Annotated in this window: 47 protein-coding genes (2 of these 47 running past the window's edge); 28 read left to right on the top strand and 19 right to left on the bottom strand. The window is 62.4% G+C overall.

Features of this window, described 5'->3' with window-relative positions; genetic code table 11:
• Both INR99_RS06740 and INR99_RS06735 read left to right on the top strand, forming a co-directional pair.
• A protein-coding gene (locus INR99_RS06740) for a PilT/PilU family type 4a pilus ATPase (protein ID WP_194115559.1) crosses the window boundary here: on the top strand, nucleotides 1–895 show its 3' portion. The gene continues 314 nt to the left of window position 1, outside the view; only the last 895 of its 1,209 coding nucleotides appear in the window; its start codon lies beyond the left edge, outside the window; the stop codon is at nucleotides 893–895.
• A 66-nt stretch (nucleotides 896–961) separates the two neighbouring features.
• Complete coding sequence (locus INR99_RS06735; protein ID WP_194115558.1) at nucleotides 962–1,837, top strand: AEC family transporter; 876 nt, start codon at nucleotides 962–964, stop codon at nucleotides 1,835–1,837.
• Nucleotides 1,838–1,844: 7 nt separating this feature from the next.
• Here the strand turns inward: INR99_RS06735 and INR99_RS06730 are convergent, their stop codons facing one another.
• The 4 genes from INR99_RS06730 to INR99_RS06715 all read right to left on the bottom strand — a co-directional run bounded on the left by INR99_RS06730 (nucleotide 1,845) and on the right by INR99_RS06715 (nucleotide 5,161).
• Nucleotides 1,845–2,594 carry a substrate-binding periplasmic protein gene (locus INR99_RS06730; RefSeq protein WP_194115557.1) on the bottom strand — a complete coding sequence of 250 codons (750 nt, stop codon included), beginning with the start codon at nucleotides 2,592–2,594 and terminating at the stop codon, nucleotides 1,845–1,847.
• 124 nt (nucleotides 2,595–2,718) lie between these two features.
• The gene (phoU, locus tag INR99_RS06725) at nucleotides 2,719–3,429 is read right to left on the bottom strand and encodes a phosphate signaling complex protein PhoU (protein ID WP_194115556.1); all 711 of its coding nucleotides are present in this window, start codon (nucleotides 3,427–3,429) and stop codon (nucleotides 2,719–2,721) included.
• Between the two features lie 134 nt (nucleotides 3,430–3,563).
• Nucleotides 3,564–4,220 carry a ribose-5-phosphate isomerase RpiA gene (gene rpiA, locus INR99_RS06720; RefSeq protein ID WP_194115555.1) on the bottom strand — a complete coding sequence of 219 codons (657 nt, stop codon included), beginning with the start codon at nucleotides 4,218–4,220 and terminating at the stop codon, nucleotides 3,564–3,566.
• A gap of 239 nt (nucleotides 4,221–4,459) precedes the next feature.
• A complete protein-coding gene (locus INR99_RS06715) occupies nucleotides 4,460–5,161 on the bottom strand; it encodes a MarC family protein (RefSeq protein ID WP_228098128.1) in 702 nt (233 codons plus the stop codon).
• A 23-nt stretch (nucleotides 5,162–5,184) separates the two neighbouring features.
• Here INR99_RS06715 and INR99_RS06710 point away from each other — a divergent pair, with 23 nt between their 5' ends.
• Nucleotides 5,185–6,246, top strand: coding sequence for a tetratricopeptide repeat protein (locus INR99_RS06710; protein ID WP_194115553.1), 1,062 nt, complete (start codon nucleotides 5,185–5,187; stop codon nucleotides 6,244–6,246).
• A 10-nt stretch (nucleotides 6,247–6,256) separates the two neighbouring features.
• On the opposite strand, the gene INR99_RS06705 is transcribed toward INR99_RS06710, so the two are convergent.
• From INR99_RS06705 to gltB, 4 genes are all read right to left on the bottom strand, one after another.
• On the bottom strand, nucleotides 6,257–7,336 hold the full coding sequence (locus INR99_RS06705; RefSeq protein ID WP_194115552.1) for a tetratricopeptide repeat protein: 1,080 nt from the start codon (nucleotides 7,334–7,336) through the stop codon (nucleotides 6,257–6,259).
• Complete coding sequence (locus tag INR99_RS06700) at nucleotides 7,333–8,796, bottom strand: diguanylate cyclase domain-containing protein (RefSeq protein WP_194115551.1); 1,464 nt, start codon at nucleotides 8,794–8,796, stop codon at nucleotides 7,333–7,335. Before INR99_RS06700 ends, INR99_RS06705 begins: the two co-directional genes overlap by 4 nt.
• A 192-nt stretch (nucleotides 8,797–8,988) precedes the next feature.
• Nucleotides 8,989–10,401, bottom strand: coding sequence for a glutamate synthase small subunit GltD family protein (locus INR99_RS06695; RefSeq protein WP_194115550.1), 1,413 nt, complete (start codon nucleotides 10,399–10,401; stop codon nucleotides 8,989–8,991).
• Nucleotides 10,402–10,463: 62 nt separating this feature from the next.
• Nucleotides 10,464–14,897: a glutamate synthase large subunit gene (gltB, locus tag INR99_RS06690; protein ID WP_194115549.1), complete on the bottom strand. Its 4,434-nt coding sequence runs from the start codon at nucleotides 14,895–14,897 to the stop codon at nucleotides 10,464–10,466.
• Nucleotides 14,898–15,254: 357 nt separating this feature from the next.
• Between gltB and INR99_RS06685 the strand changes: the two genes are divergently transcribed.
• The 4 genes from INR99_RS06685 (at nucleotide 15,255) to INR99_RS06670 (ending at nucleotide 19,135) form a co-directional block, all read left to right on the top strand.
• On the top strand, nucleotides 15,255–15,902 hold the full coding sequence (locus INR99_RS06685) for a transglutaminase-like cysteine peptidase (protein WP_308431457.1): 648 nt from the start codon (nucleotides 15,255–15,257) through the stop codon (nucleotides 15,900–15,902).
• A gap of 13 nt (nucleotides 15,903–15,915) precedes the next feature.
• Entirely contained in the window at nucleotides 15,916–17,826 is a 1,911-nt protein-coding gene (locus INR99_RS06680) for a bifunctional diguanylate cyclase/phosphodiesterase (protein ID WP_194115548.1), read from the top strand.
• A gap of 171 nt (nucleotides 17,827–17,997) precedes the next feature.
• On the top strand, nucleotides 17,998–18,294 hold the full coding sequence (locus INR99_RS06675; protein ID WP_194115547.1) for a PQ-loop domain-containing transporter: 297 nt from the start codon (nucleotides 17,998–18,000) through the stop codon (nucleotides 18,292–18,294).
• 73 nt (nucleotides 18,295–18,367) lie between these two features.
• Nucleotides 18,368–19,135: a formate/nitrite transporter family protein gene (locus tag INR99_RS06670; RefSeq protein WP_194115546.1), complete on the top strand. Its 768-nt coding sequence runs from the start codon at nucleotides 18,368–18,370 to the stop codon at nucleotides 19,133–19,135.
• Between the two features lie 7 nt (nucleotides 19,136–19,142).
• Here INR99_RS06670 and INR99_RS06665 read toward each other — a convergent pair whose 3' ends face one another.
• The 3 genes from INR99_RS06665 to INR99_RS06655 all read right to left on the bottom strand — a co-directional run bounded on the left by INR99_RS06665 (nucleotide 19,143) and on the right by INR99_RS06655 (nucleotide 26,224).
• Entirely contained in the window at nucleotides 19,143–19,916 is a 774-nt protein-coding gene (locus INR99_RS06665) for a hypothetical protein (RefSeq protein ID WP_194115545.1), read from the bottom strand.
• A gap of 200 nt (nucleotides 19,917–20,116) precedes the next feature.
• Nucleotides 20,117–21,580 carry a glutamate synthase subunit beta gene (locus INR99_RS06660; protein WP_194115544.1) on the bottom strand — a complete coding sequence of 488 codons (1,464 nt, stop codon included), beginning with the start codon at nucleotides 21,578–21,580 and terminating at the stop codon, nucleotides 20,117–20,119.
• Nucleotides 21,581–26,224, bottom strand: coding sequence for a glutamate synthase-related protein (locus INR99_RS06655; RefSeq protein ID WP_194115543.1), 4,644 nt, complete (start codon nucleotides 26,222–26,224; stop codon nucleotides 21,581–21,583).
• Nucleotides 26,225–26,352: 128 nt separating this feature from the next.
• Between INR99_RS06655 and INR99_RS06650 the strand changes: the two genes are divergently transcribed.
• The 3 genes from INR99_RS06650 to corA are packed head-to-tail and all read left to right on the top strand — an operon-like array spanning nucleotide 26,353 to nucleotide 29,088.
• On the top strand, nucleotides 26,353–26,553 hold the full coding sequence (locus INR99_RS06650) for a hypothetical protein (protein WP_194115542.1): 201 nt from the start codon (nucleotides 26,353–26,355) through the stop codon (nucleotides 26,551–26,553).
• Nucleotides 26,546–28,027, top strand: a complete 1,482-nt coding sequence (locus tag INR99_RS06645; protein ID WP_194115541.1) for a Ppx/GppA phosphatase family protein — start codon at nucleotides 26,546–26,548, stop codon at nucleotides 28,025–28,027. The genes INR99_RS06650 and INR99_RS06645 overlap by 8 nt, the downstream gene beginning before the upstream one ends.
• Entirely contained in the window at nucleotides 28,024–29,088 is a 1,065-nt protein-coding gene (gene corA, locus INR99_RS06640; RefSeq protein ID WP_194115540.1) for a magnesium/cobalt transporter CorA, read from the top strand. The genes INR99_RS06645 and corA overlap by 4 nt, the downstream gene beginning before the upstream one ends.
• 7 nt (nucleotides 29,089–29,095) lie before the next feature.
• Here the strand turns inward: corA and INR99_RS06635 are convergent, their stop codons facing one another.
• Entirely contained in the window at nucleotides 29,096–29,599 is a 504-nt protein-coding gene (locus tag INR99_RS06635) for a DUF456 domain-containing protein (protein WP_194115539.1), read from the bottom strand.
• 111 nt (nucleotides 29,600–29,710) lie between these two features.
• The gene (gene lgt / locus INR99_RS06630; RefSeq protein ID WP_194115538.1) at nucleotides 29,711–30,577 is read right to left on the bottom strand and encodes a prolipoprotein diacylglyceryl transferase; all 867 of its coding nucleotides are present in this window, start codon (nucleotides 30,575–30,577) and stop codon (nucleotides 29,711–29,713) included.
• 203 nt (nucleotides 30,578–30,780) lie between these two features.
• On the opposite strand from lgt, the gene ilvD reads away from it, so the two are divergent.
• From ilvD to purD, 9 genes are all read left to right on the top strand, one after another.
• Nucleotides 30,781–32,640, top strand: coding sequence for a dihydroxy-acid dehydratase (ilvD, locus tag INR99_RS06625; RefSeq protein WP_194115537.1), 1,860 nt, complete (start codon nucleotides 30,781–30,783; stop codon nucleotides 32,638–32,640).
• 78 nt (nucleotides 32,641–32,718) lie between these two features.
• Nucleotides 32,719–33,267: a zinc metalloprotease gene (locus INR99_RS06620; RefSeq protein ID WP_194115536.1), complete on the top strand. Its 549-nt coding sequence runs from the start codon at nucleotides 32,719–32,721 to the stop codon at nucleotides 33,265–33,267.
• Between the two features lie 145 nt (nucleotides 33,268–33,412).
• Entirely contained in the window at nucleotides 33,413–34,066 is a 654-nt protein-coding gene (locus INR99_RS06615; protein ID WP_194115535.1) for a DsbA family protein, read from the top strand.
• A 63-nt stretch (nucleotides 34,067–34,129) separates the two neighbouring features.
• Entirely contained in the window at nucleotides 34,130–35,230 is a 1,101-nt protein-coding gene (locus INR99_RS06610) for a hypothetical protein (RefSeq protein ID WP_194115534.1), read from the top strand.
• Nucleotides 35,231–35,444: 214 nt separating this feature from the next.
• On the top strand, nucleotides 35,445–36,506 hold the full coding sequence (dusB, locus tag INR99_RS06605; protein ID WP_194115533.1) for a tRNA dihydrouridine synthase DusB: 1,062 nt from the start codon (nucleotides 35,445–35,447) through the stop codon (nucleotides 36,504–36,506).
• Nucleotides 36,499–36,747, top strand: a complete 249-nt coding sequence (gene fis / locus INR99_RS06600; protein ID WP_194115532.1) for a DNA-binding transcriptional regulator Fis — start codon at nucleotides 36,499–36,501, stop codon at nucleotides 36,745–36,747. Before dusB ends, fis begins: the two co-directional genes overlap by 8 nt.
• A 113-nt stretch (nucleotides 36,748–36,860) precedes the next feature.
• Nucleotides 36,861–38,423, top strand: a complete 1,563-nt coding sequence (purH, locus tag INR99_RS06595; RefSeq protein WP_194115531.1) for a bifunctional phosphoribosylaminoimidazolecarboxamide formyltransferase/IMP cyclohydrolase — start codon at nucleotides 36,861–36,863, stop codon at nucleotides 38,421–38,423.
• A gap of 280 nt (nucleotides 38,424–38,703) precedes the next feature.
• Nucleotides 38,704–39,264, top strand: coding sequence for a phospholipid:lipid A palmitoyltransferase (locus INR99_RS06590; RefSeq protein WP_194115530.1), 561 nt, complete (start codon nucleotides 38,704–38,706; stop codon nucleotides 39,262–39,264).
• 19 nt (nucleotides 39,265–39,283) lie between these two features.
• A complete protein-coding gene (gene purD, locus INR99_RS06585; protein WP_194115529.1) occupies nucleotides 39,284–40,558 on the top strand; it encodes a phosphoribosylamine--glycine ligase in 1,275 nt (424 codons plus the stop codon).
• Nucleotides 40,559–40,603: 45 nt separating this feature from the next.
• Here the strand turns inward: purD and INR99_RS06580 are convergent, their stop codons facing one another.
• Together INR99_RS06580 and INR99_RS06575 are read right to left on the bottom strand one after the other, a co-directional pair.
• The gene (locus tag INR99_RS06580) at nucleotides 40,604–41,032 is read right to left on the bottom strand and encodes a DUF7684 family protein (protein WP_194115528.1); all 429 of its coding nucleotides are present in this window, start codon (nucleotides 41,030–41,032) and stop codon (nucleotides 40,604–40,606) included.
• A gap of 79 nt (nucleotides 41,033–41,111) precedes the next feature.
• Complete coding sequence (locus INR99_RS06575) at nucleotides 41,112–42,119, bottom strand: YeiH family protein (protein WP_194115527.1); 1,008 nt, start codon at nucleotides 42,117–42,119, stop codon at nucleotides 41,112–41,114.
• 109 nt (nucleotides 42,120–42,228) lie between these two features.
• Between INR99_RS06575 and INR99_RS06570 the strand changes: the two genes are divergently transcribed.
• From INR99_RS06570 to btsR, 3 genes are all read left to right on the top strand, one after another.
• Nucleotides 42,229–43,128 (top strand): LysR family transcriptional regulator, encoded by a 900-nt coding sequence (locus INR99_RS06570; RefSeq protein WP_228098126.1) that lies wholly within the window; start codon nucleotides 42,229–42,231, stop codon nucleotides 43,126–43,128.
• Nucleotides 43,129–43,272: 144 nt separating this feature from the next.
• Nucleotides 43,273–44,991, top strand: coding sequence for a sensor histidine kinase (locus INR99_RS06565; RefSeq protein WP_194115526.1), 1,719 nt, complete (start codon nucleotides 43,273–43,275; stop codon nucleotides 44,989–44,991).
• Nucleotides 44,972–45,691 carry a two-component system response regulator BtsR gene (gene btsR / locus INR99_RS06560; RefSeq protein WP_194115525.1) on the top strand — a complete coding sequence of 240 codons (720 nt, stop codon included), beginning with the start codon at nucleotides 44,972–44,974 and terminating at the stop codon, nucleotides 45,689–45,691. The genes INR99_RS06565 and btsR overlap by 20 nt, the downstream gene beginning before the upstream one ends.
• Before the next feature lie 33 nt (nucleotides 45,692–45,724).
• Here btsR and INR99_RS06555 read toward each other — a convergent pair whose 3' ends face one another.
• A complete protein-coding gene (locus INR99_RS06555) occupies nucleotides 45,725–46,831 on the bottom strand; it encodes an alpha/beta hydrolase (protein ID WP_194115524.1) in 1,107 nt (368 codons plus the stop codon).
• Between the two features lie 74 nt (nucleotides 46,832–46,905).
• On the opposite strand from INR99_RS06555, the gene INR99_RS17785 reads away from it, so the two are divergent.
• From INR99_RS17785 to INR99_RS06535, 4 genes are all read left to right on the top strand, one after another.
• Entirely contained in the window at nucleotides 46,906–47,778 is an 873-nt protein-coding gene (locus tag INR99_RS17785) for a helix-turn-helix domain-containing protein (protein WP_194115522.1), read from the top strand.
• A gap of 127 nt (nucleotides 47,779–47,905) precedes the next feature.
• Nucleotides 47,906–49,972 (top strand): carbon starvation CstA family protein, encoded by a 2,067-nt coding sequence (locus INR99_RS06545; RefSeq protein WP_194115520.1) that lies wholly within the window; start codon nucleotides 47,906–47,908, stop codon nucleotides 49,970–49,972.
• A complete protein-coding gene (locus INR99_RS17780) occupies nucleotides 49,965–50,345 on the top strand; it encodes a YbdD/YjiX family protein (RefSeq protein WP_373308277.1) in 381 nt (126 codons plus the stop codon). The genes INR99_RS06545 and INR99_RS17780 overlap by 8 nt, the downstream gene beginning before the upstream one ends.
• 577 nt (nucleotides 50,346–50,922) lie before the next feature.
• A complete protein-coding gene (locus INR99_RS06535) occupies nucleotides 50,923–51,774 on the top strand; it encodes an AraC family transcriptional regulator (protein ID WP_194115517.1) in 852 nt (283 codons plus the stop codon).
• Between the two features lie 159 nt (nucleotides 51,775–51,933).
• Here INR99_RS06535 and ahpF read toward each other — a convergent pair whose 3' ends face one another.
• On the bottom strand, nucleotides 51,934–53,490 hold the full coding sequence (gene ahpF, locus INR99_RS06530) for an alkyl hydroperoxide reductase subunit F (protein WP_194115516.1): 1,557 nt from the start codon (nucleotides 53,488–53,490) through the stop codon (nucleotides 51,934–51,936).
• A gap of 84 nt (nucleotides 53,491–53,574) precedes the next feature.
• A complete protein-coding gene (ahpC, locus tag INR99_RS06525) occupies nucleotides 53,575–54,138 on the bottom strand; it encodes an alkyl hydroperoxide reductase subunit C (protein WP_194115515.1) in 564 nt (187 codons plus the stop codon).
• Nucleotides 54,139–54,353: 215 nt separating this feature from the next.
• Between ahpC and INR99_RS06520 the strand changes: the two genes are divergently transcribed.
• Nucleotides 54,354–55,826, top strand: a complete 1,473-nt coding sequence (locus INR99_RS06520) for a hypothetical protein (RefSeq protein WP_194115514.1) — start codon at nucleotides 54,354–54,356, stop codon at nucleotides 55,824–55,826.
• Nucleotides 55,819–57,405, top strand: coding sequence for a GGDEF domain-containing protein (locus tag INR99_RS06515; RefSeq protein WP_194115513.1), 1,587 nt, complete (start codon nucleotides 55,819–55,821; stop codon nucleotides 57,403–57,405). Before INR99_RS06520 ends, INR99_RS06515 begins: the two co-directional genes overlap by 8 nt.
• 60 nt (nucleotides 57,406–57,465) lie before the next feature.
• Here the strand turns inward: INR99_RS06515 and mpl are convergent, their stop codons facing one another.
• Nucleotides 57,466–57,671, bottom strand: partial view of a UDP-N-acetylmuramate:L-alanyl-gamma-D-glutamyl-meso-diaminopimelate ligase gene (mpl, locus tag INR99_RS06510; RefSeq protein WP_194115512.1) — the 3' end only. 1,165 nt of this gene lie beyond the right edge of the window; only the last 206 of its 1,371 coding nucleotides appear in the window; the start codon falls outside the window, past its right edge; the stop codon is at nucleotides 57,466–57,468.

The following is a 57,671-nucleotide window of genomic DNA, read 5'->3' as shown; positions in this document are numbered from 1 at the left end:
CATCACCACCAAGATTCCCGACTTCGACGAAATGGGCTTGCCGCCGATCCTGAAAGACGTGGTCAGCGCCAAGCGCGGGCTGGTGCTGCTGGTGGGGGGGACCGGTTCCGGCAAATCGACCACCATGGCGGCGATGCTCGACTACCGCAACCGCAGTACCCACGGCCACATCATCACCATCGAAGATCCGGTCGAGTATGTGCACAAGAGCAAGAACTGCCTGATTACCCATCGCGAAGTCGGCCGCGATACGCACAACTGGTTTGCCGCGCTGAAGAACACCCTGCGCCAGGCCCCCGACGTGATCCTGATCGGCGAAATCCGCGACAAGGAAACCATGGAGTACGCGATGGCCTTCGCCGAAACCGGCCACCTGTGCATGGGCACGCTGCATGCCAACAGTGCCAACCAGGCGCTGGAGCGCATCGTCAATTTCTTCCCGGAAGAACGCCATCCGCAGCTGTACATGGACCTGAGCCTGAACATGCGCGGCATGATTTCGCAGCGGCTGATCCCGACCATGGATGGCAAGGGGCGCTGCGCGGCGATCGAGATCATGCTCAATTCACCGCTGATTGCTGACTTGATCTTCAAGGGCGACATTGGCGCGATCAAGGCCATCATGGCCAAGTCGAAAGAGCTGGGCATGCAAACGTTTGATCAGGCGCTGTTCGAACTCTATGAAGCCGGCAAAATCGGCATGGAAGACGCGCTGCGTAATGCCGATTCGCTCAACGAGCTGCGGCTGAAGATCAAGCTGGAAAGCAAGCTGGCGCAGCCTGCCGAATCGGCCGCGGCCGCCAGCAGCCGGCTGGATTCGCTCAGCCTGATTCCTGACGAAGAGCCGGAAGAAGAAAGCGACGCCGCGGCCGGCAGCGAGAGCGCTACGGGCTGACAGGCTGTCACGTGCGGATATGGGCTGGCATGGTAAGGTCAGTCATCGTTCTCGCAGCGAGCCGCCATGCCCTACCAGATTTTCTCCATTATTGCGCCAGTGCTGCTGCTGGCGCTGGCCGGCTGGGCCTATGCACGCTGGCGCAGCATTGACCTCGCCGCGCTGAATCGCCTCAATATCGAGCTGCTGTCGCCCCTGCTGGTATTTACCGCGATGACGCAGCGGCCGGTGCACTGGGGCGCTTACGGCCCGCTGCTGCTGGCAGTACTGGTGGTGACGATCGGTAGCGGCCTGCTGGCCTGGCTGGTGGCGCGCCTGCTGCGGCTGAATGTGCCGGCCTTTGTGGTGCCGCAGATGTTCACCAATACCGGCAATATGGGCTTGCCCCTATGGCTGTTTGCCTTCGGTGCACAGGAGTTTGCCGCGGCGGTGGTGATCTTCGTGACGCTGAGCCTGCTGCACTTCACCGTTGGCATCCGCCTGTTCAACCGCGGAGCACCCCTTGCCAGCATGCTCAACACGCCGATGGTCTGGGCGCTGCTGGCGGGGATTGCCGTGCAGCAATTGGCAATACCCATGCCGATATGGGTGTTCAAGCCAATGGAAATGTTGGGCTCCATGGCGATACCCCTGATGCTGTTTTCGCTCGGGGTGCGAATGGCGCAGTTCCGCGTCACCCGCTGGGGCGCCGGCCTGCTGGCAGGGCTGCTGTGCCCGGTCAGCGGCTTGCTGCTGGCCTGGCTGTGCGTGCAGTTGTGGGAGTTCAGTCATGCACAGGCCGGGATTCTGCTGCTGTACGGCGCCTTGCCCCCGGCGGTGATCAATTACCTGTTTGCCGAGCAGTACCGGCAGGATCCGGAACTGGTGGCGGCGATTGTTGTGGCGGGCACATTGCTGTCGCTGCTGTTTGTGCCGCTGGCACTGGCACTGGGCTTGCGCTGATTGCTGTTCAGCGCGTGCGCGGCGGCTGGTTGGGGCGCTCGCGGATGCGGGTGTAGCTGCCGTCGGCCTGCATCGCGCTGAGCGTCTGGTCGAAACGGTCGCGCAGTGCCTTGTTACGAAAACCAACGTACCACCACAACTGATGCCTGACCGGTAGCGGCGTCAGCGTAAGCCTGCTCTCGTCCATGGTGGCGGCTTCGGGCACGCTGCCGCGCAGCGTGCGCAGGTGCTGGCGCAGCAGGGTGTCATCAATGAGGATGATGTCGCACTGGCCAGTGAGCCAGTGCAGCACCTGTTTGATTTGCTCGGGAAACTCGCGATAGCCGCCGAATTCCCGCGTGGCTGTCGCAAAGTCGGTACCTAGGTTCTCGCGGGCATTCTGCCATGCGCACACTTGCCTGCCTTGCATGCTGCGCCAGTCCGGGTAGTGTTGCCCGTCCTTGCTGACGGCGTAGTTGCGATAGGCAATAAAAGGCTGCGAATAATACAGGCGCGGGTCGCCCGGTTGCACTTCGACGGCAATGTCGACGCTGCCTTCCTTCAGTTCGGCTTCCAGCCGGCGGTTGCTGGCGTGCAGGCGCTGCGAGGATTGCTGCATGCGCGCCAGCGCTTCTTCCATCAGCTCGATGGAGATGCCGGTCCCCGTGCGTTCATCGACAAAAGGGGGGCGGGACACGCCGTACATGACCCGGAGCGGCGGCGCAGCAAGCGCCAGCGCAGGCAGCAGGACAAGGGTGAGCAGTACGGGACGAAGCATGCCATTTTTCGCAGAAAAGACTGACTTCGTTATAGCTTACAGCCCAGAGGCCAAGTGTCCATCCGGCGGATGGCGGTTCGCCCCCGGAGGGGCGCACCGGGCAAGCCCGGTGCGGCTGGCAGGATCAGGGGCGCTCGGCCTTGGCGACGGCGTCGACTTCGTCCTGGCTCTTGTGGCGCACGTCCTGGCCCTTGACCATGTAGATCACTTGCTCCGAGATGCTCACGGCGTAATCGCCGATGCGCTCGATCGCCTTGGCCACCCACAGGATGTCCAGCATCATGGTAATGGTGCGGGGGTCTTCCATCATGAAGGTGATCAGCTGGCGCTGCAGGGCGCGGTATTCGGTATCCAGCTGGCTGTCCATGCGCTTGACCTCGCTGGCGGTGACGGCATCCATGCGGGCGAAGGCGTCCAGCGACTGGGCGAGCATGTCCAGGGCCTGATTGGCGATGTGCTTGATGTCGTTCAGGCGCGGCACCTGCATCTTGCCACCTTCGAACAGGGTCTTGGCGCGCTTGCAGATGCTGGCCGCCTTGTCGCCGATGCGCTCGAGGTCTTCGACCGACTTGATCACGGCCATCACCAGACGCAGGTCGCTGGCTGCCGGCTGGCGGCGAGCAATCATGTGCACGCACATGTCGTCGAGCTTGGTGTGCATGGCATTCACCAGCTCTTCCTGTTCGATCACATGATTAATGATCGCCGTGTCGGCGCTGGCCAGTGCTTCCATGGCCTGACGCACCTGCTGTTCGACCAGACCGGCCATGCCCAGCACTTGCGAGCGGATGGCTTCCAGCTCGGCGTCAAATTGTTTGGAAATGTGTTCGGTCATTACGGTACTCCGGCAGGGTAAGGGCGCAATCCTAGCAGCGATTTGTTGCAGTCATGTTGCAAGTGCCGGCCTCGGCTGGCAAAACGGCAACGGGAGCCGCAGCTCCCGTTGCCGATTGTAGCGTTGCAGCCGCGTTACTTGAAGGTCTTCACGCCGTCGGCCGTTCCCAGCAGCAGCACGTCGGCGCGGCGGTGGGCGAAAATACCGTTGGTGACGACGCCGACAATCTCATTGATCGCGGTTTCCAGCTTGTTCGCTTCGGTGATCTGCAAGCCGTGCACGTCGAGGATGACGTTGCCGTTGTCGGTGACCACGCCTTCACGGTAGACCGGATGGCCACCCAGCTTGACCAGTTCGCGGGCGACGTAGGAGCGGGCCATCGGGATGACTTCCACCGGCAGCGGGAACTTGCCCAGCACGTCGACCAGCTTGGATTCGTCGCAGATGCAGACGAACTGGTCGGCCACGGCGGCGACAATTTTTTCGCGCGTCAGCGCTGCGCCGCCGCCCTTGATCATCTGCAGTTGACGGTTGATTTCATCCGCGCCATCAACATAAACCGGGATGCGGTCGACCGCGTTGAGGTCATACACCGGAATCCCGTGCTTTTTCAGTCGCTCGATGCTGGCGACCGATGAGGACACGGCGCCCTGGATGCGGCCCTTGATCTCGCCCAGTGCGTCGATGAAATAGTTGGCGGTCGAGCCGGTACCAACGCCCACGATGCAGTCATCGGGTACATACTGGATGGCGGCGCGGCCGACGGCTTCTTTCAGTTCGTTCTGGTTCATGCTGATCCTCATGCGCTGGCGGGGGCTGCGGTGCGCGGCCTGTCCCGGATTCCCTGTTAGACCTGCGTGCCGCAGGCTGCAAGGCAGCGGCGCTGCCTTATCCCGGAACGCATTGTAGCGCGCAGGCTGACGACTGGCTTGCCGCGCGTCAAACAGGCGATGCTTTGCCAGGGGTTGCCTGGGTATGTTGCTGTGGGCTGCTTCGCGGTTTGTCTAGTGATATATAGGTGTTTGGGTATTTAGTGCGGCAGAGCGATCAGCCAGGCCCGGATGCCATCGAGCAGCATCTGCACGGCGATGGCGGTCAGGATCAGCCCCATGAGGCGCTCGAAGGCCGTCGTGACGTGCTCGCCCAGTACGCGGCTGATGGTTTCGCAAAACGCCAGCGTCAGCCCGCAGACCAGCATGGTGAGCGCGAGGGCGCCAATCCACAGCCCCAGCTTGTCCGGTGCGCGGGCGACCAGCAGCAGCACCGTTGCAAGTGCCGAAGGCCCTGCCAGCAGGGGGATGGCTAGCGGCACGATGTAGGGTTCGCCAGTGGTGGTGTGGCCAAACACGCCGTCAGGGCGCGGAAATACCATGCGCAAGGCGATCAGGAACAGGATTACCCCGCCGGCGATACCCAGCGAGGTCTGTGACAGATGCATGAGTGCGAGGAACTGGCTACCGAACAGCATGAAGGCCAGCAGCACCACAAACGCGACGCTGACCTCGCGGACGATGAGTGCCAGACGGCGCTGGCGCGGCACCTGCTTCATCAGAGAGACGAACAGCGGTATGCCGCCGAATGGGTCGGTGACCATCAGCAGCAGGACGAAGGCCGAGAGAAAACTGGTGGAATCCATGTCTGCAGTGTACTGGGCGTTGCCTGCGTTGCCATCGGGGTTTTCCGCAGCCGGATCGGCCGGCAAAACCGGCGCACATGTGTCATGCTGAACCATAGTGCCTACACCAGCAGCACACCATGAGCCAGCCCGCTACTTCTGACGCGCACGCGGCCCGTCTGCATGCGATTGATGCCATCCTGTTTACCCGTCCCGCTGCCGCCCGCGATGCCTGTGTGGCTCTGCTGACGCATGTGCGCGGCCACGATCACGCCGCCTTTGTCCAGACTGCACTGAAATTGTCCTATATCGAGGATCAGCTTGGTGAAACCGGCCAGGCCCTCACGCTGCTCGAGGAGGCGCTGGCCCTGCTGGCACCGCATGGCCTTGCGGCGTGGGAGGCAGAGGTGCTGGAGCAGATCGGCCGTTGCAATTACACCCGCGGGCACTATCCGCAGGCTCTGGCTGCCTGGGAAAAATCGGTGCGTCTGGCTGCCGACGCGCCGGACTTGCAGGGCTGCAAGGCGCGTGCGCTGCTGGGGCTGGGGCAGATCTGCGATGCATTTGGCCAGCCAGCCCGTGCGGTCGAGCTGCATCAGCTGGCCGACCGGGTGGCGCAGCTGCTGGATGATCCCTTCGTCCTGGCCGCCATCCGTATCAATCTGGGCACTAATCTGATCCGGCTGGCGCGCTTTGCCGAGGCCGGCACCTGTCTGGATAGCGCGCTTGCGCTCTGTCGCCAGCATGGCTTTCCCCATCATGAGGCGGAAACGCTCTGGCGACAGGCCGAACTGCTGCTGCATGCCGGCGAGCCGCCGGAAGCGGCGCAGCTGTTGCTGGAGCGGGCACTGGATATCCTGCTGGATACGCCTTACCACTGGGGCGAGGTCAATGTGCTGGGTACACTGGCCGAGGTTCAGTTCCGGCAGAACCTCTTGCCGCAGGCCCTGGATACCATCCAGCGGGCACTGCTGATCGCCCGCAGCGATGGTTTGCGCCAGCTCGAAGCGCGGCTGACCGCGCAGGCGGCAACCTATGCACTGCTGTCCGGGCGCCCCGAGCAGGCCGAGCTATTCCGCCAGCGCTCGAGTCTGTTGCAGGGGCGGATCGAGCAGGAGGCCCGCCAGCATCGGGTCCTGATGCTGGCTGATGAGCTCGGGCGGGAGTTTCTGGCGCGCGAAGCGCGGCTGGCTGGCTGCTGAAATTACCCCGCTAGCCGGCGAGCAAGAGCTGCCGGTGCAGCAGGGCCGTGCGGCTGCCGGCTTCGAGTTCATCCAGCTTCTGGCGCAGCGGGGCGGCGAGCGGCCGTAGTCTTATCGCGTGTTCCGGCTGTCCTTGTTCCAGTGCTTCGCTCAGCCTCAGGTATTGCAATGCACTGCGGTGATCCGCGGCCTCCAGTGCCATGGTGGCAAGCTGCTCGGCGCACTGGATGATGAGGCTGCCCAGTTTTCCCTGCTGTGCCATGTCCAGCGCGGCGGCGAAGCAGTCGTGCGCGGCACCGAGCTCCTCCAGCGCCAGATGTGCCTTGCCCAGGGCAAACAGCGCGTGCCCGCGTCCCCAGAGATTGTCGTTGTTGTCATGCAGGGTGAAGGCCACGTCCAGCGTTGCCACGGCCGTACGGTATTCGCCCTGCTCGTAGTGGATGAGGCCGCGATAGTTGACCACTTCGGCTGACCAGACGCGGTTCTGCACCGGGCCGGCCAGCAGGCGTTCGGCTTCGGCCAGCGCGTCCTGCGCCCGGGTGAAATCGCGGCAGCGGTATGCATCGCCAGCCACATTGAGCAGTGCCTCGCAACAGAGGTGTTCTTCCCCCAGTGGTCGTGCCAGGCTGAGTGCCAGCTCGTGATAGCGCAGCGAGCGCGGGTGATCTCCCTGCGCGACATACAGCTGCCCGACACCCAGACAGATGCGCGCGCAATTGCGCATGTCGTGGCTGCCACGAGCCAGCTCCAGGGTGCGTGACCAGATCGCCAGCGCCCGAGCCGGATCACCGAACGCATAATGCGAGCGCCCTAGCTCGACCAGCGCCTCGATGCGGGCGTGCCCATCACCGAGCTGGTGGTAGAGCTCGGCCGCACGCCGGAATGCCTGATGTGCCTGGCGAGCTTTGCCGACATGCTGCCAGGCATGCCCGAGCGTGACCAGGGCCAGGGCCTCCAGGGGCTGATAATCCAGCTGGCGGGCTCTGACCAGTAATGCCTCGATGATCCGCGGACTTTTGGGTGAGCCATGAGCGGCTTCGCGTGCCAGCGGGGAAAGCTCGGCCTGCAGCAGTGCTACCGGGTCCATCATGGTGTTTCGTCTCCGTCGGCCACGCAGTTGCCCCCCTGGCGGCGTGCCAGGAAAATGGCCAGATCGGCACGCAGCAACAGAATATCCATGGTGTCATCGGCATGGGCTGCCGCGTGGCCGATGCTGACGGTCAGGGCCAGCCCCGGCGCAATGCCGCCCCAGTCGCTGCCAGCAATGCGCTGGCGGATCTGGCCGGCCAGCCGGAGCGCCGTGGCCGGCGGAATGCCCTGCAGCAGCAGAATGAAAGTCTGCTGGTCATGGCGGGCCAGTATAGCAGTGTCGCTATAGCTGTCTGCTAGGAAGTTCGCCACGGTAGCCAGAATCCGTTCCGCGGTTTCGTCGCCGAAGCGCTCCCGGTGCTCCTTCAGCTGGTCGCAATCGATCAGCAGCAGGCTCAGTGGCAGCCCTTCGCTCACCGCGGCCAGCAATTCCGGCAGGCGTTCGTTGAGGTAGCTGCGATTCGGCAGGCCGGTCAGCGGATCACGATAGGCTCCGGTTTCCAGCAGCTGCAGCTTCTGCCGCTCGGCTTCCGCTTCACGGCGCAGCTGTGCGACTTCCAGCTCGGAGGTCAGTAGCTGCAGCTTGAGTTCCAGCGCCGCCAGTCGCGTCTGTTCGCGGGTGCGGCGGCGCGGCTTCTGGCGCTGGGCACGGGTCTGCAGCAGCAGTGCCACGGCATCGGCGGTGCGGCCGTTCTGTGCCAGTGCGCTGACTAGCGCATCTTTCAGTGCGTGCCGGTCCGGATCCGGTGTCACGCTGCCGCTGCGGTCGGCTTCTTCCAGCAGGGTCAGCGCCGCCATGTGATCGCCGGTCGCCAGCGCAATTCTCCCCAGCCGGAGCAGCACGGCCTGTCTGGCCTGATTGACCAGCACCGGCAGTAGTTGTTCAAGGACGTCGCGGGCAGCATCAAATTGTCCAGTTTGCCAGTACAGCTCGGCCAGCTCCTGATGCCAGCCGGGGTCGACGCTGCTCGTGTCCTGTGCCTGTAGGCGGATGGCATGCTGCTGGGCAATCTGGCCGGTGACTGTGTCTCCCTGCTGGTAGGCTGCACGAGCCAGTGTCAGCAGGCAGCGGGCCTGCAGGGGGCGGCTGGCTGCCTGCCGGGCCAGGTCCAGCGCATGGCTGGCCAGCCGCAGCGCCGTACCGGCCTGGCCGGCCAGCAAGTGCCAGCTGGCGATAAGTTGCCAGGATTGGGACATCAGCCGGAAGTGGCAGGCAAGCTGGGCCTGCTGTTGGGCATCCAGCCAGCAATGCAGGGCGCGAGTACGCTGCCCCTCGCGCAGTAGTAGCTCGCCGCGCAACAGTGCCAGCTGCGCCAGCTGTACCGGATCACGGGCGACTCTGGTGGCTTTGGTCAGGAGTGGCTTGACCGTGTCCCCCCGTTCGAAAGCGTGCCGGGCTTCGCCAAGCAGGGCCGCAAAGCCGCTTTCCGCGTGCGGGGTAGAGGGGTGCTGCGCATTCATCATGGGGTGCTGTTCGGGCGGCAAGGATGCATCATGCGCCGGATGGCGTTGCGCTGCAAGATATGGGGTCTTGCTTGGCATTCTTTTGATATACATGACTATGTATATCCTGATGCGCTATTTATTTAAAGGTTTCTTGCCATATACATGCAAAAAGCCCCGCCAGGGCGGGGCTTTTTGCAGTGGAATGGCTTACCACACGCCGAGGAATTCCAGGATACCTTCAGCGGCCTGGCGGCCTTCGTAGACGGCGCGTACCACGAGATCGGCGCCGCGTACCTGATCGCCACCCGCAAAGATCTTCGGGTTGCTGGTCTGGTGCTTGAACTGCTGCGCGAACGGTGCCACGGTGCGGTTCCAGTCGTCGGTGGCCACGTTGGCCGCATCGAACCAGGACAGTCGCTCGGCCTGGAAGCCGAACGCCACGATCACGTGATCACAGTCGATGCCGCGCTCGGAGCCCGGCACCACTTCCGGACGACGACGGCCCTTCTCGTCCGGCGCGCCCAGCGCCGTGGTGACGAGCTTCAGCTTCAGCGAGCCATCGGCGTTCTGCTCAATGCCGACCGGCTGGCTGTTCCACTGGAATTCGACGCCTTCTTCCTTGGCGTTGGCCACTTCGCGCTTGGAGCCCGGCATGTTTTCTTCGTCACGGCGGTAGGCACAGATGACCGAAGCGGCGCCCTGACGGATCGAGGTACGGTTGCAGTCCATCGCGGTATCGCCACCGCCCAGTACCACCACACGCTTGTCTTGCATCGAGACAAAGGCTTCGTCGCCCAGCGTGCCCATCGAGTTGCGCACGTTGTTGATCAGGAAGGGCAGGGCTTCCAGCACGCCCGGCAGGCTTTCGCCATCAAAACCGCCCTTCATGTATTTGTACGCGCCCATGCCCATGAATACGGCATCGTAGTCGCGCAGCAGCTCGTCAATCGAGATGTCGGTGCCGATGTCGGTATTCAGGCGGAATTCCACGCCCATTTCTTCCATCATCTGGCGACGGCGCTGGACGACTTCCTTCTCCAGCTTGAATTCCGGGATGCCGAAGGTCAGCAGGCCACCGATTTCTTCGTAGCGATCAAACACTACCGGCTTCACGCCGTTGCGCACCAGAATGTCGGCACAGCCAAGACCCGCCGGGCCGGCACCAATGACGGCTACCTTCTTGTCCGTCCATTCACGGCCCGAGAGATCCGGGCGCCAGCCGGCCTTCCAGGCTTCATCGGTGATGTACTTTTCCACCGAGCCGATGGTCACGGCACCGAAGCCACCCTGGTTCAGCGTGCACGAACCTTCGCACAGACGGTCCTGCGGGCAGACGCGGCCGCAGATTTCCGGCAGCGAGTTGGTCTTGTGCGAGAGCTCGGCCGCTTCGAACAGCTTGCCTTCATTCACCAGCTGCAGCCATTGCGGGATGTAGTTGTGTACCGGGCATTCCCACGAACAGTAGGGGTTGCCACAGGCCAGGCAGCGGCCGGCCTGTTCCTTCGCCTCGTCAGTCGGCAGCGATTCGTAGATTTCCTTGAATACGAACTTGCGCTTTTCCACCGGCACCTTCTCGCCGGGGTTGCGGGCCAGATTCAGAAACTGGAATACGTCAGACATGTCGTCTTTCCTTTTCGCCTTGGCACGCGGCACAGGCTGGCTGTGCCGCGTGGCGGGGTGTTTTAGTCTTTCAGCAGATCGTCGAGCTTGGCCGCCTTGGGCTTGACCAGCCAGAAGTAGTCGACCGCTTCGTCGAAGTCGGCCAGCAGTTCGGCCGCACGGCTTGAACCGGTGTACTTCAGGTGGGCTTCCAGCTTTTCGCGCAGGTAGGCGCGCACGGCACCATAGGCTTCGCCATTGATCAGGTTGGTATCGATCAGCTCGTTGTTGTAGCGGTAGGCGAACTTCTCCTTGCGGTCGTATACCAGGGCGAAGCCACCGGTCATGCCGGCACCGAAGTTGTAGCCGGTTTCGCCCAATACGATCACCGCACCGCCGGTCATGTATTCGCAGCCGTGGTCACCCACGCCTTCGACCACGGCGGTCGCACCCGAGTTGCGCACGGCAAAGCGCTCGCCGGCCATGCCGGCTGCGTACAGCTCGCCGCCGGTTGCGCCATACAGGCAGGTATTGCCGGCAATCACCGCGTCACTGCTCTTGAAGCCGCTATCCCGCGGGGGGTATACGATGATCTTGCCGCCCGACATGCCCTTGCCGACGTAATCGTTGGCATCGCCTTCTACCTTGAGTGTCAGACCCTTGGCGTTCCACACGCCGAAGGACTGGCCGGCCGAGCCGGTGAACTTCACGGTCAGGCAGTCGTCCGGCAGGCCGTCGGCACCGTGTGCCTTGGCGATTTCGCCGGACAGGCGCGCGCCGATCGATCGGTGGATGTTGCGGATCGGGTAGGACAGCGTCTGCGGGGTTTTGCTCCGGATACCGGCAATGGCGTCCGCGACGATGGCTTCGGCCAGCTCGCCCTTGTCAAAGGACGGGTTGGACGCTTCCACGCAGAAGCGCGGTTGCGATTCCGGAATGTCGCCCTGGCTCAGCAGTACTTCCAGTTCCAGCTTTTCCTGCTTGCTGGTCTGGCCATCGATGATTTCCAGCAGGTCGGTGCGGCCGATCAGCTCCTCGAAGGAGCGTACGCCCAGCTTGGCCATCCACTCGCGGGTTTCGCGGGCGATGAAGGTAAAGTAGTTCACCACCATCTCCGGCAGACCGATGAAGTACTTGCTGCGCAGCTTGATTTCCTGCGTGGCAACCCCGGTCGCACAGTTGTTCAGGTGGCAGATGCGCAGGAACTTGCAGCCCAGCGCGATCATCGGACCGGTGCCGAAGCCGAAGCTTTCCGCCCCCATGATGGCGGCCTTGATGACGTCCAGACCAGTCTTCAGGCCGCCGTCGGCCTGCACGCGCACGCGGCCGCGCAGTCCGTTGGCGCGCAGTACCTGTTGCGCTTCGGTCAGGCCCAGCTCGAACGGCGAGCCGGCGTACTTCACGGAAGCCAAGGGCGATGCGCCAGTGCCACCGTCATAGCCGGAAATGGTGATCAGGTCGGCATAGGCCTTGGCCACGCCGGCAGCAATCGTGCCCACGCCCGGCTCGGCAACCAGCTTGACCGATACCAGCGCCTGCGGGTTGACCTGCTTCAGGTCGAAAATCAGCTGGGCCAGATCTTCGATCGAGTAGATGTCGTGGTGTGGCGGCGGGGAAATCAGCGAGATGCCCGGCTTGGAGCAGCGCAGCTTGGCGATCAGCGGGGAGACCTTGTCGCCCGGCAACTGGCCACCTTCACCGGGCTTGGCGCCCTGGGCCACCTTGATCTGCAGCACTTCGGCGTTGACCAGGTAATGTGGGGTGACACCGAAGCGGCCCGAGGCGATCTGCTTGATCTTGGACATCTTGATGGTGCCGTAGCGGGCAGCGTCTTCGCCGCCTTCGCCGGAGTTGGAGCGCGCGCCCAGGCGGTTCATGCCTTCGGCCAGTGCTTCGTGTGCTTCGGGGCTCAGGGCACCCAGCGACATGCCGGCGGAATCGAAGCGCTTGACGATGCTGTCGAGCGATTCGACTTCATCGACGGAAATCGACTTGGCCGGATCGATCTTCAGCTGCATCAGGTCACGCAGCATGGCGACCGGACGGGTGTTCACCAGCTCGGCGTACTTCTGGTATTCCTTGTAGTCGCCGCCCTGAACTGCCTTCTGCAGCTGCATCACGACGTCCGGGTTGTAGGCGTGGTATTCCTCGCCGAATACGTACTTCAGCAGGCCACCCTGCGCAATCGGGCGCATCGGGTTGAAGGCCAGCTTGTTGAGCTTGGCCTGGTCTTCCTGGAAGTCGGCAAAGTTCGCGCCACCGATGCGGGATACGGTGCCGCACAGTGCCAGATCGATGACCTCTTCACCCAGACCCACGCCTTCGAACAGCTGGGCGCCTCGGTAGGAAGCGATGGTCGAAATGCCCATCTTCGACAGGATCTTCATCAGACCCTTGTTGATGCCCTTGCGGAAATTGTTGGCAGCTTTTTCCAGCGGCAGGTTCACCTGGCCCAGCTCGATCAGCTCGGCAATGGTGTGGTAGGCCAGATACGGCAATACCGCGGTCGCGCCATAGCCCAGCAGACAGGCAAAATGGTGCGGGTCACGCGCGGTTGCAGTTTCGACAATGATGTTGGTGCGGCAGCGCAGGCCCGCGTTCACCAGGGCGTGGTGAGTGGCACCTACGGCAAACAGCGCCGGGATGGGCAGGCGCCCCTTGGCGATGTTGCGGTCGGACAGCACAACGATCACGACCTGATCGTTCTCGACGGCAGCCAGTACGTCGGCGGTCAGCTTTTCGATGGCCGCTTTGAGCGTGGTGCTGGCGGCGTCAAAACCGATGTCGAAGGTTCTGGACTTGAAGTCCGGATCAGCTTGCGAGGTCAGGGTCGCGAACTTGTCGGTGGAGAGCACCGGCGAAGTTACTTCGATGCGCTTGGCGTGTAGCGGCGCGTCTTCGAACAGGTTGCGTTCCGGGCCGAAACAGGTGTTCAGCGACATCACGATCGCTTCGCGGATCGGGTCGATCGGCGGGTTGGTGACCTGGGCGAACTGCTGGCGCAGGTAGTCAAACGGCGAACGGACCTTTTGCGAGAGCACGGCCATCGGGGTGTCGTCCCCCATGGAGCCGATGGCTTCCTGGCCGGCTTCGGCCAGCACGCGCAGGATCTGGTCGCGTTCTTCGAAGGTCAGCTGGAACTGCTTCTGGTAGGTCAGCAGCTCGTTCTTGCTCCACGCTTCCAGTGGCGCCTTGTCCTCGGCATTTTCGAGGTGACGGGCTTCTGCTTTCAGCCATTCGCGGTAAGGCTGGGCATTCTTCAGCTGCTTGTCGATGGTTTCGGTGTCGAGGAACTCGCCGGTCTTCAGGTTCACAGCGACAATCTGGCCCGGCTTGACGCGGCCCTTCTGCACCACGTCTTCCGGCTGGTAACCCCATACGCCGATTTCGGAGGCGATGGTGATGTGGCGATCCTTGGTGATGACGTAACGTGCCGGGCGCAGGCCGTTGCGATCCAGTGCACAGCCGGCGTAGTCGCCCGCTGCCCAGACGATACCCGCGGGGCCATCCCACGGTTCCATGTGCAGCGAGTTGTATTCGTAGAAGGCGCGCAGGTCGCGATCATTGCTGTCAACGTTCTGCCAGGCCGGCGGCACCAGCATGCGGAAGGCGCGGAACACGTCGACGCCGCCCATGATCAGGCCTTCGAGCATGTTGTCCATCGACATCGAGTCCGAGCCGTCGGTCTGCACGATCGGGCGGATGGCGTCCATGTCGAGGTTGTCGGTTGCCAGGATGGCCTCTCGCGCCTTGGCCCAGTTGCGGTTGCCGTGCACGGTGTTGATTTCACCGTTGTGCGCGAGGAAACGGAACGGCTGTGCCAGCTTCCATTGCGGCCAGGTGTTGGTCGAGAAGCGCTGGTGATACACGGCCAGCGACGACTCGAAGCGCTCATCCTTCAGGTCCAGATAGAACACCGGCAGGTTGTCCGGGGTCACCAGACCCTTGTAGGACAGCACGTGCGGGTTCAGCGTCGGGATGTAGAAGGCCGCGTCGTCCTTGTTGGCCTTCTCGGCCAGGCGGCGTGCCTGATACAGGGCACGGGCAAATGCCACGTCATCCTGGCCGGCAGTGGCATTTACAAACACCTGTTTGATCTTCGGCAAGATGCGCAGCGCCGATTCACCGCAAGCTTCGGTGTTGACGGGGACATCACGGATGCCGGCGCACACCAGGCCCTGCGATTCAATCGCGGACGTCAGCCTGGCCAGCGACGCATCGTCGCTGTGGAACACCAGGCCGGCTGCATACAGGGCACCCAGGGAGTAACCGTTTTCGGCGGCTACGGCACGCAGGAAGCCATCGGGTTTGCGGAACAGCAAACCACAGCCGTCACCGGACTTGCCGTCGGCGGCGACCGCGCCACGGTGCGTCAGGCACGCCAGCGACGAAATCGCGGTGGAAACCAGCCAGTGACTCGGCTTGTCGTCCATCTGCGCGATGAGACCGAAGCCGCAACTGTCCTGCTCAAACTGGGGGCGGTACAGTGTGCCCTGCAACCAGCTCTGTCTATCCATTTCTGAGACACCCTTGCGGAAAATCAAGCGAAAGGGCTTGATTCTATCTGTTTCAGGTGCTAATTCGCAACCGGAAATCCCCTTGGCCGGGCAATCGGGAAAAACCCTAGACCCTTGTTGCAACAGGCTTTCGCACTTGTCAGGGTTGCGAAATCCCCCTGATTTTGCTGTGCAAAGCGGTGTGGTTAGCCATGCGCTGCCGGCTTCCCGCCGGCGCCGGACTGATCCGGGATTTGTCGCGCACATCCGGCTGGGATACAGTGGATTGCGGCCGGTATTGTCATCCGGCCTGACTGTTACTCGCGGAGGGGCGCCGAAGGCGTGGCGGAGCGGATTCGATCAGGATGGTGGCGGGTCGTGCTGGTGGTGCTGCTGGGCACGACACTGTTGTATCTGCCTGCGCGCGCCGGCTGGGATTTCGATAAGCTGCTGCGGCTCGCGCAGCAACGCTACGGGGCGACGGCGGCGCGGCTGCTGGCAGATACGCAGCAGATGCTGGCAGGCGCCCGCAATCAGTCCGAGCAGGACAAGCTGCGCTGGGTGAACGATTTTTTTAATCGCCGCCTGCAGTTCCAGGACGATAGCGCGCTCTGGAAAGAGGCGGATTACTGGGCCACGCCGCTGGAAATGATCGGCAAGGGCGCCGGAGACTGCGAAGACTTCACCATCATCAAGTATTTTGCGCTCAAGGAACTGGGAATCAGCGCGGAAAAGTTGCGGCTCAGCTACGTCAAGGCGCGGATTGGCGGCAGTGGCAGCAGTGTCACGCAAGCGCACATGGTGCTGACCTATTACCCGTCCCCGGATGCCGAGCCGCTGGTGCTCGACAATCTGATCAACGAAATCCGCCCGGCCAGTCGCCGCCCGGATCTGGTTCCGGTTTTCAGTTTCAGCAGCGAAGGCATTTTTGCCGGCGCGGGCACCCAGCCATCGGCATCGGTCGACCGTCTTTCCCGCTGGAAAGACGTGTTGCTGCGCATGCAGAGCGACGGCATCGTTTTCTAGGGAGATTCCAAGCATGTCACTATTCAGGCAGGTCTGGCTGATGATTCTCGGGTCGGCGCTGCTCGCGTTTATCGTGGCGTTGTCAGTCAGCACCTACAGTGCCCGCGACTACCTGCAGACGCAGCTCTACACGCAGAGCAGCGACAATGCCACCGCCCTGGCGCTGTCGCTGTCGCAGCATGCAGCGGATCCGGAAATGCTGGCGCTGACGACCAATGCGCTGTTCGACTCCGGGCATTTCGAGCAGATCGTGATCAAAGACCCGCGGGGCAAGGTCCTGCTGGATCTGCGCAATCGCGAGCTACCGCAGGCGGTGCCGCAGTGGTTCATCGCGCGCTTTCCGATTGCGGTGAGAGCCGGCGAAGCCATGATCAGCAGTGGCTGGAAACAGGCTGGCAAGGTGGAAATTCGCGCGCATTCCCGTTTTGCCTATGAATCCCTGTGGCAGGGCGCCAGACGGCTGTTTTTCTGGATGCTGCTGGGGGGAGTACTGACCGGCTTGCTGATGCACTTCGTTCTGCGGGCCGTGCGCCAGCCGATGCTGCAGATCATGCAGCAGGCAGTGGCGATCAGTGAACGGCGTTTCATTCATGTGCCGATGCCAGCCTATGTCGAACTGCGCCCCATGGCTGCGGCCATGAACAGCATGGTCGAGCGGGTGAAGGGCATGCTCGAGGAACAGTCGGCACAGATCGAGCAGCTGGAGAAGGATGCGAACCATGATCCGGTAACCGGGCTGGCAAACCGCGCCTATTTCATTGGACGCCTGAGCAGTGAACTGGGCGATGAGGACAGCCGCCCCGAAGGAATGCTGTATCTGCTGCGGCTGAAGGATCTGGCCGGAGTGAATCGCGATCTGGGGCGTCAGGCAACGGATCGGTTGCTGGCCGAGCTGGCGGTAACGCTGGCCGGGCTGGCTGATGAGCAGGACAACTGGCAGGCTGCACGACTGAATGGTGCCGATTTTGCCCTGCTGGCCGCCGGGCAGGAGGCGGATGAGCCGTTCGCACGCCACCTGCTGGCGCAAGTGCTGGCCCTGCTGCCCGAGCGCGCCGATCTGCTGTGTCTGGGGTGCTGTGACTACCAGCAGGGGGATACGGTGGGCAGTCTGCTGGCGCGGGCGGACACGGCGCTGGTGCAGGCCGAGAGTGATGTGGCCAATCCGCTGCGCATCGCGCTCGCCAGCGGGCGCCGCAGCAGCAGGCCCAGCGAGCAATGGCGCGAGTGGTTGCAGGATGCAATTGCGACTGACGGGTTTGCGGCGGCCAGTTTCGACGTGCTGGATTTTGCCGGGCACCGGGTTCATCGCGAACTGGTGCTGCGCCTGGCTGACCCGGCCAGCGGCGCACTTTATCCGGCAGGCACCTTCATCCCCTTTGCTGCCCGTTTTGGCCTGTTGCCGCAGCTGGATCTGGCCGCCGTGCGGCTTGGCGTGCGGGAGCTGCTCGCCAGTGCGGAAGACATCGCCATCAACCTCTCGCCGCAATCGCTGCACGACCTGGGCTTCCGCCGCGAGCTGCAGCGCTTGCTGCAGGGGGTGCCTGCGACGCATTGCCAGCGTCTCTGCTTCGAAGTGCCCGAACAGGCGCTCAGCGAAGACCAGGAGACGCTGGCAACCTTTGCCGCCGAGATGCAGCATCTGGGGGTGCGTGTGGGCATCGAGCATTTCGGTCGTCAGATCGGCAGTATGCCGCGGCTGTACGACCTGCAACTGGCGTATCTGAAAATCGCCGGCAGTTATATCCACGATATCAATGCGCATGCCGGCAACCAGCAACTGATCAAGGCTTTGCTCGGCATGGCCAGGCCACTGGGCTGCAAGGTATATGCCGAACTGGTGCGCAGCGAGGCCGAATGGCAGACGCTGCGGGAGCTGGCGCTTGATGGCTATACCGGGCCGTTTACCGCGGAACGCAAAGTGTAAGGCGTATGTTGCGGGCGATCTTTTTTGAAAGGCTCTTGACCCGATAGGGGTGGGGGGTATCGGGCTCTTTCGTCCGGCAGCGCGGATGTGAAAAGTACCACGCCCACCGCCTGAACCTGCACGATTGCTGCCGGTCATCCCAGACTGGAATAACGCCAGGGCGGAGCAGCAATGGGTATCAACAGGCTGGTGGTGGAAGGGGTGACCTATCTGCAGGCCACGGTGGGCGTACTGTCCTTGCTGGCCTATCTGCCGCAGTGGCGAACGCTGCTGCGCACCCGCTCGAGTGCCAATATTGCGCTGGGCTCCTGGGCGGTGTGGAGTCTTTCTTCGCTGATCGCCACCGTCTATGCCGTCGTGCAGCTGCTGTTGCATGGTACGGGCTGGGCACTGGTATTCTCGGCGTCGTCCAATCTGCTGTTTGTGCTCGTCACCGTGATGCTGATTGCCCGTTTCCGCCAGCGTTAGCCATTCTGACGTGGCGCATGGCTGCCTGCGGTGCGGCTGCTACAATTCAGGCCTGCTGATACGGAGCCTGCGCATGTTCGACCGATCCTATGTGGAAAAAGCCGCCGATAGCGGCCTCACCAAACTCACCTTGCTGCAGACCGACCCGCTGCGCTACACGCTGCGCTCGATTCTGGCGGGCATGTATCTGACCATCACCGTGCTGACCTACTGGACGCTGGTGCACAATCTGCACGAGTCACCGTTTGGCAAGGTGCTGGCATCGCTGTTCTTCGGTGTGGGGCTGACCATCATTGTGTTTACCAATGCCGAGCTGTTTACCAGCAATACCATGTACATGACGGTATCGACGGCCGAGGGCAAGACGGGCTGGCAACAGACGGCGATCCTGTGGGGCGTGTGCTTTCTGGGAAACCTCGTCGGTGCGCTGATCGTGGCCGGCTTGCTCGAGGGAGCGGGCGTGATCGCCGCGCTGCCGGCGGGTCACGCGCTGTTCGACGGCGCCGCCCACAAGGTGCATCAGAGTGCACAGGCTATCTTCTTCAAGGGCATTCTGGCCAACTGGGTCGTCTGCCTGGCGGTGCGTCTGGCGCTGCGCTGCAAGGAGGATGTGGCCAAGATCATGGTCATCATCCCGGTGGTGTTCATCTTCCTGTATCTGGGCTTCGAGCACTCGATCGCCAATATGGGCACGTTTGCCATTTCTCTGCTGGGCAATGGCACGATCACGCTGGAAGAGGCCGGATTCAACCTCTTCTTCAGCACGCTGGGCAATATCGTTGGCGGCGCGGTTTTGCTGGGGCTGCCGTTTGCCTACATCAATCCGACCGAGCGCGATTGAGCTAGCCTCAGAAGGCGTAGGCGTGCCGGGTCATCCGGTAGCTTTCTGCTGCCCTGGCCATGCGCTGCAGGGTTTCCATCTGCTTGCGGTAATGCGGTAGCGAGGCCGCCAGTGTGAAGCGCACGATGCAGTCCCGCGCACAGGAGGCTTCGCTGAAGAGCAGCAGATAGATGGCGCCCCAGAACTTCAGACTGGTCCAGTTGTATGCCGCCTCGGGGCCATCAGGGTCGTACCAGTCATCATGGCGGAACTCCAGTGCCAGCAAGCTGGCACTGAGGCGTTCGATCAGGGCTTCGTCGGCTGCCAGTTCGGCAAACACCGCCGGACGGGCCAGCAGTTCCGGCAGGCTGGCACAGCGATCCGTCTGCTGCAGCGCTTTCAGGTGGCGCAAATAGTGGCTGGCATCGCTGTTTCTGCCGAGGCGGGTGAGGCCGTCATGGCCGAACACCCACAAGGACTCGAGGCGTTGCAGCTGGCTGCGCTGTGTCAGCCAGCCCGAGTCGGTGCGTCGCAGCAGGCAGAGTTCGTCATGCGCCGCTTCGAGGCTGGCATAACTGCGGCTGCATTCCGCCCCCGGCCAGCTCAGCTTGCGCAGGCGGTGGAAATAGAAGCGCTGCAGCCGGGCTGGCTCAAGGAACAGCGGGGCAAGCCCGGCCATACTGTTGAGGAGCCCGGCATCCGGCGCCCCATGCGCGAGCGGGTAGCCTGGTTGCGCGTATTCGGCATCCAGTGCTGTGATCAGTGCTTCCAGCTCCTGATTGTCAGCCACTATTGCAGCCATGTTTTAAATTTGTAAAAAAATCATAAGGAATAAGCAAGATTCTAGTCCGAATTGCGGCGCTGTCAATCGCTGAAGCCGCGGATTGCGACAAATCTGCCGTTGCTGCGGGATGATCATGAAAAAAGCCAGCCCGAAGGCTGGCTTTGAATGGGTATCGGTCTTTGTGCCTTTGGCAGAAGAGGCTGTGGCCGGATACCTGTTTAGCGTGGCAGGGTCGAGCTGCCCATCAGGAAGGCATCGACCTCGCGTGCGGCCTGGCGCCCTTCGCGGATCGCCCACACCACCAGTGACTGGCCGCGGCGCACGTCGCCGGCAGCGAATACGCCAGGAACGTTCGTTGCGTAGCAGCCTTCCCCGTCAGTGGTGGCGCGCGCGTTGCCACGGGCATCCTTTTCCACGCCGAACGCGTCAATGACACTGCCTACCGGATTGGTGAAGCCCATCGCCAGGAATACCAGATCGGCCTGCAGTTCGAATTCGCTACCCGGAACGACAACCGGCTTGCCGGAAGACCAGTCCAGTTTCACCAGCTTCACGGCCTTGACCTGGCCATTGGCGCCGACGAATTCCTGGGTCTGCACGGCGAAATCGCGATCAACGCCTTCTTCGTGACTGGAGGACGTGCGCAGCTTCACCGGCCAGTACGGCCATACCAGCGGCTTGTCTTCCTGCTCGGGGGGCATCGGCATCAGTTCGAGTTGCGTAACGCTGGCCGCTCCATGGCGGTTGCTGGTGCCCACGCAATCCGAGCCGGTGTCGCCACCGCCGATCACCACCACATGCTTGCCGGCCGCGCTGATCGGGTTGGCGGCTCCGCCGCCCACCTGCTTGTTCTGCGCGATCAGCAGCTCCAGTGCAAAGTGGATGCCGGCCAGTTCGCGCCCCGGAACAGGCAGGTCGCGCGGGACTTCCGCGCCGCCGGCCAGCACCACCGCATCGAATTCGCCACGCAGCTGTTCCGGTGTGACTACTGTGGTGGCGTCGTTAACGATGCCCTTGGGTATGTCGCCGGAGCCGACGACGGTATTAGTCTTGAAGACAATACCCTCGGCTTTCAGCTGTTCCAGGCGGCGGTCGATCACGTCCTGGCCGAGCTTGAAGTCGGGGATGCCGTAGCGCAGCAGGCCGCCGGCCTTGTCGTTCTTCTCGAAGACCGTCACGTCGTGACCGACGCGCGCCAGCTGTTGCGCCGCAGCCAGGCCGGCGGGGCCAGAACCCACGACGGCGACGCGTTTGCCGGTTTTCACCGCAGCCGGTTGCGGCGCAATCCAGCCGTTATCCCAGGCGGTATCGACGATATGGCGCTCGATCGATTTGATGCCGACCGGATCGCTGTTGATGCCGAGTGTACAGGCCGCTTCGCACGGTGCCGGGCAGATGCGGCCGGTGAACTCGGGGAAGTTGTTGGTGCTGTGCAGCACCGAAATGGCTTCCTTTGCCTTGCCCTTGTAGATCAGGTCGTTCCAGTCCGGAATGATGTTGTTCACCGGGCAGCCGTTGTTGCAGAAGGGGATGCCGCAATCCATGCAGCGCGCCCCTTGCGTTTTCGCTTCGTCAGCGCTCAGCGCCGGGACGAATTCGCGGTAGTGCTGGATGCGCTCGGCAACCGGCGCATACCCTTCCTTGACGCGAGCAAATTCCATGAAACCGGTAGGCTTGCCCATTTATGCAATCTCCTTGGCCTGGTTGGCAGCCGCTGCGGCCATTTCCTTCAGCGCGCGGCGATATTCATTCGGGAACACTTTGACAAACTTGGCGCGGTAAGCGGCCCAGTCGGCCAGAATGGCTTTCGCGCGGGCGCTGCCAGTCAATTCGGCGTGCTTGGTGATCATGGCCTTGAGCTGATCTTCGTCCTTCTGCTTGCGATGCAGTTCTTCGCCGGCCTGTTCCGCAGCAGGCAATACCCGCTCCAGGGCCACCTGCGCCATATTGCAGCGATCCGCAAAGCTGTCATCTTCGTCCAGCACGTAGGCGATACCCCCCGACATGCCTGCCGCGAAGTTGCGGCCGGTCTGGCCCAGTACGACGACGGTACCGCCGGTCATGTATTCGCAACCGTGGTCGCCCACGCCTTCGACGACCGCCTGGCCACCGGAGTTGCGTACGCAGAAGCGTTCGCCACCCACGCCGGCAAAGTAGGATTCACCGGCAATCGCGCCGTACATCACGGTGTTGCCCACGATGATGTTCTGCGTGGTGTCGCCGCGGAAATCCGCATGCGGGCGCACGATGATGCGGCCACCGGAAATGCCCTTGCCGACGTAATCGTTGCCTTCGCCGATCAGCTCCAGTGTGACGCCCTTGGCGAGGAAGGCGCCGAAACTCTGGCCAGCCGTGCCGGTGAGCTGGATGTGGATGGTGTCGTCCGGCAGGCCGGCATGACCGTAACGCTTGGCCACTTCGCCCGAGAGCATGGTGCCGACGGTGCGGTTGACGTTGATGACCGGCAGCTTGATGTCGACCTTTTTGCCGGATTCCAGCGCCGGCTGGGCCAGTTCGACCAGCTTCTGGTCGAGTGCCTTGGCAAGGCCGTGATCCTGTTCTTCGGCGTGCAGACGCGCCACGCTGTCCGGCATGGCCGGCAAGTGGAAGATCTTGCTGAAGTCCAGACCCTTGGCCTTCCAGTGCTCGATGCCGGCGCGCTTGTCCAGCAGATCGGCACGGCCGATCAGGTCGTCAAACTTGCGGATGCCCATCTGTGCCATGATTTCGCGTACTTCTTCGGCAATGAAGAAGAAGTAGTTGACCACGTGCTCGGGCTGGCCGGTAAAGCGGCGGCGCAGCTCCGGATCCTGGGTAGCAACACCAACCGGACAGGTATTCAGGTGGCACTTGCGCATCATGATGCAGCCTTCAACGACCAGCGGCGCAGTCGCGAAACCGAACTCGTCAGCGCCCAGCAGCGCGCCGATCACCACGTCGCGACCAGTCTTCATCTGGCCGTCAACCTGCACGCGGATGCGGCCGCGCAGCTGGTTCAGTACCAGCGTCTGCTGGGTTTCAGCCAGACCGAGTTCCCACGGCGTGCCGCAATGCTTGATCGACGATTGCGGCGATGCACCGGTGCCGCCGTCATGACCGGCGATTACCAGGTGATCGGCCTTGGCCTTGGAAACACCAGCAGCAACCGTGCCGACGCCCACTTCGGATACCAGCTTCACCGAGATGCTGGCCTGCTTATTGACGTTCTTCAGGTCGTGGATCAGCTGAGCCAGATCTTCGATCGAATAAATGTCGTGGTGCGGCGGCGGGGAAATCAGGCCGACGCCCGGCACCGAGTGACGCAGGTAGCCGATGTACTCGGACACCTTGTGGCCTGGCAGCTGGCCGCCTTCGCCCGGCTTGGCGCCTTGTGCCATCTTGATCTGGATCTGGTCGGCATTGACCAGATATTCGGTGGTCACGCCAAAGCGGCCGGAGGCCACCTGCTTGATCGCCGAGCGCAGGCTGTCGCCTTCCTTGAAGGTGTAGTCGCGCACGATGCGGTTGGCGCCGATCACCTCGGACAGGGTTTGTCCGGCCACCAGCGGCTTGAAGCGGGTGGCATCCTCGCCACCTTCACCGGTGTTGGACTTGCCACCGATGCGGTTCATCGCAATCGCCAGTGTGGTGTGTGCTTCAGTCGAAATCGAACCCAGCGACATCGCGCCAGTGGCGAAGCGCTTGACGATTTCCTTGGCGGATTCGACTTCTTCCAGCGGCACAGCGTTGCCGGCCGGCAGGATTTCAAACAGGCCGCGCAGCGTGAGGTGACGCTTGGACTGGTCGTTGATCAGCGCCGCGTATTCCTTGTAAGTGGAATACTGGTTGCTGCGCGTGGAGTGCTGCAGCTTGGCAATCGCATCCGGCGTCCACAGGTGCTCTTCACCGCGAATTCTAAACGCATACTCACCACCGGCATCCAGTGCGTCAGCCAGCACCGGATCCGCCGAGAAGGCGGAGGTATGCAGGCGCAAGGCTTCTTCTGCAACCTCGAACAGACCGATACCCTCGACCTGGGTCGGAGTGCTGGTGAAGTATTTCTTGATGAAGGCCTTGTTCAGACCGATGGCTTCGAAAATCTGAGCGCCGGTGTACGACATATAGGTCGAGATGCCCATCTTGGACATGACCTTGCACAGCCCCTTGCCAACCGCCTTGATGAAGTTCTTCTGGTACTTCGCCGCCAGTTCGGCATCGCCGCCAGCCATGTCGGCCAGGGTTTCCAGCGTCAGGTAGGGGTGAACCGCTTCCGCGCCGTAACCGCCGAGCAGGGCAAAGTGGTGTACTTCACGTGCCGAACCGGTTTCCACCACCAGGCCGGTCGAGGTGCGCAGACCTTTCTTCACCAGATGCAGGTGGATGGCCGAGGTGGCCAGCAGTGCCGGAATGGCCACATGCTTGGCATCAATCTTGCGATCCGACACGATCAGGATGTTGGAACCTGACTTGACCGCATCTTCCGCTTCGGCCACCAGCGAGGCCAGACGGGCTTCCACTCCTTGTGCGCCCCACTCGGCCGGATAAGTGATGTCCAGTTCGTGTGCGTCGAATTTGCCCTCTGTATAGCGGCCGATATTGCGGATTTTCTCGATTTCGGCGACACCCAGGACCGGCTGCTCAACTTCAAGACGGATCGGCGGGTTGATGTCGGCGGTATTCAGCAGGTTCGGCTTCGGGCCGATGAAGGACACCAGCGACATGACCAGTTCTTCGCGGATCGGGTCGATCGGCGGGTTGGTTACTTGCGCGAACAGTTGCTTGAAATAGTTGTACAGCGGCTTGTTTTTCGCCGACAGCACGGTCAGTGCGGCATCGTTACCCATCGAGCCGGTCGGCTCTTCGCCATTCTTGGCAATCGGTTCGAGGATGAACTTGATGTCTTCCTGGGTGAAACCGAAGGCTTGCTGGCGATCCAGCAGCGATACCGCAGATTCATCCACGGCAGCAGCGGTGCCACCTTCGACTTCATCGAGCTTGATGCGGATCTTGTCGATCCATTCCTGGTAGGGTTTGGCCTTGGCCAGGCTGTCCTTCAGTTCCTTGTCATCAATGATGCGACCTTCTTCCATGTCGATCAGGAACATCTTGCCCGGCTGCAGACGCCATTTCTTGACGATGCGGCTTTCAGCAATTGGCAGTACGCCGGATTCGGAAGCCATCACCACCAGATCGTCGTCAGTCACCAGATAGCGCGCAGGACGCAGGCCGTTGCGGTCGAGCGTGGCGCCGATCTGGCGGCCGTCGGTGAAGGCCACGGCGGCGGGGCCATCCCACGGCTCCATCATTGCAGCGTGGTATTCGTAGAAGGCGCGGCGCTTTTCGTCCATCAGCGTGTGCTTTTCCCACGCTTCCGGAATCATCATCATCACGGCCTGGGCGAGCGAATAGCCGCCCATCACCAGCAGTTCGAGTGCGTTATCGAAGGACGCCGAGTCGGACTGGCCCGGATAGATCAGCGGCCAGACCTTGTCGAGATCCTTGCCGAGCACCGGCGAGGAAATCGCGCGCTCACGAGCACGAATCCAGTTCACATTGCCGCGCAGGGTGTTGATTTCACCGTTGTGCGCAATCATGCGGAACGGGTGCGCCAGATCCCAGGTCGGGAAGGTATTGGTCGAGAAACGCTGGTGCACCAGCGCCAGCGCCGACACGCAGCGGCTGTCCAGCAGGTCGCAATAGTATTCGCCGACTTGCGTCGCCAGCAGCATGCCCTTGTAGTTGACGGTGCGTGCCGAGAACGACGGTACGTAGAATTCGCGCCCATGCGTGAGCTTCAGTGCGCGGATGGCGTGGCTGGCGCGCTTGCGGATGATGTACAGCTTGCGTTCGAACGCATCGGTCACAATGACGCTGCTGCCGCGTGCGACGAAAATCTGGCGGATGACCGGTTCCTTGGCTTTTACCACCGGCGACATCGGCATGTCGCGGTTGACCGGCACATCACGCCAGCCCAGTACGATTTGCCCCTCGGCGCGCACGGCCCGCTCGATTTCTTCCTCGGCAGCCGCACGCGCGGCAGCTTCCTGCGGCAGGAAGATCATGCCCACGCCGTATTCGCCGACTGGTGGCAGGGCAATACCCCGGGAGGCCATGTCTTCACGATACAGTGCATCCGGGATCTGCAGCAGGATACCTGCGCCATCACCCATCAGCGGATCGGCCCCCACCGCACCGCGGTGGTCGATGTTTTTCAGAATCAGCAGACCCTGTTCGATGATCGAGTGGCTTTTCTGACCCTTCAGATGGGCCACAAAGCCGACGCCACAGGCGTCACGTTCGTTTGCGGGGTCGTACAGACCCTGCTGCTCGGGAGGCAATGCTTGCATACCCTCTACCTTTCGCTGATGTCTTCGTGTGCGTCGCGCACGGTCAAAAAAAGCCGGCATCTGCCAGCTCCGGGCACTCCTGTTCACCCGCGCCGGGCCTGGGGCTGCGGCTATGGGGGAATTCCCTGATGATTGTGCCAGAGGATGCCGGCGGCGTTTGTGTCAAATCGCTTTTTTTTAACCAAGATCATTTTCGTGCAGACGGCGTCAGTGCTACGGGCGCGCATGCTGCGTCGCACCGAGAAACATTGCCGCTGGCGGCGTGCAACGGCTATCATCCCCCCACTCCTGTCAACCAGAGCCTTGTTGCGGAAATGCCAAATGTCTGATTCGCCTGTGATTGCCGCCGTCGATCTGGGCTCGAACAGCTTTCGCCTGCAAGTCGCCCGTGTGGTCGACGGCGAGGTTTTTCCGCTGGAAACACGCAAGGAAACCGTGCGTCTCGGCGCCGGGCTGGACCGCACAGGCCGTCTGACGCCTGCGGCACAGGCCGAACTCATCGAGGCGCTCGGGCGCTTTGGCGAGGTGCTGGCGCATTTTCAGCCAGCCTGCGTGCGTGCCGTGGCCACCAATACCTTCCGGGTGGCGAGTAACCGGCAGGATTTCCTGCCGGCGGCCGAAGCGGCGCTGGGTTACCCCATCGACATCATCAACGGCCGCGAAGAAGCGCGGCTGATCTACATCGGTGCGGCGCACAGCCTGCCATCGACGCGCGAGCGGCGGCTGGTGCTGGATATCGGTGGCGGTTCGACCGAGCTGATCATCGGCAGCGGCTTGCGCGCCTATGTCACCGAAAGCGTGCAACTGGGCTGCGTGGCCTGGAGCATGCGCTACTTTCCGGACGGCATCATCAATGCCGAGCGACTGGCTGCAGCCGAACTGGCAGCTCGCGGCACGCTGCTGCCGCTGGTACCGGAATTCCGGGCTGATCAGTGGCACCGTGCGGTCGGCACCTCGGGCACGGCGCGCTCGCTCTCTGACTTGCTGGAGCTCAATGGCTTCTCGCGCATGGGGATTACCCGCGAGGGGCTGGACCGCCTGCGCGAGATCATGCTGGGGGCAGGGCACATCGATGCCATCCAGTTGCATGGTCTGCGCCCGGATCGGCGGCCGGTATTGCCCGGCGGATTCGCCATCATGAATGCGGCTTTCGGCATGTTCGGCATCGAGCGCATGGGCGTGACCTATGGCGCGTTGCGCGATGGCATTCTCTATGACCTGATGGCGCGCGCGGCCAGCCAGGACGTGCGTGACCGTACCGTGGCGAATTTCGTGCGCCGCTTCCAGGCCGATGTCGGCCAGTCCGAGCGGGTGCGTCTTCTCGCCGAGGATATTTTCGGGCACTTCCGCCCCGGTTCGCCGGAAATCCTGCATCGCCTTGGCATGGCTGCGGCACTGCACGAGATCGGTCGCGCGATTGCTCACCATGATTATTACCGGCATACGGCTTACATCTTGGCGTGGTCGGACATGCTGGGATTTTCCGAGCGCGAGCAGGCGTGGCTGTCGTGGCTGACCGGCTCGCAAAGCGGCCCCTTGCCCGAGCTGGCGCGCAGCAGCCCGGATGACCGCGCCGCCCTGCTGGCGTTGCGACTGGCTGTGCTGCTCGCGCGTGCGCGCAGCGATTGCGTCTGGCCGGACGGCTGGCGCTGCGGCGCGGGCGAGGATGGCCGGCATTACGAGCTGGCACTGCCCGAGGCCTGGTTGAATGACGCGCCACTGATTGTTCAGGCGCTGCACGAGGAACAAGCGTTATGGCAAACCATCGGCATCACGCTCACGGTGCCGGCGCTCGGCCTGTGAAGAAACACCTGCGTGCCGACAAGGCGGGGGCTGCTCCGGGAACGCTGCTGTATGTCGGCCAGCGCGAGGCGCAGCCCACGCTGGCCACCCTGATCGAATACGGCCCCGAGCCCGGCGATTTTGTCGAAACCCAGTTTACCGCTGTCGAGCAGGGCCGGGTCTATCAGCCGAAATACCCGGTGCTGTGGCTGAATCTGCACGGGCTGGAAAACCAGGCCTTGCTGCAGCTGGTTGGCGAGCGTTTCCGCCTGCACCCGCTGACGCTGGAGGACATCCTCAACACCCAGCAGCGCCCCAAGGTCGAAGCCTACCCGCACTACCTGTTCATTACGGTACGGCTGCACTCGCTCGATGAAAACGGCAATCTGGAGGGGGAGCAGGTTAGCATCGTGCTCGGGCGCGGCTTTGTGCTGACCTTTCAGGAAAAGCCGACCGGCACGTTTGCCGGTCTGCGCGAAGGGCTGCGGCGCGGGGAATCCCTGGTGCGCCGGTTCGGCGCCGACTATCTGGTGTATTCGATCCTCGACAAGCTGGTCGATCGCGATTTCACCGTGCTGGAACGGCTGGGCGACATCAGCGATGACCTCGAAGACGAAATGCTCGAATCCGGTACCCAGCCGGGCCAGTTGCGCCGGCTGCAGCAGATGCGGCGCAGCCTGCAGGGCATGCGCCGCGGCCTGTGGCCGTTACGCGAGCTGATCAATACCTTGCAGCGCGATGAGCAGGATTACTTTCATGACGAGACCCAGCTCTATCTGCGCGATGTGTACGATCACTCGGTGCAATTGATCGAAACGGTGGAAACGCTGCGCGAAGCGCTGGCCGGCCAGCAGGATACTTACCACTCCCTGCAGGGGCACAAACTCAATCTGCAGATGCGCCGCCTGACCGTCATTACCATCGTGTTCATGCCGCTGACGCTGATTACCGGCATCTTCGGTATGAATTTCGAGCACATGCCCGGGTTGAAATGGCAGTGGGGTTTCGGGGCGACCATGCTGGCAATGGCGCTGATCACGACGGTGTTGACGCTGCTGTTCCGCAACCGCCGCTGGATGTAGCTTCTGCCTAGAATACCCACCAGCCCAGTGCTGCTACCACCAGCATGGCTGCGGCCAGCACCAGCTTCAGGATCGAGCCGACAATAAAGCCCAGCCAGCTGGCGATGCCCACCTTGCCAGCCTGGCCCAGCGAGGATTGCGCGAGCAGTTCGCCCAGTACCGCGCCGACAAAGGGACCCAGGATCAGTCCGGGCAGGCCAAAGAACAGGCCGATGATCGAGCCGGCCAGCGCGCCCCAGACAGCCTGCCTGCTGGCGCCCACGGCTTTGGCGCCGGCCGCGCCGGCAATGTAGTCGATGATCTGCGAAACAAGCACCAGCAAGCCCAGCAGGATGAAGGTCGGCCAGCCCAGCCGTTCGAAGTGGTTCTGCCAGGCGGCGATCAGTACGCCGGCAAAAATCAGCGGGCTGCCGGGCAAGACCGGCAGTACCGATCCGGCCAGTCCCACGCCCATCAGCAGGAAGGCGAAGACAAACCACAGACTGGCGGGGTCGGCGAGAAAGTCGAACATGGCGGCTCCATAAAGGGCAGAGTCGCTTGGAGTGCGCGCGAAGGAAAAGGTTCGTGTCTGGGTATAAGGCTGTAGGCTTTTAAATATAGTGCGTGCAGCCTCATGGGGGGCTTAGTATCGGCTGGCGCGTTTCGGCGCCTGTCGCGAAGACCACCAGAACAGGTGTGCGCCGAGCAGGATCATCGGCAGGCTCAGCCATTGTCCCATCGACAGGCTCCATTGCAGCAAACCGAGAAAATCATCCGGCTCGCGGGCAAATTCGGCGATGAAGCGGAACAGCCCGTAGCCCAGCAGGAACAAGCCCGAGACCTGGCCTGTCTGGCGCGGTTTGCGCGAGTAGAACCATAGGATCAGGAACAGCAGCACGCCTTCCAGGGCGAACTGGTACAGCTGCGACGGGTGACGCGGCAGGCTTTCATTATGCAGCCAGTTCAGCAGCTCGGGGTGGGTATTGACCGCATGCAGGTCGGCATTGCGTGCTTGCGGAAACAGCATGGCCCAGAAATTTTCCGGCGCAGTAATGCGGCCCCACAGTTCGCCGTTGATGAAGTTGCCCATGCGCCCCGCAGCCAGGCCCAGTGGCACCAGCGGGGCGATGAAGTCGGTGACTTCAAAAAAGCGCCGGCCGGTTTTGCGGGCAAAGAACCACATCGCCAGCAGCACGCCGATAAAGCCGCCGTGAAAGGCCATGCCGCCTTCCCAGAGCTTGAAGATCGCCAGCGGGTTGGCCATGTAGAATTCGGGCTTGTAGAAAAACACATAGCCCAGCCGCCCGCCAAGAATGACGCCGAGCACGCCATAAAAGAGCAGATCGTCCAGTTCGCCCTTGTGCCAGCCGGGCGGGTTGCTGTGCGCAATGCGCCAGCGACCGAGGATCAGGAACAGGGCGAATCCCAGCAGGTACATGATCCCGTACCAGTGAATGCCGAAGGGGCCGAGCTGGATGGCGATCGGATTGAATTGCGGATGAACGAGCATGGGCGGGCGGTTTTGGAATAAAATCGCGGCATTATCCCATGAATCGAGCCGCGCGCCGCAAGCCAATAGCCTGTCCGCTGCTGCTGTGCAGTATTTACCCTGATCGGGGTCTGCATTTCCGGCCGTCGCCCGCCCGAAACATTCCGGGCCGGTGCCGGTCTCAGCCCTTCTGGCCACCAGAATTACGTAACAGGATTACGACCATGCCCGCATACCGTTCCCGTACCTCCACCCACGGCCGCAACATGGCCGGCGCGCGCGCCCTGTGGCGAGCCACCGGCATGAAGGATGGCGATTTCGGCAAGCCCATCATTGCGATTGCCAACTCCTTCACCCAGTTTGTCCCGGGGCACGTGCACCTGCACAACCTCGGCCAGCTGGTCGCCCGCGAAATCGAAAAGGCCGGCGGCATCGCCAAGGAATTCAACACCATCGCGGTGGATGACGGCATCGCCATGGGTCACGGCGGCATGCTGTATTCGCTGCCCTCACGCGACCTGATCGCCGATTCGGTTGAGTACATGGTGAACGCGCATTGCGCCGATGCGCTGGTGTGCATCTCCAACTGCGACAAGATCACCCCGGGGATGCTGATGGCCGCGCTGCGCCTGAACATTCCGGTGATCTTCGTGTCCGGCGGCCCGATGGAAGCCGGCAAGGTCAACTGGCAGGGCGAGATCCGCAAGCTGGATCTGGTCGACGCGATGGTTGAAGCGGCGAACCCGAATGTCAGCGATGAAGAAGTCGCAGCGGTCGAGCGCTCCGCCTGCCCGACCTGTGGTTCGTGTTCCGGCATGTTTACCGCCAACTCGATGAACTGCCTGACCGAAGCGCTGGGCCTGTCCCTGCCGGGCAATGGCTCGGTGCTGGCCACGCATGCCGACCGCAAAAACCTGTTCCTGCAGGCCGGCCAGACCATCGTCGAGCTTGCCAAGCGCTATTACGAGCAGGACGATGCCTCGGTCCTGCCGCGCAATATCTGTACCTTCGAAGCCTTCGAAAATGCCATCGCGCTCGACATCGCCATGGGCGGCTCGACCAATACCGTGCTGCACCTGCTGGCCGCCGCCAATGAAGCCGGCGTGCCGTTCAAGATGACCGACATCGACCGCATGAGCCGCAAAGTGCCGTGTCTGGCGAAAGTGGCGCCGGCCACGCAGAAATATCACATGGAAGACGTACACCGCGCCGGTGGCGTGATCGGCATTCTGGCCGAGCTCGATCGCGCCGGCCTGATTCACCGGGATGTGCCCACCGTGCACAGCAAGACCATCGGTGAAGGTCTGGACAAGTGGGATGTGGTGAAGAATGCCCAGGATAGTCTGGCGCACCACTTCTACCGCGCGGCGCCCGGCGGCGTGGCAACCACCATCGCCTTCAGCCAGTCGATGCGTTATCCGGATCTCGATCTGGATCGTGCCGGCGGCTGCATCCGCAACAAGGAAAACGCCTACTCGCAGGACGGCGGCATTGCGGTGCTGTACGGCAACATTGCCGAGCGCGGCTGCATCGTGAAAACCGCGGGTGTGGATGATTCCATTCTCAAGTTCACCGGTCGCGTGCGCATTTTCGAATCGCAGGATGACGCGGTGGCCGGCATTCTGGACGACCAGATCGTTGCCGGTGATGTGGTGCTGATCCGCTACGAAGGCCCGAAGGGCGGCCCGGGCATGCAGGAAATGCTCTATCCGACGTCCTATCTGAAGTCCAAGGGCCTGGGCAAGGCGTGTGCGCTGCTGACCGATGGCCGCTTTTCCGGCGGGACGTCCGGTTTATCCATTGGCCACGTTTCGCCGGAAGCCGCCGAAGGTGGCGCGATCGGTCTGGCGCAAGAGGGTGACCAGCTGGAAATCGACATCCCGAACCGCACGATCAATCTGCTGGTCAGCGCCGAAGAGCTCACCGCTCGCCGTGCTGCCATGGAAGCCAAGGGCAAGGATGCCTGGAAGCCGGTTGATCGCGAGCGCTTTGTCAGCGCCGCGCTGCGTGCCTACGCCGCCATGACCACCTCGGCCGATACCGGGGCGGTGCGCGACGTCTCGCAGGTCGAGCGCAAGGACTAAGTGTTCCGGCTCGCTGGTGAACAAAGGGTGGCTCTGCCACCCTTTGTTGTATTTGCAGGGGGTATATGGGTGGAATCTATGAAAATAATGGCATTCATCGCCATGCTGGCTTGGGTATGTGGGCTGGCTGCACCGGTAATGGCGCTGGACGAGCGCGATGATCCGGTCTGGCAGAACAAGACCTACGTGCTGCTGTACAACCCCTCCGGCGCCCCTGCCACAATCCGGGACAGCGACATCCTCGACGCAATGATCGCCGCCAGCGAGGCCTGGGCGCCGTGCGGGGTGAAGATCGAGTTCGCCGGCTACACGAAACTGGGTCTGGAGCACGATGGCAAAAACGTCATCGGCTGGGTGCCCGCCTTGCCCGGTGCGCTGGCGCACACCGAAACCCGCCAGTTCCGCCGCATCCTCACCGACGCCGACATCGCGCTATCCGCCAGCGGTATCCGCAGCCGCGAGTGGCTGATGGCTGCACTGGTGCACGAAGTCGGCCACGGCATCGGTCTGGTGCAGCACAGCCCCAGCCGTGACTCCATTTTGTTTGACGATTCGGTGTCGGTCGGCACCGTGCGCCCCAGTGCCGACGATCTGGCGCGTTGCAGAGCGCGCTACCGCTTTCGCTAGCCGAATACCTTTACTTGTATTTGCCCTTTTCTTTTTGATTGGCTGATTCCCCGCCCGATACCTGTGGGTTTCGGGTGTGATTTGTTCACGGGGAACATCGCCTCTGTATTTCGGTCGGGATGCTTTTGACCGGGAATCTTGCGCCATGCAGCGTCGCCAGCTTTTGACCCTTCTCGCCGGCTTGCCCGTGCTGGCCAGCGGCGCCAGCCTGTCCGATCTGGAGGCCGAGGCGGCACGGCGCCGCGCTGCTTATCGGGATGAGCTGCGCCGCCTGGCGCGCGAAACGCCGGTGGCGATCTATGACAACCCGCTCGACCCCGTCCTCGGGCCGGCGGCCGCCACGCGCAGCGTGCTGGTGTTTACCGATTACAACTGTCCTTACTGCCGCAAGCTCGATCCGGTCATCGCACAGCTGGCAGGACGAGCCGATGCCCCCGCGCGTTTCGTGCTGAAGCTGCTGACAATCATGGATCCGGGGAGCGCACTGGCCAGCGCCTTCGCGCTGCGGGTGTGGCAGCAGCAGCCCAGGCAGTTCAGCGCCGCGCATCACGCTCTCATGACTGGCCCGCTGCCGCTGACCACTGCCGCACTCAAGCAGATCGCGCGGCAATCCGGAACGCAAGCCAGCCTCGCCGAGGCCGATGCGGCGGCCGCAACGCTGACAGCGACGCAGCAACTGGCGCAGCGGCTGCAGGTTTACGCCACCCCCAGCCTGCTGATTGGTGCACGGATTATGAGCGGCATGACCGACGCCGCGACACTGCGGCAGGAAATCGTGCGCTGGCCGATGGAGGCGTGATTAAGCAACTCAAGCTGATGAGTGTGGTAAGGTGATGCTCGCTCGCCATTACGAACTCACGACATGCCCGGATCTTTTCGCTTGCGTTTGCCACCGCTTATTTGCCTGATTGCCTTGCTGTGGCCTGCACTGGCGCAGGCCAACGCCGGCACGCCGCTGATGTGGCTCGGCGCATTCCACCTGCTCTTGGGCAATTTCTTCATTGCGCTGTTCGAGCTCTGGCTGCTGCAGCGCTTTGTCCGGCGAGACAGGCTGCATGACAAACGGAATTTCGGCCTGCTGCTCTTGGCGAACTACCTGTCAGCCTGGGCGGGCTTTGGCGTGTTGCAGCTGCTGGACTTGGGGCGCTGGGTTGATCTCCACAATGCGTTGTATGTGGCCTGGCTGGCGCTGCCGCTGGCCTGGTTGTTCACAGTCCTGCTGGAATGGCCGTTCGTGTGGCTGGCGCTGCGCGATCTGCGGCGCAGCGGAAGGCAGGCGCTGCGGGCGAGTTTCCTGATTCAAACCATCAGTTATCTGCCTTTGCTGCTGCTTTATCTGTTCGTAGCCCCCGTGCAACTGTCGATGTTGAGCCAGACTGAGCTCAGTTCGGCTGGCTCGATGCGCGTGCCTGCCGGATTGCAGGTCTACTTTCTATCTGCTGATAGGACAGAAGTCCTAGTGTGGGAGTCTAGAGGGATTCAAAAGGTTGCTACTGTTGAGTCGCATGATTGCAAAGGCCTTGAATTGGGAGTCGAGGACCATACTCCGCAGCCAAGACTGGTTCTGCTTGACCGTTACCCTTTGTGTATGAAACAGCTGAATATTCCGCTTGCCGGCCCTTGGGCATCGGTGACTGGTTGGCCTCGGGATCGACTTCGTATTCAGGCAGGGAAGGCGGCACGGTTTCCTGCGGTAGCCTCATCCTCTGTGTCATTTCAAGGTGGCTTCTGGCCGGGAGATGGTTTGCTGGTAACTGCAGGGGGCCGGTCCTGGCGCCTGGCGACAGAGAGTCCCGTGCTGGCGTGGCGTGTGACCTATGTTCAGCACTTGCCCGGAAATCTTGCACTTTTCCAGCTGGGGAGCGACCAGATCGTTCTCTACGATCCCCTGCGCAATCAGCTGGCGCTGCTTGGGCGTGGCCGATCACCGCTGGCGGTGCTCCCTTCGCCGGCTAGTCACTGACATCCTTGCTTTTTTTGGGGGCGTGCACCACTGGCGTCGCGATGGCTTTGACGCCCTTTGTGTTGTGGTGGGTATCGGGCTGTAGCCTAGTGCCAGCAAGGGCTCCGGCTGGATGGGATGAGGTGTGTTTGGGCGAGCGAGGATCGTTGTTGCCTAATTTTTAGGCGGTGTGTAGAATGGCCGCCCATTCCACCCACCCCCTTTGCCACCGGTCATGCACATCGGGCCTTATGCGCTTGCCAACAATCTGATCGTGGCTCCCATGGCGGGGGTGACGGATCGGCCGTTCCGCCAGCTGTGCAAGCGCTTTGGCGCGGGCCATGCCGTGTCGGAAATGATCACGGCTGACCAGAGCCTGCGCCTGACCAAAAAGACCCAGCGCCGCGCCGACTTCACTGGCGAACTTGCGCCCATTTCCGTGCAGATTGCCGGTTCGGAGCCTGCAAAGCTCGCCGAGGCCGCGCGCTATCAGGTGGCCAACGGCGCACAGATCGTCGACATCAATATGGGCTGCCCGGTGAAAAAGGTCTGCAACAAGCTGGCCGGCTCCGCCTTGCTGCAGGACGAAGCGCTGGTGCAGGAAATCCTCGAGCGCGTGGTGGCGGCGGTCGAGGTGCCCGTCACGCTGAAAACGCGGCTGGGTTTCTGCAATGGCGAGGAAAATATCCACCGCGTGGCCGAAATTGCCGAGAACGCCGGCATTGCCGCGCTGGCCATCCACGGCCGCACGCGCGAGGACATGTATAACGGCAACGCGCGCTATGAGCTGATCCGCGCGGTCAAGGCCACGCGCCGCATTCCCATCATCGCCAATGGCGACATCGATACCCCGCAGAAAGCCAGACATGTGCTGGATGTCACCGGCGCAGACGCCATCATGATCGGCCGCGCCGCGCAGGGGCGGCCGTGGCTGTTCCGCGAGATCGGCCATTTTCTGGCGACGGGCGAAATGCTGGCGCCACCGGATGTGAGCGAAGTGCGCGCGGTGATGATGGAACACCTGGACGCGCTGTATGCCTTTTACGGCGAGTATTCCGGCGTGCGCATCGCCCGCAAGCACATTGCCTGGACGACCAGGGGCTTGCAGGGCGGCAATGCCTTTCGCCAGGCCATGTATGCGCTGGAAAGCAGCGCGGATCAGGCGCGCGCCACGCGCGAATTCTTTGACCGGCTGGCGGCGCAATCCGCCCGGCTGGTGTACGACGACAGCGCCGCAACGGACGGCGCTGCGCAGAACACAGAACAACAAGACGAAACAGGGGAAACCAATGACTGAACAACAAGCGGCGCGCGATCAGATCGCCGATGCGATTCATGCCTCGCTGGCCGAGTATTTCCGCGATCTGGACGGCGAAGCGCCGTGCGCACTGTACGACATGGTGCTGGCTCGGGTGGAAAAGCCGCTGCTGGAAATCGTGCTGGAAAAAGTGGGCGGCAATCAGACCAAGGCGGCGGACATGCTGGGCATCAACCGCAACACCCTGCGCAAGAAGCTGCAGACCTACGACATGCTTTAAGGGGTATGCGCCCGTAGTCATCGCTTTGCAAGAGCTGTGGGCGGATACCTGTGAAATTGGCCTCGTGAGAAACGGGGCGCAGCAAACTGGCAATTCAATCTGGAGATGAACGAATGAGCAAGATTCAACGTGCGCTGATCAGCGTATCCGACAAGACCGGCGTGCTGGATTTCGCCCGTGCGCTGGTGGCGCAAGGCGTGGAAATCCTGTCCACCGGCGGTACCGCCAAGCTGTTTTCTGACAACGGCGTACCGGTCATCGAAGTGTCGGACTACACCGGCTTCCCGGAAATGCTCGATGGCCGCGTGAAGACGCTGCACCCGAAAATTCACGGCGGCATTCTCGGCCGTCGCGATCTGGAAGCGCACGTGGGCACCATGCAGGAGCATGGCATCGGCAACATCGATCTGGTGTGTGTGAACCTGTATCCGTTCGAGGCCACCATCGCCAAGGCGGATTGCAGCTTTGAAGACGCGATCGAAAACATCGACATCGGCGGCCCGGCCATGGTGCGCTCGGCAGCCAAGAACCACGCGCACGTGGCGATTGTTACCGATGCCGCGGATTACAACGCACTGGTTGAAGAAATGCAGGCCAACGGCGGCGCACTGAGCCTGACCACCCGCATCAATCTGGCCAAGAAGGCCTTCAGCCACACCGCCGCCTACGACGGCGCGATCTCCAACTACCTGACCGCCCTGACCGACGCGGGCGACAAGGTGGCCTATCCGAACCGCCTGAATCTGCAGTTCGTCAAGGTGCAGGACATGCGCTACGGTGAAAACCCGCACCAGTCCGCCGCCTTCTACCGCGACCTGCACCCGGCTGCCGGCAGCCTGGCGAATTACAAGCAGTTCCAGGGCAAGGAACTGAGCTACAACAACATCGCCGATGCCGACGCCGCCTGGGAGGCCGTCAAGCAGTTTGCCGAGCCGGCCTGCGTGATCGTCAAGCACGCCAACCCCTGTGGCGTCGCTGTTGGCCCGGATACCTACACGGCCTACCAGCTGGCGTTTGCCACCGACACCACCAGCGCCTTTGGCGGCATCATTGCGTTCAACAAGACCGTTGACGCCGACACCGTCGAAGCCGTTGCCAAGCAATTCCTCGAAGTGCTGATCGCCCCGTCCTACACCCAGGAAGCGCTGGATCTGCTGGCGAAGAAGGTCAACGTGCGTGTGCTGGAAGTGGCCATCGAAACCGGCGAAAACAAGTTCGATCTCAAGCGTGTCGGCGGCGGCATTCTGGTGCAAAGCCCGGACGTGCATGCACTGACACTGGCGGATCTGAAGGTCGTGACCAAGAAGCAGCCGAACGAGCAGCAACTCAAAGACCTGCTGTTCGCGTGGAATGTCGCCAAGTTCGTGAAATCCAATGCGATTGTCTTCTGCGGCAAGGGCCAGACGCTGGGCATCGGCGCAGGGCAAATGAGCCGTGTCGATTCGACCAAGATCGCGGCAATCAAGGCCAAGAATGCCGGTCTGGACCTGCGCGGTTCGGTGGCCGCATCGGACGCCTTCTTCCCGTTCCGCGACGGTGTGGACGTGATTGCGGAAAATGGTGTATCCGCCATCATCCAGCCGGGCGGCTCGGTGCGTGACGACGAGGTGATTGCTGCGGCGGACGAGCATGGCATTGCCATGGTGGTCACCGGCATCCGCCACTTCCGTCATTGATTCGGCGCTGCGCCGCGCGATGGCTTTGTCACCCGGCGGCTCGTGTGCAAACGCACACGTCGCCACCGTGTTTCGCGCCCTCGCGCGGCTCCCAGCCGAATGGGCTTGTGATTGCTTGCCCCGAATGGTGCCGTGCTTAGGGAGTGAAAATCCCGCAGGGATTTGCGCACCGAAGCTGAATGTTGAGCAAGCTTTCTCCGGGCTGATAACTTCGTAACAGCCTGATCCCGCCATCTGGCGTAAAAGGCGCTTACCACTCACATTACTTCGTCCAACTACGATGAAATCATTTCGCACCCTGCTAGCCGGTCTTGCCCTGTTGCTTTCTATCCCTGCTGCGCAGGCGGCCTGCGAAGACTGGTGGGCCGGTTTCGATACGGCCTGCAGCAAGGTCAGCCAGATCTGGAATCAGGGCAATAACGGGCTGCTGGTGTCCGGCTATGCCTACCATGCCCGCTGGCAATACACGCCCGAGAAACTCGCCGAACTGAACGAATTCGCCTACGGCGGCGGTTTCGAAAAACACATCACCCATGAAAACGGCAACGAAGAATCACTGTTCTTCTTCGTGTTCGCTGATTCCCATGAAGACCCGCAGTTCAATCTGGGCTATATGTGGATGCCCTATTGGAAAGTGGCAGGCGACTTCCAGCTGGGGGCCGGGCTCTCCGGCGGGCTGGTGTCGCGCACCGACATTTTCAACGGCATTCCTTTTCCGGTGATTCTACCGATGGTGTCGGCCAAGTTTTCCCCGATCACGCTGTACACCACCTACATCCCGAGTCTGGGTGGGGTGAATAACGGTTCCGTAATCTATACGTACGGACGCATTGAATTCTGATAGCTAGAAAGGTATACCCATGAACGTACTGGTAATCGGTTCCGGCGGCCGCGAACACGCGCTGGCCTGGAAAATCGCCCAGTCGCCGCGCGTGGCCAAGGTGTTTGTGGCACCGGGCAACGCCGGCACCGCGCGCGAACCCAACCTCACCAACGTCAACATCAATGACATTCCCGCGCTGATCGAGTTTGCCAAGACCGAGCACATCGCCTTCACCGTCGTCGGCCCGGAAGCGCCGCTGTCCAACGGCGTGGTTGATGCATTCCGTGCCGAAGGGCTGAAAATCTTCGGCCCCACCCGTGCTGCCGCGCAGCTGGAATGGTCGAAAGGCTTTGCCAAGGACTTCATGGCACGCCACGGTATTCCGACCGCTGCGTATGCCACCTTCGCCGATGCGAAAGCCGCGCATGACTATGTAAATGCGCAGGGCGCACCGATTGTCATCAAGGCGGACGGCCTGGCGGCCGGCAAGGGTGTGGTCGTGGCCATGACGCTGGATGAGGCGCACGCGGCGATCGACATGATGCTCGAAGGCAACAAGTTCGGCGACGCCGGCGCCCGCGTGGTGATCGAAGGCTTCCTCGCCGGCGAAGAGGCCAGCTTCATCGTCATGGTGGATGGCAAGAATGTGCTGGCGATGGCGTCGAGCCAGGACCACAAGCGCCTGCTGGATAATGACGAAGGCCCGAACACCGGCGGCATGGGGGCTTACAGCCCGGCTCCGGTCGTGACCCCGGAAGTCCACGCCCGCGCGATGCGCGAAGTCATTCTGCCGACCGTCGCCGGCATGGCGAAGGATGGCGTCGAATTCACCGGCTTCCTCTACGCCGGCCTGATGGTCAGCCCGGATGGCACGGTCAATGTGGTCGAATTCAACTGCCGCTTCGGTGATCCGGAAACCCAGCCGATCATGATGCGCCTGAAGAGCGATTTCGTGACGCTGATCGAAGCCGGCATCGAAGGGCGTCTCGATCAGGTCGAGGCCGAGTGGGACCGTCGCGTCGCCATCGGTGTGGTCATGGCCGCCGGCAATTATCCGGAAACCCCGCAGAAGGGCGACGTGATCAGTGGTTTGGATGCCAAGCATGAAGATGGCCACGTCTTCCACGCCGGCACGGCACTGAATGCCGCCGGCGACGTCGTGACCGCCGGTGGCCGCGTCCTGTGCGTGACCGCACTGGGCGACAGCGTGAAGATCGCCCAGAAGCGCGCCTACGACATGCTCGAAGGCATTCGCTTTGACGGCATGCAATACCGCAAGGACATCGGCTGGCGTGCGATTGCCCGCAAGTGATGCGCTGCACCAGACATGAAAAAAGCCGCTGCAAAGCGGCTTTTTTTACGCGCAGTTCGCAAGCGCTGCGGCAAGCAGTTCAGGCGGCATTACTTTTTCGGTGATATGCAAGATAGACAGACCATCAAGCGCAACAGCTGGATGCCGAGCGTGTAGTTGGGCAAATTCGTAAACCTGACCTAGGGTTTCTTCGGTATGCCAGGTCGTCATGATTGATCGGTCGTCCGGAATGCCTTGCCAGCCGAATTCTTCAAGCAGGGTTTCATCAATCAGGTCGTGCCAGATTTCGCAATCCGTGCCAACGCAGAGCGCGTACAGGCAGCCTGACTTTACCAACCAGTAGCAAACCGCTTCACGCCATTGCGCTGTGCTCGGGCTTTCAATCCATATGATTGCCTTGTACGGCATCGATGAGCCTGGCTCCGGCAGCACGGCCTCCGGACATAGGGCAATGTACTTGTAGGCCTGATTCACGTTTACTTTCCTGTCTGCAAAGCAAAACCGGCAGCGCAGGGGCCACCGGTCTAGTGTTGACTTGTACCTTGGGTTGATATTACCAGTGCCCGCCCAGGTGCTGCATCAGGAGGCTGGAGGCGGCGACGGTGATCCAGACCAGGAGGCCCAGGGCAATCGGACGCCAGCCGGTGTGCTTCATCTTGCCCAGATCGGTCGAGAGGCCGATGGCGGTCAGTGCCGCGGTGATCAGGACGGTGGAGGCACTGTGCGCGGCGCTGGTCAGGGCCTGCGGCAGGTAGCCGTTGAACAGCGAGGCGATCACGAAGCAGATGATGAAGCCGGGAATCGCGTGGCGGATGCCGGGGCGCTTGGCGGCGGTGCCGTCGACGTTTACCGCGTTGCGGCGGGTGAACACGAAGCTCAGGATCAGCGTCACCGGGATGATCAGCATGGCACGGCTCAGCTTCACGATGGTGGCATAGTCACCGGCTTCCTTGCTCCACGAGTAGGCGGCAGCCACCACCGACGAGGTGTCGTTGATCGCGGTGCCGGCCCACAGGCCGAAACCGGAATCCGACAGCCCCAGCCACTGGCCCAGTACCGGGAAGGTCAGCACGGCGACGATGTTGAACAGAAAGATGGTCGACAGCGAGAACGCGGTTTCGTGATCATCCGGCTTCACCACCGGTGTCATCGCGGCAATCGCCGAGCCGCCGCAGATCGCGGTGCCGCCGCCGATCAGTACGCAAAGCTTGGCCGGAATCTTCAGCAACCGGCCGAAGACAAAGGCGCTGGCAAAGGCCAGTGACAGCGTGACCAGCGTGACCGAGAGCGATTTCAGCCCGGTATCGAGCACCGCGCCGATCGGCAGCGCCAGCCCCAGGCCGACAATCGACCACTGCAGCAGCTGCTTGCCGGCAAACCGGACGCCCGGCAGTTGCGTTTCGCTGACCTTGAAGCGGCTGCGAATGGCGAGGCCGAGCAGAATGCCGGCAACGGCGCCGCCCATCAGCGGGAATTGTTCGCCGAGAAAATGGGCGACGGCGGTAATGGCGGCAACCAGTGCCAGGCCGGGAAGTAGTTGTCTGAGTGCGGAGGCATTCATCGCGGTGCTCCTGCTTAGGTTTCGATGGCATAAGCTTATCGCTGGAAGATATATTCTGAATAACGGATAATTCCGTTAAAGTCATCGGGAAAACCGATCAGGAGGGGCCATGCTGAAAATGACGCTGCGCGAACTGGAAGTCTTTTGCGCAATCAATCGCACCGGTGGCGTGACGGCCGCCGCCGCGGCGCTCGGGCTGTCGCAATCGGCGGCAAGTGGCGCCCTGGCCGAGCTGGAGCGCCGGCTGGGGGTGACCCTGTTCGATCGCATCGGCCGGCGCGTGGTGCTGAATGAACACGGGCGCTTTCTGTTGCCGCGCGCCGAGGAACTGCTGGCACAGGCCGAAACACTGGAAGCCAGCTACGACGCGGGGGCGCCAAGCCGCTTGCGCATCGCCGCCAGCCTGACTATCGGCAATTTTGTGCTGCCGGCGCTGCTGGGCGAGCTGATGCAGGCGCGCCCGGAAGACCGCTACGAGGTCGCCATCGGCAATTCGCAGCACGTGGTCGAGCTGCTGCTCGACAGTCGTGCCGACATCGGCCTGATCGAGGCACCGCTGACGCACCGGCAGCTGGTGAGCGAGCGCTGGCTGGCCGACGAGATGGTAGTGTTTGCCCGCGCTGATCACCCCTTATTGGCCGGTGAAGCGAGCCTTGCCGCGCTGGCGGCCGCTCCGTGGATCATGCGCGAGGCCGGTTCCGGGGTGCGGCAGATGCTGGAAGCCATGCTGCTGCCGCATCTGGGCGGCATGAATCTGCTGCTGGAACTGGGCAGCGGCGAGGCCGTGCGCGAAGCGGTGCGGCTGGGGTTGGGGATTTCCTGTGGCTCGCGCCGCTCGATTGCCCGCGAACTGGCACGGGACGAATTCGCCGTGATTCCGCTGCCGGACATCGCGATGCAGCGGCGTTTCTATCTGGTCTGGCACGCGGAAAAGCGCCTGACGGCTGGTGCGGAGCGCCTGCGTGCGGCCTGTCACCGCTGGCTGCAACAGGAAGAGCGGAATGCCTGACGGGTATTGCCGTGAAGGCTAATTGTTGAATGGCTCATGCGGATATACATTGGCATGTATTATGGCTTGGGGTATTCGCTGATGGCCGGCGCGCGCGCAATGGCTTACGGTGACGGGCTCGAGCGCACGAGAAGGAGATAGCGGATGGCGCAGCAACTTGCACTGGTCTTCCAGCTGCTGCAGCAGACCTGCATCTTTCTGGTGATTGCGTGGATTCTGGCGAAGACCCCGCTGTTTACCCCGCTGATGCAGGTCACGATCCGCTTGCCGCACAAGCTCACCTGCTATGTGGTGTTCTCCGGGTTCTGCGTGCTCGGCACTTTGCTGGGTCTGCATGTCGGCGAGGCCATTGCCAATATCCGTGCGATCGGCGCCGTGCTGGGCGGTTTGCTGGGCGGGCCTTCGGTGGGGCTGGCCGTGGGGCTGACCGGCGGGCTGCACCGTTATGGCATGGGCGGGCCAACCGACATCGCCTGCATGGTTTCCACTGTGACCGAAGGTCTGCTGGGAGGGCTGGTGCACCGCCTGCTAATCCGGCGCGGGCGGGTCGATCTGCTGTTCCAGCCCATGCTGGTCGGGCTGGTGACCCTGGCCGCGGAAATCGTGCAGATGCTGATCATTCTGGCCCTGACCACGCCGTATGCCACCGCGTTTGCCGTGGTGAATACCGTGGCTCTGCCGATGCTCACGGCCAACAGCATTGGCAGTGCGATGTTCATGCGTCTCTTGCTCGACCGGCGGGCGATGCTGGAAAAATACTCGAATGCCTTCTCCGCGCGGGCGCTGCGCATTGCGGCGCGGACCGATGGCGTGCTGCGTGGTGGCCTGAGTGCCGCGAGCGCGCAGAAAGTCGCCACGATCATTGCCGAGGAAACCGGCGTCGGCGCCGTGGCCATTACCGATCGCGAGCGGCTGCTGGCGTTTACAGGCACCGGGGCAGACCACCATCTGCCGGGAACGCCGATCGTATCGACACATACGCTGGAAGCAATCCGCGACAACCGCGTCGTGTACGCCGACGGCAACGAGGTCGCCTACACCTGCTCGATTCATCCCGAGTGCCGGCTGGGCTCGACACTGGTGATTCCGCTGCAGGATGCCGACGGACAGGTGATCGGTACGATCAAGCTTTACGAGCCGAAAGGGCGGCTGTTCGCCCGGGTGAACCGCACGCTGGGCGAGGGCATTGCCAATCTGCTGGCGCGCCAGATTCTTACCGGACGGCTGGAGTCGCAGCGCAGCCTCTTGAGCCAGACCGAGATCAAGCTGCTGCATGCGCAGGTAAACCCGCATTTTCTGTTCAATGCGTTGAATACCATCAACGCCGTGATCCGCATCGACCCGGATCGCGCCCGGACCCTGGTGCAGCATCTGTCGACCTTTTTCCGCAAGAACCTCAAGCGTCCCGAGGAGGAAGTCACGCTGGCCGAAGAAATCGAGCACGTGAACGCCTACCTGCAGATCGAGCTGGCGCGCTTTGGCGAGCGCCTCAAGGTCGAGATCGATCTGCCCTACATCTACGCGCAGGCGCGCCTGCCGGCCTTCTCGCTGCAGCCGCTGGTGGAAAACGCCATCAAGCATGGCACTGCACATCTGCTGGGCCCGGGCCACATTCGCCTGTTTGCCGAGCCGGGCAAGAATGAACATACCTTGCTGGTGCACGTCGAGGACAATGCCGGCCTGTATCCGCTGGCGCGTCAGGCCGGCGCCGGGCTGGGCATGACGCTGGTCGACAAGCGCCTGAAGGCGCGCTTTGGCGAGCGTTTCGGCCTGGCGGTCGACGCACTGGCCGAGCGCTACACCCGCATTACCCTGACCTTACCCCTGAACGAGGAAAGCCCCGATGCAAGTGCTGCTGGTTGACGACGAGCCGCTGGCGCGTGACGAACTGCGCGCGCTGCTGGCGGCGCATCCGGATGTGAGCATCGCAGCCGAAGCCGGCAATGCCATCGAAGGCATGCAACTGATCAACCGGCTGAACCCGGATGTGATCTTCCTCGATATCCAGATGCCGAAAATTTCCGGGCTGGAGCTGGTGAGCATGTTCGACCCCGAGCATGTGCCGCACATCGTTTTCGTCACCGCTTTTGATGAACACGCGATCCGGGCCTTTGACGCGCACGCCTTCGATTACCTGCTCAAGCCGGTCGAACCCGCGCGGCTGGCCAGAACCCTCGCGCGGCTGCGCCGCAGCCTGCCGGCCGGCGCCCCGGATTATCAGCCGCTGATCAACCTGCAGCCGCTGCAGCAACTGCCCTGTCACGGGCATAACCGCATCGTGCTGCTGCCGCTGGCCGAGGTGGAGTCGGTGATCGCCAGGCTCTCGGGCATCTATCTGGTTGACCGCGACGGGCAGGAGCACTTCACCGAACTGACGCTGAAAACACTGGAAGAACGCACGCCGCTCTTGCGCTGTCATCGCCAGCATCTGGTGCACCCGCAGGCGATCGCCGAAATTCGCCTCAACGACAGCGGCGGTGCCGACCTCATCACCCGGCACGGCCGCAGCGTGCCGGTGAGCCGGCGCTTTCTCAAGTCACTGAAAGACGCGCTCGGGGTATAGCCCTGCTTTTCAGTGTTCGTGGTGCTTTCTGCTCTATGGGGTTATGGGTATTGCAGATATGGCTACGCGGGTGAGGTTGGCAGCAAGCGTATCGATCTCGGTATACGGCTGCGGTGGGAATGGTCGCTGGCTTTCCGCCCAGTCCAGGGCCTCGCGCAGGCGCAGCAGCGCGGCGTGGCTGTCCGGATGCGTGCGGCCAAACGCGTGGAACTCGTGGTTCATCTCCGGCCACACATCCAGCCGCAGTTGTGCACCGTTTGCCGCCTGGCTGCGGGCAAAGTCGCGGATCATGTCGACGAGGATTTCCCGCCCGCCCACTTGCAGGTAGATCGGCCCCTGCCCGCGGTAATCGCGCGTGATTGGTGACAGTTCGGCATCGCTGAGTGGCTGCCCCCCCTTGAGCCATTGTGCAAAGCGCTGCGTCATGTAGCCCTGCACCAGATCGAAGCGGTCGTTGCCGTACAGGCTGGCACCGCGTTCGCCGGTATCGGTCCACGGGCTGAGTGCCAGGGTCAATAGTGGTTGCGGCAGGCCGGCATCGGCGAGTTCGGCCAGTGTCATCAGCGCCAGATGCCCGCCGGCAGAATCCCCGCACAGCACGATCTGGCTGGCCGGGACACCGCTGGCGAGCAGATGGCGATAGGCTGCCAGCGCATCATCGCGTTGCGCAGGGTGGGGGTGTTCCGGGGTCAGGCGGTAGTCCGGGGCAAAGACGCTCACGCCCAGATAGTGCGCCAGACTCGCGGCAAAATGCCGTGAGACCGCCGCGTGGAACGCATAGCCGCCACCGTGGAAATGCAGCAGCGTGATCGTGCTGCGGCCGTGCTGCGGGATGTACCAGTCGCCGCGCGGCTCGTGCGCCGCACTCGGGCGATGGCTGACATCGGGGTAGTCTTCGGTGACGGCATACAGGCTGTCGAAGTACGCACGGCATTCGGCCGGACTCTCGCGGGCCAGCCGCAGTGCGTGATTGAACTGCCAGTGCCAGAACAGCGTGGCGTACTCCATGACTGGCGGCCAGGCCGCGACCAGTGGCCGACCGGCCAGCCGCCGCAGCAGTACTGTGCCGCCTGCTGCGCAGGAAACCGCCAGACTGCGCAGCTTGTGCGTCAGTCGTCCCTGAATTATGGTTTTGGCCATGCAAGTGCTCCGTGGTGAATTGCCACCATGCTGCCGCCTTGCCCTGTCCCGCTCTAGAACGGAAACGACATCCTGTGCCTGCCCCGCGTTCCTTGCTGCATGTTCCCGATCCGGCTTTGGCCGGCTGCATTGTGGCGGCCATCGAGCGGGATACGCGCGGCTGCGCGCTGAGCGACGCGGCGCGTTGCAATTTTTACCCGGCCAGCCCGCTGGTGATGCTCACCTGGGTGTTCCACGGCAGCCTGCATCTGCTGACGGGGGATGGGGAACGGGAGCCATTCCAGCCCGGTCCGGCCCTGCCGGCAATTACGCTCACCGGGCCGCAGCGCCGGCCGCTGGTAAGCTGGTCCCCCGGCGACATCCACGCCTTCTCGGTAGGCCTGTATCCCGAGGTGCTGGCGCACTGGCTGGGCGAGCCACTGGATGGCTATATGGACCGCACCGTTGCTCTGGACGAGATGCCGCTGCCTGCCCTGCAAAGCGCATGTACCGCTGTTCAGGCATGCGGCGGCGCAGCGCCATTTGACGTGCTGCAGCAGGTTTTTACCGGACTCTACCGGGAGGAGGGAGGCGCAGCAGCGCCGGTGCCCCTGCTCGGTGACTGGCTGCGCAGCATGGCCACCCGCGCCGCGCATTCCGGCAGTGGGCGTGGCCTGCGCCAGCTGCAGCGGCGCATCCGCGACTGGACCGGCCAGAGTCAGCGTGATCTGGCGCTGTTCGAGCGTGTCGAGGCGGCCTTTCACCTGCGCGAAGCATTGGCAGATCAAGGGGAAGGCGGGCTGGCCGCCGTCGCAGCCGAAGCGGGTTTTGCCGACCAGTCGCACATGGGGCGTGCCGTGCGGCGGGTGACCGGCCTGTCGCCGGCGCGTTTTTCCGAACGTCTCGCCACGGATGAAGCCTTCTGGTACTACCGCCTGGTCGCCGATTTCCGCCGGCCGGCACGCTGAGCCGCGCCACTGAGCCGCCATTTCGCACCGCTTGCCACGCCCCGTGACCGCTCACTGTGGCTGTCAGCCACTTGCCAGTCCCTGCTCTCTAGTATCAGCCCGTCATTAATCCCTAACGAGGTTTGCCATGAACCCGGTAAAACAATGGGGCGTGTGGCTGGCGGTAGCGCTGGTCGGTGCGTTCTCCTTTGCGATGCTGGCGCTGTCGCGCGGCGAGCATGTCAATGCGGTGTGGCTGGTGCTGGCGGCGGTGAGCTGCTATTCGATTGCCTACCGCTTCTATTCCAAGTTCATCGCCGAAAAGGTGTTCGAGCTCGACGATACCCGCGCCACGCCGGCCGTGCGCCGCAATGATGGTCTGGACTATGTGCCGACCAACAAGTGGGTGCTGTTCGGTCACCACTTTGCCGCGATTGCCGGTGCCGGCCCCTTGGTCGGCCCGATTCTGGCCGCGCAGATGGGCTTCCTGCCGGGAACGATCTGGATTCTGATCGGTGTGATGCTCGCCGGCGCCGTGCAGGATTTCCTGATCCTGTTCATCTCCAGTCGCCGCGATGGCCGCTCGCTCGGGGAAATGGCCAAGCAGGAACTCGGGCCGGTTGCCGGCGTGATCGTGATGGTGGGCGCACTGGGCGTGATGGTGATCATCCTGTCCGCACTGGCACTGGTGGTGGTGAAGGCGCTGGCCGAAAGCCCGTGGGGCGTATTCTCGATTGCCGCGACGATTCCGATCGCGCTGTTCATGGGCATCTACATGCGCTATATCCGCCCGGGCCGCATCGGTGAAATTTCGATTATCGGTTTCGTGCTGATGATGCTCGCCATCGTCTACGGCGAAGACATCGCCGCCAGCCCGACCTGGGGGCCGTTCTTCACCATGACCGGCCCGCAGCTGACCATTGCGCTGGTGATCTACGGTTTCATCGCGTCCGTGCTGCCGGTGTGGCTGCTGCTGGCGCCGCGTGACTATCTGTCGACCTTCCTGAAGATCGGCGTGATTGCCGGCCTGGCCGTCGGTATCGTGTTTGCCGCGCCGGAAATGAAGATGCCGGCCATCACCAAGTTTATCGATGGCACAGGCCCGGTGTTCTCGGGCTCGCTGTTCCCCTTCCTGTTCATCACCATTGCCTGCGGTGCGATTTCGGGCTTCCACGCGCTGGTGTCGTCCGGTACCACGCCGAAGCTGGTCGAGAAGGAAAGCCACATGCGCGCGATCGGCTACGGCTCGATGCTGTGCGAATCCTTCGTCGCCATCATGGCGCTGATCTGCGCATCGGTGCTTGATCCGGGTGTGTACTTCGCGATGAACTCGCCGGCCGCCGTCATCGGCAAGACCGTCGAGAGCGCCTCGCAGGTGATCAACGGCTGGGGCTTTGTGGTGACGCCGGACATGCTCGCGCAGATGGCCAAGGACGTCGGCGAGCATTCCATCCTGTCGCGTGCCGGTGGCGCACCGACCTTTGCGGTGGGTATGTCGCACATCATCAGCGACATCTTCAACAGCAAGGCCATGATGGGCTTCTGGTATCACTTCGCCATCCTGTTCGAAGCACTGTTCATCCTCACCGCGGTCGATGCCGGCACGCGTGCCTGCCGCTTCATGGTGCAGGACACCGTTGGCGTGGTGATCCCGGGCGTGGCCAAGAGCCACTCCTGGACCGGCAACCTGATCGGCACCGCTGTGGCGGTCTCCGGCTGGGGCTTCTTTGTGTACCAGGGCGTCACGGATCCGCTGGGCGGCATCAACACACTGTGGCCGCTGTTCGGCATTGGCAACCAGATGCTCGCCGCGATGGCGCTGCTTTTGGGCACCGTGGTGCTGTTCAAGATGAAGAAAGAGCGCTACGCCTGGGTGACGCTGCTGCCGACCGCGTGGCTGTTCATCACGTCGATGACGGCCGGCTGGCAGAAGATCTTCCACGACAATCCGAAGATCGGCTTTCTGGCACAGGCCAAACGTTTCAGCAACGCCATCACTGACGGCACGCTGCTGGCGCCGGCCAAGAGCATCGCCGACATGGAGCGCATCGTGTTCAACAACCAGATCAACGCGGTGCTGTGCGGCTTCTTCATGCTGGTGGCCGTCACCATGCTGATCGCCACCATCGTGCACATCCGGAAGGCGCTGGCCCACGCTCATCCGACCGTGAACGAAATCGGTGCCGATGTGGCCATCGAGGCTGGCCGTGCTTGACCTGAGCTTTTTGCTCCCGGAGTCCGTCCGCAGCACGCGGGTGGCTCCGGCCAGCGACGAGGCACTGCAGGATGCGTATGACCGCTACGTGGCCGAACAGCGGTCTAGCAACCCCTACGGTGTACTGATGTCGCCAGACGACTTCCGGCGCTACAGTCTGGGCTCGGACTGGTTCAGCGATCTGAAGGACACGGCAAAAAAGGTCGTACAGACCTGCCGGCTGATGGTGGGCATCCACGACTACGAGTATTACGTTGATCACATGCGCAGCCAGCATCCCGGCGCCACGCCGTTCACGCGCGAGGAGTTTTACCGCTACTGTCTGGACGCGCGTTTCCCCGGCGCGGGTAACGTGAACAAGTGTCCGTGCTGAATGGGTGAGGCAGAACAAACGGCCAGATGCTTCTGGCCGTTTGTCGTTTCAGGCGGGTGCTTAGCGAGCAGGGCTGGCCTGGCTCGCTGCACGCTGCGCTTTGAGGTGCTTCCTGAGCCATAGCTGCTTGCACGGTTCGCAGTTTTCAATTTCCCTCGGATACACAATTACCCCGGCAGATTTCCGGTCTGCCGCAGTGGGTGGCTCGGCATGATCAGCTTGGTTCTGTGCAGGTGTGCTGGCTCGTGCTTGCTGTTTGCTGTGCCACAGTCGTTTGCATGGCTCGCAGTCCCGGATTTCATCGGGATATACAATGTCTGTATCCTCATCCTGAGTGTTACCCATTGCAGGCCAGACAAGCAGAATGTTTAAGGACAGGGCTGATAGCCAGATACCTGGTTTCATTTGATTATTCGTCATTCAGTAGCTTGTGCATCTATTGTGCCTGCCTCGGCGGCTGCGAACCGATTCGCAGGTAATGACCGGTTTTCTGCGTTCCGATTCCATATCTTTACTCCTGTCTGCTGCGTATTCAGCAGACAGGAAGTGAACCAACTGTTACTGGAAGCGAGCTGCCATGCAACACCTGAGCCGAATTGAACGGGCCACCCGCGCCATGGAGGAGAATCTTACCGCACCGTTTACCGCTGTTGATGCGGCACGAGCGGCCTGCTACTCCTACTATCATTTTCATCGCCTCTTTGCCGCCCGCACAGGGGTTTCGCCGGGGGAATATCTGCGCCGGCGTCGCCTGACCGAGGCCGCGCGTCTTCTATGTCGCAGTCGCTTGAGTATTACTAGGATAGCCTTCGACTTTCAGTATGAGAGTGTCGAATCCTTCTCCAAAGCATTCCGCAGCGAGTTTGGTCTTTCTCCCAGACAAGCACGGCGTACGCTTACTCCGCTTCCGTGTTTTCTTCCCTATCGACAACCTGTTGCAGAGGAACACTTTATGACGCCGAAGCTTGTAGAACTCCCCGCATTTTCAATTCTTGGTTACCAAATCGAGACAACGCACGAAGAAGGGGCAAACTTTATCGAAATCCCTCAGCTCTGGGAGCGAGTTATGGCCAACGACAGTCAGCTGATGCAGGCAATTCCCGGCGTAGCTGATCGGATGGTCTCCTTTGGTGTCTGCACGGCCACGAAAAATGGGCCGCAGTTTTTGTATACCATCGGATTTCAGGTTGCAGCCGATACGCCGATTCCTCGTTCCATGGCGAAGGTCGATATTCAGGCTTCCCGCTATGCAGTTTTTGACGTGCCCGAAGGTGTAATGCCCCAGACAATTCATGACACCTGGAAGGAGCTCTGGCAGTTTTTTGACCATTCGGAGCTGGAGGTAAGCGGTTCCGGTGATTTCGAGCGCTATGAAGAGGATGGGGATGGTCGGTGCTGCTGCAGCATCTGGATGCCGATCAGGGGCTGAAAGGCACGGCGAGGCGTGCGGGCGCTTTGCACCCGCACACCAGCGTGTCTATTTACCGCATGCTCGCGGCTTGAGGTAATCAATGCTGGCAGGGGTTGTGTATACTGTTTGTAGTATATGGCTGCATGCATTTTATTTAATTGCTTCTGGTTATATACCCTAATTGCGAATCAGGCGATCGAAAGCTGACAGTGCTGCTGTGGCGCCGGCGCCCATCGCGATGATGATCTGCTTGTAGGGCACTGTCGTGGCATCACCGGCGGCGAACACGCCGGGCAGCGAGGTTTCGCCGCGTGCGTTGATTTCAATCTCGCCGAAGCGGCTCAAATTCACGCCGCTGTCTTTCAGCCAGTCAGTATTCGGCACCAGTCCGATCTGCACGAAAATGCCGTCCAGTTGCAGCTCGTGCGACTGGCCGCTGGCGCGGTCGGTGTACACCAGGCCAGTGACTTTTTCGCCGTTGCCAAGCACTTCGGTGGTCTGCGCCTGCATAATGATGGTGACGTTGGGCAGGCTGCGCAGTTTGTTCTGCAGCACCGCATCGGCGCGCATGCTCTCACCAAACTCCAGCAGGGTGACATGCGCGACGATGCCGGCCAGATCGATTGCGGCTTCGACGCCGGAGTTGCCGCCGCCGATCACCGCCACTTTCTTGCCCTTGAACAGCGGACCGTCGCAGTGCGGGCAGTAGGCGACGCCACGACCGCGGTATTCGGTTTCGCCCGGTACATTCATTTCGCGCCAGCGCGCGCCGGTGGCGATGATGACGCTTTTCGCTTTCAGTTGCCCGCCGTTGGCAAATTGGACCGTCGTCAGGCCATCGGCGCCCGCCGGAACCAGCTTGCTGGCGCGCTGCAGGTTCAGGATGTCGACGTCGTAGCTTTTGACGTGTTCTTCCAGCGCCATCGCCATTTTCGGGCCTTCGGTTTCCTTCACCGAAATGAAGTTCTCAATGGCCATGGTGTCGAGCACCTGGCCGCCGAAGCGCTCGGATGCGACGCCGGTGCGGATGCCCTTGCGCGCGGCATAGACGGCCGCCGCCGCACCCGCCGGACCGCCACCAACCACCAGCACGTCAAACGGTGCGGCGGCGTTCATTTTTTCAGCAGCGCGGTCAGCCGCGCCGCTGTCGAGTTTGGCGACGATTTCCTCGACGCCCATGCGGCCCTGGCCAAACACTGCGCCATTCAAGAGCACCGTCGGCACGGCCATGATCTTGCGTTCGTTCACTTCATCCTGGAACAGCGCACCGTCGACCATGGTGTGGCGGATAGTGGGGTTGAGCACGGCCATGGCGTTCAGCGCCTGCACCACGTCCGGGCAGTTCTGACACGACAGCGAAATGTAGGTGACGAAATCGAAGTTGCCCTGCAGTGCGCGGATTTGTGCGGCGGTTTCCTCGCTGATCTTGGGGGCTACGCCGCCGACCTGCAGCAGGGCCAGCACCAGCGAAGTGAATTCATGTCCCATCGGCAGGCCGGCAAAACGCACGCCGATCTGCTCGCCCGGCGAGTTCAGCGCGAACGAAGGCGTACGTTCACCCGCATCGCGGCGTACCTCGACGCTGACGAGACCGGACACGCTGGCAATATCGGCCAAGAGCGCCTGCAGCTCGCGCGATTGCTCACTGTCGTCGACGAACGCGGTAATTGCGATCGGGCGGGTGGCGCGGGTCAGATAGGTCTGCAACTGGGTTTTGATAGTGGTGTCCAGCATGGTGGGGCTCCTCGGTGGGGTAGAGAGGTCAAAACAAACCCGGGCCGGGTAGGCCCGGGTTGTGGTGCGGCGGAGTGTTGCCGCTTAGATCTTGCCGATCAGGTCGAGCGATGGAGCGAGGGTGGCTTCGCCCGGAGTCCACTTGGCCGGGCAGACTTCACCCGGGTGGCTGGCGACGTATTGTGCAGCCTGTACCTTGCGCAGCAGCTCTTTGGCGTCACGGCCGATGCCGTTGTCGTGTACTTCGATGATCTTGATTTGCCCTTCCGGGTTGATCACGAAGGTGCCGCGCAGCGCCAGACCTTCTTCCTCGATCATCACTTCGAAATTGCGGGCCAGCGTGCCGGTCGGGTCGCCCACCAGCGGGTATTGCACCTTGCGGATCGTGTCGGATGTGTCATGCCAGGCCTTGTGGGTGAAATGGGTGTCGGTCGACACGCCGTAAATCTGCACGCCCAGCTTTTCGAATTCGGCGTAGTGATCAGCCAGGTCGCCCAGCTCGGTCGGGCAGACGAAAGTGAAGTCGGCCGGGTAGAAGAACACGATCGACCACTTGCCGTGGAAGTCGGCGTCGGACACCGGAATGAAGTTGCCATTGTGGTAGGCGGTGGCTTTGAACGGCTTGATGGTGGTGTTGATCAGGGACATGGTGTGCTCCTTGTTGCGGGTCATCGATTGGGTGAAGCCATCTTAGCCCCGGCGTTGCAATAGCAAAAGTTTATAATTTCTATTTTTATGGTTAAAAATTACTATTGATTTGACCTGCCGAGCCCGTGGCAATCTTTGCCTTGCATCAGTTGTCAGCACTGGGCAGTGGCGAGATGCACTGCTAGACTGCTGTGTACCCATCGCCAGACATCCCGATGACTCCCGTCGAAATCGACCTCTGCCTGCAGGAAGTCCGTGAATCCATCCCCCAGGGGCTGGAGCGGGGCTGCTTGCGAGTTCAGGAAGCCCTGCAGGCTGCCCGTTCGGCGGCCTATGTGGCCGGGCAGGTGCATGCCCATCTGACTTTGGCGCTGTTGCGCTGGGAGCTGATGCAGTACCGCGATGGGCTGCGTGAGGCGCAAACGGCACTGCATCTGGCCCGTGACGAAGAGGTGGCAGACCATCTGGCCGAGGCCTGGCATGCGCATGCGCTCAATTGCTGGGGGCTGGCACGTTATACATCAGCCTTGCAAAGCTGGCTCAATGCACTCGAAATTGCGGAGCTGGAGCGCAATCACGAAATTGCGGTCGAGGCACTGGTCGGTATCGGCAATATCTGGCGCACCAGTCAGGAGCTCGGGCAGGCCGCACGGGTTCACCGGCTGGCCTGCAGGCTGGCGCGCGAGCAGGGGCTGCAATGGCTGGCCGGCAAGGCGGCAATTCTGCAGGGCTGGGATGCCTATCTGCTCAGGCGGCACGACGAGGCGCTCGATGCGCTGGATCTGGCTGCCGGCTTGCTGGCTGACTGCCCCAACTATACCTGGCAGGCTGAAATCCATGATTTCCGCGGGCTGGTCTATCTGGATCGCGGCGAGTTGCTGCTGGCCCGCGAGGAGGTAGCGGCAGCCCATGCATTGGCCGTGCAGCACGGGCTGACCTGGATGCTGGCGCACTCGGCCATTTCACTGGCCAGTATCGCGCTGCAGACCGGTGAAATGGCCACCGCCCGCACGCTACTGACCCGGGCCGAAGCGGAAGCCGCGCATTTCGATCAGGGCGAATTGCTGGCACGGATTGCGCTGGTGCGCAGCGAGCTGGAGCAGCAAGCCGGCGACGGGCAGGCGGCCTTGCGCTTTTACCGCCAGCATCGCCGGCATGATCTGCACCAGCTGCGGCAAAGCTATGCCGAGAAACGCCCGCTGAATGGCGCCCAGCAGCATGACCAGTTGCGCCGCCGGGCTTCCCGGGTGATTGACAGACTTGAGGAAACGGCGACTCCGGTTCTCTCCGCTCAGCAAGGTGGGCAGTGCCAGCCCGGGCACTGGCTGCGCGCGCTGCAGCGGGCCGCCCGACTGGCCAGTCCGCAGGCTGCGGTCGTGCTGGTGTCCGGCAGCCCGGAGTGCCTGCCCGGAGTCAACCGGGTGCTGGCTGCCTGTGCCGGCGCCCAGGATATCCAGAGCGAGCTTGCCAGTGGCGAGGCCGTACTGCTGCTGCGCGATGTATGTCCGGTTGATGCCGCGCGCATGCAGCAGTCGGTGCAGGTCCAGCTGCGAGCCTATCCCTGGTGGCGCAGTGGCATCGCTTTATCGCCCCTGCGCTGCGGTGTGACCGCGATCGAGCCAGGCATGAGTGCCAGTGACATTCTGGCGGCCTGCCGGCGCAATGCAGTGGAGGTCGCGGATGAGTGAGAGCAAGGACAAGCTGCTGTCGGCAACCCGGGCATTGCAGGATAACCGGCTGGCCGACGCCGAGGCGGTGCTTGCCGAGTATCTGGCTGAATGCGGCCCGGCACCCAAAGCGCGCATTGCCGGCTTGCTGGTGCTCTCCGAAGTGCTCGCAGTCAGTGGCCGTGGCTTGCAGAGCATCCAGTTGCTGGAAGAAGCGCAGGCGCTGCTGGCGCTGCCCGAGGATTATTCCCAGTACACCAGTCTGATGCTGGCCTTGAGTCATCGGCAGTTCGATCAGGGCTTGTACCGTCAGGCGCTGGCGACCTTGCTGCGCCTGTGCAGCTGTGCGGCCGATGCCGGTGATGTTCATGCCTTCCTGCTGGGGCAGACCGGTATCGGTAATCTGTACGCGGCTTATTCCGACTGGCGCCGCGCCTTGCGCTACCACGAGCGTTCGCTGGAGTGGGATGGCGAGCTGGATGATGTGAAACTGCGCATCAATATCCGCCTGCACATGATTGGAGGCCTGCTGGTACTGGGCAAGGCCAGGCGGGTGCTGCTGCTGCTGGATGAGTGTTTCGAACTGGTGGCCGCCCTGCCGGATCAGGCGCTGCGAGCGGAGCTGGAAATGTATCGCGGGATTGCCCTGCAGATGCAGAAGGAACACCCTGCCGCGCTGCATGCCTTTGCCGAGGCCCACAGCCTGCTGGATATCGCGCCGCAGCACTGGGTGCGGGTGAAGACGCTGCTGCATGAAGGGCAGAGCCGGCTGGCGCTGGGCGAGGTACTTGCCGCGCGGGACATTCTGAGGGATGGCATCGCGCTGAGCCAGTTGCATGGGATGGTTCTGCTGGAACAGCACTACGAGGAAGCGCTGAGCCTTGCCTGCGAACAACTGGGCGATTACGCCGCTGCGCTGGCCAGCGAACAGCGGGCGCACCGCATCGCGCAGCAGCTGGTACGGCAGGCACCGATGAGCGAATTGCGCAGCCAGAGCCTGCGGCAGCTCAAGCGGCTGGAGCAGCTGATGCGCTTCAACCGCTCGCGGCAGGAAAACCAGGCACTGCGCCAGGCTCAAGCGGCCCAGCACGACACGCTGGCTCGCCTGCAGTACGAGATTCACACTGACGCACTCACCGGCACCTTCAATCGCCGCTGGCTGGATGCCGAGCTGGAGCGGCGTACGGCGCTGCGCAACACCCAGCCCTTTGCGCTGCTGCTGATCGATATCGATCATTTCAAGGATATCAACGACCGCTATTCGCACCTCTGCGGTGATCAGGTGCTGCGGGCCATGGGCGAGCTGCTGCGCCGTTTTTCGCGCAACGACGATCAGGCGGCCCGCTATGGCGGTGAGGAATTTGTCCTGCTGCTGCGCCAGAGCAATGCGCAGCTGGTGCTCGCCATCGCCGAGCGCTTGCGCCGGCTGGTCGAGCAGCATCCCTGGCAGACACTGCTTGCCGATCGCGGCGTGACCATCAGTGTCGGCGTGGCGCTGTGGCGGTCAGGCGAGCGCGCGGCCGAGCTGCTGGCAAGGGCGGATCAGGCGTTGTATCGCGCCAAAAATGCCGGGCGCAATCAGGTGCAGCAAGCTGATTGATTAAGGGTATTGCGCTGAAGTCCTGTTATTTGTTTGATCGTGTGGCAATACCCTTTGTTTTTATGGTTCGAGCGCAGCCAACAGTTTCTGGTGTACGCCGCCGAAACCGCCATTGCTCATCACCAGCACCTGATCGCCGGGGCGGGCCGCCGCACTCACGGCGGTGACCAGTTGCTCCAGATCATCAAAGCTCTGCGCGGTCTCACCCAGTGGCAACAGGGCGTCCGCCGGCGACCAGCCCAGATTCTTGCCGTAGCAGAACACCA

Origin of the sequence: Chitinilyticum piscinae, assembly GCF_015223195.1 — a bacterium.
In the GTDB taxonomy this organism is placed as follows: Bacteria; Pseudomonadota; Gammaproteobacteria; order Burkholderiales; family Chitinibacteraceae; genus Chitinilyticum; species Chitinilyticum piscinae.
This window is presented reverse-complemented; position numbering and strand designations above follow the sequence as displayed.

Excerpts from the sequence above, each read along its gene's own strand:
- INR99_RS06735 (WP_194115558.1), top strand. The coding sequence starts at position 962 with ATGCCCTACCAGATTTTCTCCATTATTGCGCCAGTGCTGCTGCTGGCG.
- INR99_RS06730 (WP_194115557.1), bottom strand. The coding sequence starts at position 2,594 with ATGCTTCGTCCCGTACTGCTCACCCTTGTCCTGCTGCCTGCGCTGGCG.
- phoU (WP_194115556.1), bottom strand. The coding sequence starts at position 3,429 with ATGACCGAACACATTTCCAAACAATTTGACGCCGAGCTGGAAGCCATC.
- rpiA (WP_194115555.1), bottom strand. The coding sequence starts at position 4,220 with ATGAACCAGAACGAACTGAAAGAAGCCGTCGGCCGCGCCGCCATCCAG.
- INR99_RS06715 (WP_228098128.1), bottom strand. The coding sequence starts at position 5,161 with ATGGTTCAGCATGACACATGTGCGCCGGTTTTGCCGGCCGATCCGGCT.
- INR99_RS06710 (WP_194115553.1), top strand. The coding sequence starts at position 5,185 with ATGAGCCAGCCCGCTACTTCTGACGCGCACGCGGCCCGTCTGCATGCG.
- INR99_RS06705 (WP_194115552.1), bottom strand. The coding sequence starts at position 7,336 with ATGATGGACCCGGTAGCACTGCTGCAGGCCGAGCTTTCCCCGCTGGCA.
- INR99_RS06700 (WP_194115551.1), bottom strand. The coding sequence starts at position 8,796 with ATGAATGCGCAGCACCCCTCTACCCCGCACGCGGAAAGCGGCTTTGCG.
- INR99_RS06695 (WP_194115550.1), bottom strand. The coding sequence starts at position 10,401 with ATGTCTGACGTATTCCAGTTTCTGAATCTGGCCCGCAACCCCGGCGAG.
- gltB (WP_194115549.1), bottom strand. The coding sequence starts at position 14,897 with ATGGATAGACAGAGCTGGTTGCAGGGCACACTGTACCGCCCCCAGTTT.
- INR99_RS06680 (WP_194115548.1), top strand. The coding sequence starts at position 15,916 with ATGTCACTATTCAGGCAGGTCTGGCTGATGATTCTCGGGTCGGCGCTG.
- INR99_RS06675 (WP_194115547.1), top strand. The coding sequence starts at position 17,998 with ATGGGTATCAACAGGCTGGTGGTGGAAGGGGTGACCTATCTGCAGGCC.
- INR99_RS06670 (WP_194115546.1), top strand. The coding sequence starts at position 18,368 with ATGTTCGACCGATCCTATGTGGAAAAAGCCGCCGATAGCGGCCTCACC.
- INR99_RS06665 (WP_194115545.1), bottom strand. The coding sequence starts at position 19,916 with ATGGCTGCAATAGTGGCTGACAATCAGGAGCTGGAAGCACTGATCACA.
- INR99_RS06660 (WP_194115544.1), bottom strand. The coding sequence starts at position 21,580 with ATGGGCAAGCCTACCGGTTTCATGGAATTTGCTCGCGTCAAGGAAGGG.
- INR99_RS06655 (WP_194115543.1), bottom strand. The coding sequence starts at position 26,224 with ATGCAAGCATTGCCTCCCGAGCAGCAGGGTCTGTACGACCCCGCAAAC.
- INR99_RS06650 (WP_194115542.1), top strand. The coding sequence starts at position 26,353 with ATGATTGTGCCAGAGGATGCCGGCGGCGTTTGTGTCAAATCGCTTTTT.
- INR99_RS06645 (WP_194115541.1), top strand. The coding sequence starts at position 26,546 with ATGTCTGATTCGCCTGTGATTGCCGCCGTCGATCTGGGCTCGAACAGC.
- INR99_RS06635 (WP_194115539.1), bottom strand. The coding sequence starts at position 29,599 with ATGTTCGACTTTCTCGCCGACCCCGCCAGTCTGTGGTTTGTCTTCGCC.
- lgt (WP_194115538.1), bottom strand. The coding sequence starts at position 30,577 with ATGCTCGTTCATCCGCAATTCAATCCGATCGCCATCCAGCTCGGCCCC.
- ilvD (WP_194115537.1), top strand. The coding sequence starts at position 30,781 with ATGCCCGCATACCGTTCCCGTACCTCCACCCACGGCCGCAACATGGCC.
- INR99_RS06620 (WP_194115536.1), top strand. The coding sequence starts at position 32,719 with ATGAAAATAATGGCATTCATCGCCATGCTGGCTTGGGTATGTGGGCTG.
- INR99_RS06615 (WP_194115535.1), top strand. The coding sequence starts at position 33,413 with ATGCAGCGTCGCCAGCTTTTGACCCTTCTCGCCGGCTTGCCCGTGCTG.
- INR99_RS06610 (WP_194115534.1), top strand. The coding sequence starts at position 34,130 with ATGCCCGGATCTTTTCGCTTGCGTTTGCCACCGCTTATTTGCCTGATT.
- dusB (WP_194115533.1), top strand. The coding sequence starts at position 35,445 with ATGCACATCGGGCCTTATGCGCTTGCCAACAATCTGATCGTGGCTCCC.
- fis (WP_194115532.1), top strand. The coding sequence starts at position 36,499 with ATGACTGAACAACAAGCGGCGCGCGATCAGATCGCCGATGCGATTCAT.
- purH (WP_194115531.1), top strand. The coding sequence starts at position 36,861 with ATGAGCAAGATTCAACGTGCGCTGATCAGCGTATCCGACAAGACCGGC.
- INR99_RS06590 (WP_194115530.1), top strand. The coding sequence starts at position 38,704 with ATGAAATCATTTCGCACCCTGCTAGCCGGTCTTGCCCTGTTGCTTTCT.
- purD (WP_194115529.1), top strand. The coding sequence starts at position 39,284 with ATGAACGTACTGGTAATCGGTTCCGGCGGCCGCGAACACGCGCTGGCC.
- INR99_RS06575 (WP_194115527.1), bottom strand. The coding sequence starts at position 42,119 with ATGAATGCCTCCGCACTCAGACAACTACTTCCCGGCCTGGCACTGGTT.
- INR99_RS06570 (WP_228098126.1), top strand. The coding sequence starts at position 42,229 with ATGCTGAAAATGACGCTGCGCGAACTGGAAGTCTTTTGCGCAATCAAT.
- INR99_RS06565 (WP_194115526.1), top strand. The coding sequence starts at position 43,273 with ATGGCGCAGCAACTTGCACTGGTCTTCCAGCTGCTGCAGCAGACCTGC.
- btsR (WP_194115525.1), top strand. The coding sequence starts at position 44,972 with ATGCAAGTGCTGCTGGTTGACGACGAGCCGCTGGCGCGTGACGAACTG.
- INR99_RS06555 (WP_194115524.1), bottom strand. The coding sequence starts at position 46,831 with ATGGCCAAAACCATAATTCAGGGACGACTGACGCACAAGCTGCGCAGT.
- INR99_RS06545 (WP_194115520.1), top strand. The coding sequence starts at position 47,906 with ATGAACCCGGTAAAACAATGGGGCGTGTGGCTGGCGGTAGCGCTGGTC.
- INR99_RS06535 (WP_194115517.1), top strand. The coding sequence starts at position 50,923 with ATGCAACACCTGAGCCGAATTGAACGGGCCACCCGCGCCATGGAGGAG.
- ahpF (WP_194115516.1), bottom strand. The coding sequence starts at position 53,490 with ATGCTGGACACCACTATCAAAACCCAGTTGCAGACCTATCTGACCCGC.
- ahpC (WP_194115515.1), bottom strand. The coding sequence starts at position 54,138 with ATGTCCCTGATCAACACCACCATCAAGCCGTTCAAAGCCACCGCCTAC.
- INR99_RS06520 (WP_194115514.1), top strand. The coding sequence starts at position 54,354 with ATGACTCCCGTCGAAATCGACCTCTGCCTGCAGGAAGTCCGTGAATCC.
- INR99_RS06515 (WP_194115513.1), top strand. The coding sequence starts at position 55,819 with ATGAGTGAGAGCAAGGACAAGCTGCTGTCGGCAACCCGGGCATTGCAG.